Below are 57,671 nucleotides of genomic sequence, written 5' to 3'. Positions count from 1 at the left end.
CGGCGCTGCCGGCGTTGTGCGTGGTTGTAGTCTTCGTGTGTCGGCATGGGTGGCAGAAGCACGGTTACTGGCCGGACGTTTCGTTGCCGTTGCTGATCGGCGTGCTGGTGATCCTGCAGGGGGCGGCATTGATCGCCTGGCGTCGCGCCGGGCGTTTGGTGTGGCTCAGCGCGATCGCACTGGCGGCGCAGTGGTTGTTGCTGGTGACCGTGGTAGAGCCGGCCAAGGACCTGCAGTTCGACACCCGGCAATTTGTCAGTCAGGTGGAAGCGCTTCGCGCACAAGAGCCTGGACCGTTGGTGTTTGTCGGCCTTGCGCGGGACACCTGGGCAGTGCGCTACATGATGAACCTGGATCACGACGAGCAACCGCTGTTCATCGGGCGTAACCAGCTCGATCAGTTGGACTCGCTGCCACGGCCGTCCTGGGTGATCGTGGCGCGCAAGGAAACCGAGCAGTTGAAGGGCACACCGGTGGAACACTTGGCGCCGATGTTCAACGGGCGACTGAACGACAATCCGCTGTTGGTGTTCTTGCTCAAGTAGGCGGCGCAAGGCGGGTATTGCGTACTGGGGTGGCGGTGAGCCACCCCGGTTCGGGATGGGTAAATCGAAGGCAACAAAAAACCCGCACTAGGCGGGTTTTTTGGGTGTTTCAGATGATCGTTGCACCACCTGAAACTTAATAGTGGTGCCCAGAGACGGAATCGAACCGCCGACACGGGGATTTTCAATCCCCTGCTCTACCGACTGAGCTATCTGGGCAACGGGGCGCATTAAACGGGTTTTTCAGGGGGTCGTCAAGCAAGTTTTCAAAAAATATTTAATTATTACCGTCGCTTACGTGCCGACCCCGGTTTTTGATCAATTATTGAGCAGGCGGCACGTAGCCTTCGGCCTTGGCGTAATCCTCGCCGGAAAAGAACTTGTCCATCTCGCCTTGCAGGTATTTGCGGTCTTCGGCGTTCATCATGTTCAGGCGTTTTTCGTTGATCAGCAGGGTCTGGTGTTTCTGCCAGTCGGCCCAGGCCTTGGCGGAGACGTGATCGAAAATGTCCTGGCCCTTGGCACCCGGGAACGGGGCGCGCTCCAGGGCGGGCAGTTCTTCGTGGTACTTGCGGCAGATGATGGTGCGGGTCATGACGAAACTCCTGCGTTCAATACGTCGGCCGCGCGCTTCAGCAGTTTTTTCACCGGGGCGGCAAGGCCCAGGCGCGGCGGGGTGGCGAGGTTATACCAGAGCCAGTCGGCCTCGGCCACGTGATGGGCGGATTCCTCGACCTGGACCAGCCAGGGTTCGATGGCCAACTGGAAGTGGCTGAAGGTGTGGATCAGCCCCGGCAGTTCCTGTTGTTTGCCCAGCTCCAGCGCGTGCTGGTGGGCGAGATGTTCGAGGTCTTGCAGGTCGTCCAGCTCCGGCAGGCTCCACAAACCGCCCCACAGGCCCGTGGACGGGCGACGGTAAAGCAGGATCGCGCCGTCGCCATTGGCCAGCATGGGCATCAGCGTGCGCTTCTGGGGGATGCTCTTGCGCGGCTTGGGGATCGGATAGCGCGTCTCCAGGCCGAGCATGTGGGCTTCGCAGCCTTTTTCCAGCGGGCATAACAGGCAACTGGGCTTGCTGCGGGTACACAGGGTGGCGCCCATGTCCATCATCGCCTGGGTGTAGGCGTTGACGCGATCATGGGGCGTGAAGCGCTCTGCGGTGGCCCAGAGCTGTTTGGCCACTTTGGGTTCGCCGGGGTAGCCCTCCTGCGCGGTAAAGCGTGCCAGCACGCGTTTGACGTTGCCATCGAGGATCGGCGCGCGCAGGCCCATGCTCAGGCTGGCGATCGCGCCGGCGGTGGACAGACCGATGCCGGGCAGTTCGGTGAGCTTTTCCACGTCGCGGGGAAACTCGCCGCCGTACTCGGCCACGACAATCTTCGCGGTCTTCTGCAGGTTGCGCGCCCGGGTGTAATAGCCGAGGCCGGTCCACAGGTGCAGCACCTCGTCTTCCGGCGCGGCGGCCAGGGCTTCGACCGTTGGCAGGGAGGCCATGAAGCGGTCGAAGTAATTGAGCACGGTGCTGACCTGGGTCTGTTGCAGCATGATCTCCGAAACCCACACCCGGTAGGGCGTGATGCCCTGTTGCCAGGGCAGGTCATGGCGACCGTGGCGGTCGTACCAGTTCAGTACCGCCTCGGAAAACTGCTCGTTTCTCATCGTTTGAACAGGCCTTTCAACGCGTCTTTCAACTGCGGGTTAACTTTGTCGAGCTTCTCTTCCAGCTTCTCGTTGAGGCGGTTGCCGGCGGCCTTGATGGCGACCTGGCCGAGGCCGTCCTTGTCCAGGCGGCACGCCTTGGCGCCCAGCTCCAGCGGGCCACGGCAGCGCAGCGGCACTTCGATGCCCTGGAAGTTGGCGCCTACCTCGCAGGCGGGGTCCGGCACTTCGCGTTGATCGCCCTCGACGATGATGCCGACGCGATAATCCATGCCCAGCACGCGCAGGTCGATGTCGCCGTTGCCGTTGACCGTAAGGCCGGGGATACGCACCTTCAGGTCGGGGTTGTTGGCCACGCCGTTGCGCAACGTCAGGTTGCCCCTGAGTTCCTGGAACGGTGTGTCCTTGGCCCGTGGTTCGCTGCTCAAGGTCTTGCGGTTGAGCAGGGCGATGCCGGTACACAGTTGCTGTTCAAGGTTGGCGTTGAGCAGCACGCCGTTGTTGATCACGAAGCTGGCGTTGCCGTTGAGGCTGTCGATCAGTGCCTTTTGGCTGTTGCCGCGGCCGCTGAGGTTGCTGTCGAGGGTGATCTGGCCCTTGACCGGCGGCGTCTGCCCCTGGGCTTGCAGGATGCGCTCGACCGGCACTTGCTTGATGTGGCTTTGCAGGGCCAGCACTGGAATGTCCTGGCGCACATCGAGGCTGCCATTGGCCTGGAAGCTGCCGTTGTAGAGGCCGCCGCTCAGGCTGTCGAGCTTGAGCTGGCCGTCGAGGCCGCTGGCCTTGAGCATGGCGTTCTGGATCGGCAGCTTGCTCAGGGTCAGTTGGCCGAAGGCCAGGTCGGCCTCCACGTCCAGCGTGCGCAGGCGGGTCAGCGGCAGCAGCTTGTCGGTGCTCCAGGCGCCTTTGGTCGGGGCGTCCGGCAGCGGTGTGGTGCCACCGGCGGCCATGGCGCCGGCTTCGCTGTTCTGCACTTCGGCCTGGCGTGCGGCGGTTGCCCCCTTGGCGGATTCGGACTTGGCCGGCAGGTAATTGTCGGCGTTGAAGGTGTCGCCCTTGAGTTGCACGCGCAGCGATTGCTTGGCGAAATCGTCCACGGCAACGCGGCCGGTGAAGGTGCTGCCGTCGAGTTTCAGGTTGAGGTCTTCCAGGGCCAGGCGGGTCGGCGTGCCTTGGAGGCGGCTGACCAGCTCGACTTTGCTCAGGCTGCCCTCGGCCATCGGTGGCAGCGGGTTGCCGACGCTGTCGAGGAACTTGGCCAGGTCGAACTGGGCGATCGACAGGGCGCCGCTGAGCTGCGGGGTCTTGTCCAGGTCATTGACCTTCAGTTCGCCGAGGGCGCGCAACTGGTTGGCCGAGAGTTTCAGGTTGGTCCACTCGGCAATGTTGGCCGCCAGGTCCACCAGCAGTTGGCCCTGGGTGGAGAAGGTCACGGTTTTGCCTTGCAGCGGTTCGCCGGTGGCTTCGCCGCTGAACCGCATGTCTTCGAGCTGATAACGCTTGAGCGCCCGCTGAATGCGCAGGTTGCCGTTGAGTTCGGTCTTGACGCGCATGACCGGCTGGTTGCTGCCGAGGAACGCGGTGAGCTTCAGCGGAATGCTCGCCCCTTCGTGGATGGCACCCGCACTCAGCTGGATGCTCTCGGCGCTGAACTGCTTGCCGGTCTGTTCATCGTTGTATTCGATGCGGGCGTTGTTGATGGTCAGGCTGTCGATGTCCAGGCGGATGGGCTGCGGCGGTTTCTCTGCCTTCACCTCGGTCACCGGTGCCGTCGCTTGCACGGGGGTTGGCGTATCGGTGGCCGCCTCGGGGGCGTTCTTGCCGATGTCTTCCCAGTTGCCGTGGCCTTGCTTGTCGCGGTTGAGGCGCAGGTTCAGGCCTTCGACGCGCACATCGCTCATCTGCACTTCGCGGCGCAGCAGCGGTAGCACGCGTACCGACAGGCCGAGCATCTGCAGGTCGGCGAACGGCTGGGTCGGGTTGGTCAGGGTCGCGACGCCGGCTTCGTGCAGTTCCAGGCCCAGCCAGGGGAACAGGCTCCAGCCGATGTCGCCATTGAGCGTCAGCTCGATGTGGGCCTTGTCGCGGGCAATCTGGCGAATCTCGTCTTTGTAGTCGTTGGGATCGAAGAGATGGGTCAGGGCAAAGCCGAGAGCCACAATGATCAGCAACAGCCCGAGAAGTACCAGACCCAGGATTTTGCCGAACGCTTTCATGGGCGAGTCCTTGTATGTCGATTTCAAAATTTAGCCGCAGAGTATAGCGCCCGATGGCCTGCGTCAGTTCACGGATCGTTACATTGTATCTGGCGCAGGGGGCGGTATTTTGGCGTCAAAAAACACAAAAAATCCGCGAAAGGTAGTGGCATTTTGGTTTTTCTGTCATCCACTGATGCTAATCTCTGCGCGTTCGTCCGCCTTCTGCGACGTAACGTCGCGCTTTAAATGGAGCTTTATTCAACAAAACGGTCACGCCCTGCGTGCAAGGCCGAAGGAGAGAGCGCCTGACGAACACATACTAATAACTGGGGGAAACACTAATGAGCACTAGCACTGCGGCGGGTATTGCTGCCGCGCAGCCTGCGTTCCTGTCCAAGGAGCGCATCATCGCCAAGCCCGGGTTCAACCGCTGGCTGGTTCCACCGGCCGCTCTGGCCATCCACCTGTGTATCGGCATGGCCTACGGCTTCTCGGTGTTCTGGTTGCCGCTGTCCAAGGCGCTGGGGATCAGCGCGCCGGTGGCCTGTGCGCCGGATATGAGCTTTATCGCTCAGGTCTTCTCGTCTCAGTGCGACTGGCCGATCTCCATGCTGGGCTGGATCTACACCCTGTTCTTCATCTTCCTGGGCTGCTCGGCGGCGATCTGGGGCGGCTGGCTGGAACATGCCGGGCCACGCAAGGCGGGCGTCGTCTCGGCGCTGTGCTGGTGTGGCGGCCTGCTGATTTCGGCGCTGGGGATTTATACCCACCAGATCTGGCTGATGTGGATCGGCTCCGGGGTCATTGGCGGTATCGGCCTGGGCCTGGGTTATATCTCGCCCGTGTCGACCCTGATCAAGTGGTTCCCGGACAAGCGCGGCATGGCCACCGGCATGGCGATCATGGGCTTCGGCGGCGGCGCGATGGTGGGGGCTCCCCTGGCGGCAGCGCTGATGGGGCACTTCGCTTCGCCGACCAGCGTCGGCGTGTGGCAGAGCTTTCTGGTGATGGCGGCGATTTACTTCGTGTTCATGATCGGTGGCGCGCTGTCCTACCGTGTTCCGCCGACCGGCTGGAAGCCTGAGGGCTGGACCGCGCCGGTGAAAAAAGCCAGCAATGCGATGATCACCCATCGTCACGTTCACGTGAACGTCGCCTGGAAAACCCCGCAATTCCGTCTGGTATGGCTGGTGCTGTGCCTGAACGTATCGGCCGGTATCGGCATCCTCGGCATGGCTTCGCCGCTGCTGCAGGAAGTGTTTGGCGGCAAATTGCTGGGTGTGGATGTGCCGTTCGGCCAACTGAATGCCGGGCAACTGGCCTCGATCGCGGCGATCGCGGCGGGCTTTACCGGGCTGTTGAGCCTGTTCAACATTGGTGGCCGGTTCTTCTGGGCGTCGTTCTCCGACTACCTGGGCCGTAAAAACACCTACTTCGTGTTCTTCGCCCTGGGCTTTGCCCTGTATGCGCTGATCCCGAACCTGGGGCACCTGGGCAACGTGGCGCTGTTCGTGGCGGCGTTCTGCATCATCCTGTCGATGTACGGCGGCGGTTTTGCGACGGTTCCGGCTTACCTGGCCGACCTGTTCGGCACCCAGATGGTCGGCGCGATCCATGGCCGCCTGCTGACCGCCTGGGCTGCGGCGGGCGTGCTGGGCCCGGTGTTGGTGAACTACCTGCGTGAATATCAGTTGAGCATCGGCGTCGAACGCGCCGCCGCCTACGACATCACCTTGTACATCCTCGCTGGCCTGCTGGTGCTGGGTTTCATCTGCAACCTGCTGGTGCGCCCGGTGGCCGACAAGTACTTCATGAGCGACGCCGAACTGGCCGCCGAACAGGCGCTGGGCCATGACAAGGGGGCCGATTCGAGCACCGTGCTGGAGTGGAAAGCCTCCGCCGGCAGCAAGCCGCTGGCTGTCGCGGCCTGGTTGGTGGTGGGTATTCCGTTGGCGTGGGGTGTGTGGGTGACCCTGCAAAAGACGGCGGTACTGTTCCACTAAGTTGACTGCAGGCGGGCGCACCATCCTGGAGCGCCCGCTTGTATGCACATGTCTAGCGTCGACCTTCCTCGCTTCAACTCGTCAGTCTTATCCCCTTCGATGTTTCTGTTTAGCGCCCGCGCCCCTATAATGGCTGCCTTTTTCGCCCAATGATTTTGCGGAGCTGGTGATGGCCGAACGTAAGGCGTCCGTCGAGCGCGACACTCTGGAAACCCAGATCAAAGCCTCGATCAACCTGGATGGCACCGGAAAGGCCCGATTTGATATCGGTGTACCTTTTCTTGAGCACATGCTGGACCAGATCGCCCGTCATGGGCTGATCGACCTGGATATCGTCAGCAAGGGCGACCTGCATATCGACGACCACCACACGGTGGAGGATGTCGGTATCACCCTCGGCCAGGCTTTCGCCAAGGCCATCGGCGACAAAAAAGGCATCCGTCGCTACGGCCACGCCTATGTCCCGCTGGATGAAGCACTGTCGCGTGTGGTCATCGACTTCTCCGGCCGCCCCGGCCTGCAGATGCACGTGCCCTACACCCGCGCCACCGTGGGCGGCTTCGACGTCGACCTGTTCCAGGAATTCTTCCAGGGTTTCGTCAACCACGCCCTCGTCAGCCTGCACATCGACAACCTGCGCGGCACCAACACCCACCACCAGATCGAAACCGTGTTCAAGGCATTCGGTCGCGCGCTGCGCATGGCGGTGGAGCTGGATGAGCGCATGGCCGGGCAAATGCCATCGACCAAGGGCGTCCTGTAATGCAGACGGTCGCGGTTATCGATTACGGCATGGGCAACCTGCACTCGGTGGCCAAGGCCCTCGAGCACGTAGGGGCCGGCAAGGTGCTGATCACCAGCGATGCCACGGTGATTCGCGAGGCTGACCGCGTGGTGTTCCCAGGCGTTGGCGCGATTCGCGATTGCATGGCCGAAATCCGTCGCCTGGGCTTTGACAGCCTGGTGCGCGAGGTCAGCCAGGACCGGCCGTTCCTCGGCATTTGCGTGGGCATGCAAGCCTTGCTCGAGCGCAGTGAAGAGAACGACGGCGTCGACTGCATCGGCCTGTTTCCAGGCGAAGTGAAGTTCTTCGGCAAGGACCTGCATGAAGACGGCGAGCACCTGAAAGTCCCGCACATGGGCTGGAACGAAGTGCGGCGCACCGTGGATCACCCGCTGTGGCATGAGATCCCGGACATGGCGCGCTTTTACTTCGTCCACAGCTACTACATCGCCGCCGGTAACCCGCGCCAGGTGGTGGGTGGCGGGCACTACGGCGTCGACTTCGCCGCCGCGCTGGCCGAAGGTTCGCGTTTTGCGGTGCAGTTCCACCCGGAGAAGAGCCATACCCATGGCCTGCAATTGCTGCAGAACTTCGCTGCGTGGGACGGTCGCTGGTAGATGGCCAAGAAACCGAAGCTGCCGATCCTGAACCTCACGCCCGAACAGGAACGTGAGGCTACCAACAAGATCAAGCGCTTCATGGAGGACCGTTTCGAGCTCAAGCTGGGCTCGTTCGAGGTTGCCGAGATCCTTGAGTTGTTCACCATTGAAGTTGCGCCGCACTATTACAACAGGGCGATTTTCGATACGCAGACGCTCCTTAGGGAACGGTTCGAAAGCATCGAAAGCGACCTGTGGTCGCTTGAGAAACCCTGATTTCCCAAGCATTGCTGAATATCGAATAAGGTTTGCCAGATGCTGATTATCCCCGCTATCGATCTCAAGGACGGCGCTTGCGTGCGTCTGCGCCAGGGCCGCATGGAAGATTCCACGGTGTTTTCCGACGACCCGGTGAGCATGGCTGCCAAATGGGTGGACGGTGGTTGCCGTCGCCTGCATCTGGTGGACCTGAACGGCGCCTTCGAAGGCCAGCCGGTCAATGGCGAAGTGGTGACTGCGATCGCTAAGCGCTACCCGAACCTGCCGATCCAGATCGGCGGCGGTATCCGCTCCCTGGAAACCATCGAACACTACGTCAAGGCCGGCGTAAGCTACGTGATCATCGGCACCAAGGCCGTGAAAGACCCGGCCTTCGTCGCCGAAGCCTGCCGCGCGTTCCCGGGCAAGGTGATCGTCGGCCTGGACGCCAAGGACGGTTTCGTCGCCACCGACGGCTGGGCTGAAATCAGCACGGTGCAGGTGATCGACCTGGCCAAGCAGTTCGAAGCCGACGGCGTGTCCGCCATCGTTTACACCGACATCGCCAAAGACGGCATGATGCAGGGCTGCAACGTACCGTTCACCGCTGCGCTGGCGGCGGCGACCAGGATCCCGGTGATCGCGTCCGGTGGCATCCACAACCTGGGTGACATCAAGTCGCTGCTGGATGCCCGGGCCCCTGGAATCATCGGCGCGATCACCGGCCGCGCAATCTACGAAGGCACCCTGGACGTCGCCGAAGCCCAGGCTTACTGCGATGCCTACAACGGCTGAGGACTGACCATGGCGCTGGCCAAACGCATCATCCCTTGCCTGGACGTCGACAACGGTCGCGTGGTCAAGGGCGTCAAGTTCGAGAACATCCGTGACGCCGGCGACCCGGTGGAAATCGCCCGTCGCTACGATGAGCAAGGTGCCGACGAGATTACCTTTCTCGACATCACCGCCAGCGTCGACGGCCGCGACACCACGCTGCATACCGTCGAGCGCATGGCCAGCCAGGTGTTCATCCCGCTGACCGTGGGCGGTGGCGTTCGCACCGTGCAAGACATCCGCAACCTGCTCAATGCCGGCGCGGACAAAGTCTCGATCAACACCGCCGCAGTGTTCAACCCGGAGTTCGTCGGCGAAGCCGCACAGCACTTCGGCTCGCAGTGCATCGTGGTGGCCATCGACGCCAAGAAAGTCTCCGGCCCCGGCGAACCGCCGCGCTGGGAGATCTTCACCCACGGCGGGCGCAAGCCGACCGGCCTGGACGCGGTGGAGTGGGCGATGAAGATGGAAGGCCTGGGCGCCGGTGAAATCCTGCTGACCAGCATGGACCAGGATGGCATGAAAAACGGCTTCGACCTCGGCGTGACCCGTGCCATCAGCGATGCGCTGGGCATTCCGGTGATCGCGTCCGGCGGCGTCGGCAACCTGCAGCACCTGGCCGACGGCGTGATCGAAGGCCACGCCAGCGCCGTGTTGGCGGCGAGTATTTTCCACTTCGGCGAATACACCGTCCCCGAGGCCAAGGCGTACATGGCCGCGCGCGGTATCGTGGTGCGCTAAACGCTGCTGGACACCATGGCAAGTGCGCGGCACTCTCTGCGCTTGCCATGGATTCCGGTAACTTTCATGCTCAAAGACCTGTTGCTCGCGCTCGCCAGTACCTCCGTGCTCATGATCGGAGTGGCCCAAGCCGAAGAATCGTCTGACGCCTCCCTGGTGTTGCTGACGGAAAACTTCCCGCCCTACAACATGGCGAAAAACGGCAAGAACTTCGCCAAGGACGAGAATGTCGAAGGCATCGCCGTGGACATCATGCGCGAAACCTTCAAGCGTGCTGGCATTTCCTACAGCCTCACTCTGCGTTTTCCTTGGGAGCGGATCTACAAACTCGCCCTGGAAAACCCCGGCTACGGTGTGTTCGTGATGGCCCGCCTGCCGGAGCGCGAAGCGCTGTTCAAATGGGTCGGCCCTATCGGCCCGGATGACTGGGTGATGCTGGCCAAGGCCGACAGCAAAATCCAGCTCGACGAGCTGGCGCAGGCGCGGCGCTACAAGATTGGCGCGTACAAGGGCGACGCGATTGCCGAGACCCTGGAGAAGCAGGGCCTCAAGCCAGTGCTGGTGCTGCGTGACCAGGACAACGCGCAAAAGCTGCTGGATGACCAGATCGACCTGTGGGCCACCGGCGACCCGGCCGGCCGCTACCTGGCGCGCCAGGTCGGTGTGACCGGGCTCAAGACCATCCTTCGCTTCAACAGTGCCCAGTTGTACCTGGCGCTGAACAAGGATGTGCCGGACGAAACGGTGGCCAAGCTGCAGGCAGCGTTGGATCAGTTGCGCGAGGAAGGCCTGCTCGACCAGATGATGGCGCGCTATTTGTAGCGATAGGCGCCGTTCTTGCCGTGCCCTGCCATCGCCTGATTGCTGCGCACGCTGATCATCAGTTTGATATCAATCCAGTCCACGCCCTGGGCCTTGAGCTTGGGCAGCTCGCGTTCGAGCACCGCCAGGGTTTGTGGATACGGATGGCCGATCATCACGACTGAGCCCTGTTTATGGGCCAGTTTGATGGCGCTCTGCAATTGCGTGGTGATCGCGGCTTCGGTGCGTTCGTCGTCGAGGAACACATCCCGCGAGACGCTGGCCAGGCCGATCTTCTGCGCTTCGGCGGCGCCGACGGTCTGCGCGCTGGTGCGGCTGTCGACAAAGAACTTGTGGCGCCGTTGCAACTCGCCCATCAGCCAGGCCATCGCTTCGGGCTGGGCAGTCATGCGGCTGCCCATGTGGTTGTTGATGCCGGCGGTGTAGGGCACGGCCTTGAACGCAGCGTCCAGGCGCTTGCCGAGCTCTTCGATAGGCAACTCGGGGTGCCAGGCGAACGGGCCGGTGGCCGGGTCCATGGGCATGTGCAGGATCACGATCTTGCCGGCCTTGTGCGCTTCGCGGGCGAATTCGGCGGCGTGGGGCGTGTCGGGCATGATCGCCGTGGTCACCGGGCCGGGCAGGGCCAGCACACGGCGATCCCGGGGCAGGTTTTGCCCCAGGTCGTCGATGATCAGGGTCAGGTAGGCTTTGTGCGGTTCGCTGGCCGGGGTCGCGTGGGCGACCCCGGCCAGGCTGCACAGTGCAGCGATGATCAGGGCAACGCGCATATCAACGGCTGCGCGTGATGCTCAAGCCCTTGAGCAGGCTCAACGCCTGGGCCAGTTGGTAGTCATCGTCCTGCGGCATCGGCTTGGCCTTGGCACTGCTGCCGGTCGGCTGGTCGGCGCCGCCGTTGCCATTGCCGAGGTGGCCTTGCAGGTCGGCTTCCTTGTAGTACTCGCTGTCGACCTCGTTGGTGATCTTGGCCTTGCGCACTTCGATGTCCGGCACGATGCCCTGGGCCTGGATCGAGCGGCCGTTCGGCGTGTAGTACAGCGCGGTGGTGATTTTCAGGGCGCGCTCGTTGTTCAGCGGCAACACGGTTTGCACCGAGCCTTTGCCGAAACTGGTGGTGCCCATCAGCACACCGCGCTTCTGGTCTTGCAGGGCGCCGGCGACGATCTCCGAGGCCGAGGCGCTGCCGCCGTTGATCAGCACGGCCAGCGGCACGTTTTCGCTGAGGTCGTTGCCGGTGGCCGAGAAGCGCAGTTCGGAGTTGGCGATACGGCCCTTGGTGTAGACGATCAGGCCTTTGGTGATGAAGTGGTCGACCACTTCCACCGCCGACTGCAGCACGCCACCGGGGTTGTTGCGCAGGTCGAGCACGATGCCGTTGAGCTTCTTGCCGTTGTCTTTGCGCAGCTTGGCCAGGGCCTTGGCCACTTCGTCGCCGGTCTTGACCTGGAACTGGGTGATGCGGATGTAGCCGTAGCCCGACTCCAGCAACTGGCTCTTCACGCTCTTGACCGTGATGGTCGCGCGGGCCAGGGTCACGTCGAACGGCGCGCCGCCGTCGCGCACCAGGGTCAGGGTGATTTTCTGGCCGATCTTGCCGCGCATCTTGTCGACGGCTTCAGTCATGGTCTGGCCACGGGTCGGCTGGCCGTTGATCTTGACGATCAGGTCGCCAGCCTGGATGCCGGCCTTGGACGCCGGGGTGTCGTCGATCGGCGAGACCACTTTGATCTGGCCGTCTTCGGCGCCGACTTCAATGCCCAGGCCACCGAACTCACCGCTGGTGCTTTCCTGCAGCTCGGCGAAATCTTCCGGGCCGAGGTAGGCGGAGTGCGGGTCGAGGTTGCTGAGCATGCCCTTGATGGCATTTTCCAGCAGGGTCTTGTCGTCCACGGGTTCGACATAGGCTGCCTTGATCCGGTCCATGACCTCGGCAAAGGTGCGCAACTCGTCCAGCGGCAACGGCGCCTTGGTGGTCGCGGCCATGCCGGCGGGTGCAGCCGGTGCGGCCTGGTCGGCGAAAGCCAGAGGCGCGCCGATCACCAGGGCGATCGTCAGGGCCAGCGAAGTGAGGCGGGACAAATGCAGCATGTCGAACGAACTCCTAATGTAGATGCGACCCTATCCTTGGGTGCGGCACCATTGTGCAGGATCGCTCGGGCGGCCCTGCTGACGAATAGCGAAGTACAGCGCCGGGGTGTCCTGGCCGCCACTGTTACCGACAGTGGAGATGGATTCCCCGGCTTTTACCACATCACCTGCCGACTTGAGTAAAGTCTGATTGTGGCCATAAAGACTCAAATAGCCATTACCGTGGTCGAGAATCACCAATAAACCGGCGCCCCGCAGCCAATCGGCAAACACCACGCGACCGCCGTGGACGGCGTGGACCTGGCTGCCGGCGGCCGCGCTGATCATCACCCCGTCCCACTTGGCGCGGGTGTCATCGCCGCGGGTTTCCCCAAAGCGTGCCAGCAGTCGACCATCAACCGGCCACGGAAGTTTGCCGCGCGCGGAAGCAAAAGGCCCGCCGAAGGATTCGCCCGCGCTGGAAACCAGCGGCCCGGGCGCTGCGTGCGCCGGTTTGCGCGGTGCCGGGGCGTCGCTCGTGGCTGCCAGTTCGGCCTCACGCTGGCGCTTTTTTTCCGCTTCCTGCTGGGCGATCAGCGCTTTCTGTCGCGCTTCTTCGGCCTCGCGTGCCTGGCGAGCCAGGGTTTCTTCGATGGTTTTCAACACTTTGCCGAGGTCGGCCTGGTCCTGCTCGCGGGCTTGCAGCTTGGCGTCGCGGGCCTTTACGTCGTCATTGAGCTTGGCCAGGGCCAACTGGCGTTCCTTGCGCACCTTGTCGAGCTGGTCGCGCTGGCTGTCGAGGCTGCTTTTCTGGTCGAGCAGTTGCGATTGCTGGTCGGCGATTTCCTGTTCGACGTTGGCCAGTTGGCGCAGGGTCTCGTTGAAGCCCTTCAGTTGGGCAAGGCGTGCCTTGCTCAGGTAATCGTAGTAGGTCAGGGTGCGTGCGAATTTTTCCGGGTTCTGCTGGTTGAGCAGCAGCTTGAGGTACTCCTGGCGGCCACTCTGGTAGGCGGCGCGGGCCTGGATCGCGATCAGGCGTTGCTGTTCAACGCGGGCGCTCTGGAGTTTTTTTTTCTCAGCGTCGAGTCGCTCCAGTTCCGACTCGCTCTTCTTTAATTCTTTTTGTAGCTCCTGGACCTGCTTCTCCAGCTTGCCCATCTCGGTTTCTGTGCCGCGCAGGTCTTTCTGCACCCCGGATTTCTCTTCCTGGAGCTTGCCGAGCAGTTTTTTCAGCTCGGTGATGTCCTGACGCGTAGCGTCCAACTGTTGTTGGGTTTGCGCGCGCTCATCGGCAAATGCCGGTTGGAGCAGGCAGACGAGAGCGAGGGTAATCAAGGCGCGAAGCATAGAGGCGGGCGACACCAGGGAAAGGGACGGCCTAGTATGCCCGGCAAGCGCTGCAAAAAAAACGCCCAATTCGGGCTTCTGGGCAAGATAGGTGCCGAGCGGCAGTGGTATGGCGAAAAGACATCTACCCAACACAGAGAGCCTAGTGTGGGAGGGGGCTTGCCCCCGATTGCGGTGTGTCAGCTGAATAGGTGTTGGCTGATCCACTGCTATCGGGGGCAAGCCCCCTCCCACATTGGTTCTGCGGTGTGGTTTAGATCAGACCAGAATCGAGGTGCCGGTCATCTCTTTGGGCTTCTCCAACCCCATCAACATCAGCATGGTCGGCGCCACATCGGCCAGCACGCCGCCTTTGCGCACTTTCAGGTCGCGCTTGCCGACGTAGATGAACGGCACCGGCTCGGTGGTGTGGGCGGTGTGGGCTTGCCCGGTGGACTCGTCGGACATTTGCTCGCAGTTGCCATGGTCGGCGGTGATCAGCGCTTCGCCGCCGACTTTTTCCAGGGCGTCGACGATGCGGCCTACGCACAGGTCCAGGCATTCCACGGCCTTGATCGCGGCGGCCAGGTTGCCGCTGTGGCCGACCATGTCGCCGTTGGCGTAGTTGACCACGATCACGTCATAGCGCTGGTTATCGATGGCGTCGACGATCTTGTCGGTGACTTGCGGTGCGCTCATTTCCGGTTGCAGGTCGTAGGTCGCGACTTTCGGCGACGGGATCAGGATGCGCTCTTCGCCCGGGAACGGTTCTTCGCGGCCGCCGGAGAAGAAGAAGGTCACGTGGGCGTACTTCTCGGTTTCGGCGATGCGCAGTTGGGTCTTGCCGTTTTTCGCCAGGTAGTCGCCCAGCACGTTTTCCAGGCTGCCGGGGGCAAAAGCCGACGGGGCCGGGATGTTGGCGGCGTATTGGGTGAGCATCACGAACTCGATTTTCGGCTGGCGCGCGCGTTCGAAGTCCTTGAAACCCGGGTCGACGAACACATGGCTCAGCTCGCGGGCACGGTCGGCGCGGAAGTTCATGAACACCACGGCGTCGCCGTCTTCCACTTTCACCGGCTCGCCGATGGTGGTGGCCTTGACGAACTCATCGCTCTCGCCACGCGCGTAGGCGGCTTCCAGGCCTTCCTGGGCGGTGGCGGCGTTGAATTCGGCCTGGCCGTCGACGATCAGGTTGTAGGCCTGGGACACGCGGTCCCAGCGGTTGTCGCGGTCCATCGCGAAATAGCGACCGACCAGGCTGGCGATGCGGCCCTTGCCGAGGGCGGCGAAGGTGGCGTCCAGCAGTTCGATCGACGATTGCGCGCTTTTCGGCGGCGTGTCGCGGCCGTCGAGGAAGGCGTGCAGGTAGATCTTGTCGGCGCCGCGCTTGAAGGCCAGTTCGGCCATGGCCACGAGGTGGTCCTGGTGGCTGTGTACGCCGCCATCGGACAGCAGGCCCATGAAGTGCACGGCCTTGCCGGCAGCGACGGCTTTATCGACGGCTGCGCAGATGGTCGGGTTCTCGAAGAACTCGCCGTCGCGGATCGCTTTGGTCACGCGGGTGAAGTCCTGATAGACCACTCGTCCGGCGCCGAGGTTCATGTGGCCGACTTCCGAGTTGCCCATTTGGCCGTCCGGCAGGCCCACATCCATGCCCGAACCGGAGATCAGCCCGTTGGGCAAAGTGGCGGTCAGACGGTCCAGCACCGGCTTGTTGGCCGAGTACACGGCGTTGTCGTGGTGGCTTTCACTGTGTCCGAAGCCATCGAGAATTATCAGGACCAAAGGTTTAGGCGTCGTAGTCATAGATCCTCTCGCGGCGGTAATTGATGAAGGGGATTGAAAAGGGAGTGGCAGTTTAAAGCGAAGTTCCGACCACGTCACCGCTTTACGGGGGTTGGCCCCCCCTGACGGCTGTGTATACTTACCGCCATTTTAACGCCCTGGAACCTCCTTGATGGTTGATCACCTGATTGCATTTGCCACTGCCCACTACCTGCTCGCGGGTGCCTTCGTCATCCTGCTGGCGCTGCTGATCGCTCATGAAATGAGCCGCGGTGGCCGCAGCCTGAGCACGTCGGAGCTGACCGCGCTGGTCAACAAGGATGAGGCCGTTGTCGTGGATATCCGTCCGGCCAAGGATTTTGCCGCCGGTCATATCGTTGGCGCCCTGAACATTCCCCAGGACAAGCTGATCGCGCGCCTGGCCGAGCTGGAAAAGCACAAGGCCAAGACCATTATCCTGGTCGACGCCCAAGGCCAGCATTCCGGCACCCATGCCCGCGAAATGCTCAAGACCGGCTTTACCGCCGCCAAACTGTCTGGTGGTATCAGCAGCTGGCGCGCCGACAACCTGCCGCTGGTGAAGTGATATGAGCCAGGTTGTCGTGTATTCCAGCGATTGGTGCCCTTACTGCATGCGGGCCAAGGCCTTGCTGGAGAAGAAGGGTGTTGCCTTCGAAGAGATCAAGGTCGACGGCAAACCCCAGGTGCGCGCCGAAATGGCCCAGAAGGCGGGACGCACGTCCGTGCCGCAGATCTGGATCGGCGCCAAGCACGTCGGTGGATGCGATGACCTGTTTGCCCTTGAGCGCGCCGGCAAGCTGGACGCGCTGCTTCACGTCTGACTCCTAAACCCTAAAAGACCCAAGATCAAGAAGGATCTGCGATGACTGACCAACAGAACACCGAAGCAGCAGAAGCCCAAGGCCCACAGTTTTCGCTGCAGCGCATCTATGTGCGTGACCTGTCGTTCGAAGCGCCGAAAAGCCCGGCCATCTTCCGTCAGGAGTGGACCCCAAGCGTCGGGCTGGACCTGAACACCCGTCAAAAAGCCCTGGAAGGTGACTTCCACGAAGTCGTGCTGACCCTCTCGGTCACCGTCAAGAACGGCGAAGAAGTGGCCTTCATCGCTGAAGTGCAACAGGCCGGTATCTTCCTGATCCAGGGCCTGGACGAAGCGTCCATGAGCCACACCCTGGGCGCGTTCTGCCCGAACATCCTGTTCCCGTATGCCCGCGAGACCCTGGACAGCCTGGTCACCCGTGGCTCGTTCCCGGCGCTGATGCTGGCTCCGGTGAACTTCGATGCCCTGTACGCGCAAGAGCTGCAGCGCATGCAACAGGAAGGTTCGTCGACGGTTCAATAAGTCGATGCGCTAAAAATGTGGGAGGGGGCTTGCCCCCGATAGCAGTGAGTCAGCCAACACCTATTCAGCTGACACACCGCAATCGGGGGCAAGCCCCCTCCCACATTTGTTATGTGTGTTATTTGAAGCCGAGTTGGCGCCAGCCTTCGTAGACGGCGACGGCGACGGTGTTCGATAAGTTCAGGCTGCGGCAACCTTCGCGCATCGGCAAACGCAGGCGATGGCCGTCGGGCAGGGCGTCGAGCACCTCGGCCGGCAGGCCACGGCTTTCCGGGCCGAACAGGAAGGCGTCGCCGTCGGCGAAGCTGGCGTCATGGAACGGCCGCGAGCCCTTGGTGGTGAACGCGAACAACCGAGGGTGGCCGAGGCTTTCCAGGCAGCTGGCGAGGTCGGCGTGGCGTTGCAGGGTGGCATACTCGTGGTAGTCCAGCCCGGCGCGGCGCAGGCGCTTGTCGTCCATGTCGAAGCCCAGCGGCTCGATCAAATGCAGGTGGCAGCCACTGTTGGCGCACAGCCTGATAACGTTGCCGGTATTCGGCGGAATTTCTGGTTGAAAAAGGATGACGTGAAACATGCACGGCTCCGAAGGCAAAGATGCGCTGCATTCTACCCTCGAAGAAGACCCCAGGCCGAAGCTATTGCCAAGGGTTTTGGGCTCTTTGGCGATTGTCGGCCTGATGGTGGGCCTGATGATCGGGCGCCTGACCGCCCCGGACCCGGTCGAATTGCTGCAGGTGACGCCGGCGGCCAACGGTGTGGTGGTGTGGTTCAACAGCGAACCCAAGCTGCATGGCGAGCATATCGACGGCACCGTGGCGCTGTTGTTCGACGCGCAGGGCAAGGCCGCCAGCGGGCAGCTCAAGGTCAATGACAAGGATGTGAACTGGCGCGTGCGCAAGACCGATGGCGGCCTGTTGCTCAACCTGGTGGCGGCGCGGCCGTTGCGTGGGGAATGGTCGGGAGAGGAAGCTGAAGGCCGCTGGCGGCTGGAGATCCATCTCCAAGAGCAATAAAAGAGGGAGTTCCCGGCCTGCCTGTACCAGGGCTCCCAAAACGGGATGAAGCCATCCGGCTTCGTGTTAAAGAGGGAATCCCCGGCCTGCCTGTACCGAGGTTCCCGAAAGCGGTGTGGAGCGCGACGCGGTTCGCATCAAGCACCCCGGGTGTAAAGAGGGGATTCTCGGCCTGCCTGTACCAAGGTCCCCGAAACTGGGTTGTATCAGGGTTATTGCAGGGCGCGTGCCACACTGGCCAAGTTGCTCGAAAAAAACGCTCCAGACAGCGAAAAGCCCCGGAATACGGGGCTTTGGCGTTTTCGGTTGTCTGATTTCAGGCGGCGGTGCGAAGGTTTGAGGTGTTGGCGCCGTGCCCGATGCCGGTTCATGGTGCATTGAAGCGGTGCATGGTCGCCAAACCTTGTGCAGATCCAAATGTGGGAGGGGGCTTGCCCCCGATTGCGGTGGATCAGTCATGTAGATGTCGACTGACATGCCGCTATCGGGGGCAAGCCCCCTCCCACATTGGATCTTCAGTGGGGCTGAGATTCAGCCCTCGTCCCCGTCGTCATCATCCGCGCCATCGACCTTCATCCCCAGTTCCTTGATCTTGCGCGTCAGGGTATTGCGGCCCCAACCCAGCAGCACGGCGGCATCGCGACGGCGGCCGGCGGTGTGCTTGAGGGCGGTTTCGATCATGATCCGTTCGAAGGCCGGCACGGCGCTGTCCAGCAGGTTCGACTGGCCGCGTGCCAGGGCCTGGTCGGCCCATTGACGCAGCGCCTGTTCCCAGTTGGTCACGGGGGCCGAATCCTGCGGCAGGCTGAGCAGCTCCGGCGGCAGGTCGCTGATATGCACTTCGCGCCCGGACGCCATGACCGTGATCCAGCGGCAGGTGTTCTCCAGTTGGCGCACGTTGCCGGGCCACGGCAGGTTCTTCAGGTATTCCTCGGTCTCGCTTTTCAGCAGCTTCGGCTCGACGGCCAGCTCCTGGGCGGCGCGGCTGAGGAAGTGGCGCGCGAGGGTCGGGATGTCTTCGCGACGGTCCGACATGCGCGGGATGTGGATGCGGATCACGTTGAGGCGGTGAAACAAGTCCTCACGGAACTTGCCCGCATGCACCAGGGTTTCCAGGTTCTGGTGAGTCGCGGCGATGATACGCACGTCAACCTTGACCGGCGTATGCCCGCCCACACGGTAGAACTCGCCGTCCGCCAGCACGCGCAGCAAGCGGGTCTGGGTATCGGCCGGCATGTCGCCGATTTCATCGAGGAACAGCGTGCCGCCGTCCGCCTGTTCAAACCGCCCGCGCCGCAGGTTGGCCGCGCCGGTGAAGGCGCCTTTCTCGTGGCCGAACAGCTCGGACTCCATCAAGTCCTTCGGAATCGCCGCCATGTTCAGCGCGATGAACGGCGACGCCGCGCGCGGGCTGTGGCGGTGCAGGGCGTGGGCCACCAGTTCTTTACCGGTGCCCGACTCGCCGTTGATCAGCACGGTGATGTTGGAGTGGCTCAAGCGCCCGATGGCGCGAAACACTTCCTGCATCGCCGGCGCTTCACCGATGATTTCCGGGGTGCGGGTCAGGGCAGGCGGGGCTTCCTGGTTCTGCTGTTCCTGGGCGTGCTGGTTGGCGCGCTTGACCAGCGCCACCGCTTCGTCCACGTCGAACGGCTTGGGCAGGTACTCAAAGGCACCACCCTGATAGGACGCGACAGCGCTGTCCAGGTCCGAATGCGCGGTCATGATGATCACCGGCAGGCGCGGGTGCTGCTCGCGAATCCGCGCCAGCAGGTCCAGGCCGCTGGCACCGGGCATGCGGATGTCGGAGATGATCACGTCGGGCTGCTGGCGCGCCAGGCGGCTCATCACCCCGTCAGCGCTGTCGAAGCTCTGGGTGGTCATGCCTTCCTGTTGCAGGGCTTTCTCGAGGACCCAGCGGATAGAACGGTCGTCATCGACGATCCAGACAGTTTCACTACGGCTCATGTCGATGGGGCTCCTTGTTCCAGAGGCAGAAAGATCGAGAACGTGGTGTGGCCAGGATGGCTCTCACATTCGATCAGACCCTGGTGCTGGCTGATGATGTTCTGGGTAATGGCCAGGCCCAGCCCGGTACCGTCCGGGCGGCCGCTGACCATGGGGAAGAAAATGGTTTCCTGCAGTTCTGCTGGAATGCCCGGGCCGTTGTCGGTGATTTCGACTTTGGTCACCAGACGATGGCGCACGTGGCCGATGGTGAACTGGCGCAAGGCGCGGGTGCGCAGGCTGATGCGGCCCAGGCGCAGCTCGTTCTGGCTGCTGATGGCCTGCATGGCGTTGCGCACGATGTTGAGCACCGCCTGGATCATCTGCTCGCGGTCGATCAACACGTCGGGAATGCTTGGGTCATAGTCGCGCACCAAGGTAATGCAGCCTTGGCTTTCGGCCTCGACCAACTGGCAGACACGCTCCAGCACCTCATGCACGTTGGTCATCGCCAGCGACGGCAGCTTGTTGGAGCCGAGCATGCGGTCCACCAGATTACGCAGGCGGTCGGCCTCTTCGATGATGACGTTGGTGTAGTCCTTGAGGTGCTCGTCCGGCAGCTCACGAGCCAGCAACTGCGCCGCGCCGCGAATCCCGCCCAACGGGTTCTTGATCTCGTGGGCCAGGCCGCGCACCAGCATCTTGCTGGTTTCCTGCTTGGACAACTGCGCTTCTTCCTTGGTGATGCGCAGCAGGCGGTCACGCGGGTGGACTTCGAGCAGCAGCAGGGTGCTGCCGTTGCTCAGGATCGGGGTCACGGCGTAGTCGACGGTCAGGGTCTGGCCGGTCAGGGCGGTGAGCATCGCTTCGCGCTTGGTGAACGGATGTGCCTGCTCCACTGCCTGGCGCAACGAGCTCAAGGCTTCGGCCGACTCGGTGAACAACTCGCTGATGAACTGCCCATGGCTGCGCTGCCCGCTGATGGCCAGGAGCATCTCCGCCGCCGGGTTCATGTACTCAAGGCGCAGGTCGTCATTGAGCAGGATGGTCGCGGTGGTCAGGTTGTCGAGTAACAAACGGTGCAGTGCATCGCTGATGGTCATCAGGACCTCTTTTGGAGCAAGGCGCGGGCTTGAGGCACACGCTGATACAAGGAAAATGCAAAAACCAAACCAAGGCTCCGAAAAGAAGCGTTTAAGCCCTGAAATAAGGGTTTAAGGCTCGAAACTGTGGCGTTCTGCCAGCTTCATCGGGAAGTTTCGAACCAAAATGGGCTGGGTCGGTGGGAAGGGTGCAAGCTGTCGCACCAATATAGTGCGATTTTGTGACGATTGTTCAGGAAGCGCGAATTCACACAAATCAAATGTGGGAGGGGGATTGCCTCCTCCCACATTTTTGGATCGGGTTTACCGTTTTAGTTTTTGTAGATACACAGCTCGGCGGTCGCGCGGATCATCGCCAACTGCTGCATCGGCTCATTGAGCGGCTCATGCACGGCTTCGGCCAGCCATTGCGGGCACTGTGGGTCGGTGCGCTGCGGGCTGAAGTCGGCCAATTGCTGCAGCAGGCGTTTTTGCAGTTGGTCCAGTTGCGGGCGAATCTGCTTGACCAGGTCCGGGCGCGGATCGTCGGGGGCCTTGCCCTGGAACTGCCAGTCGGAAAGATGGGCGTACTGCACCAGTTTGTTCGCTTCGATCTGTGCCGAGAAGAACTGCCCGGCGGCGGCAGGGTCCAGCTTGTAGCTCGGGGCCTGGGCGACGACGCTGGCGATCACCTCTTGCTCGCGCTTCTTGTCTTCTACGGGCTTGTGGCTGTCCCACTTGCTCAGGGCGACCTGGTCGGCGATCGCCAGGCGCTCGGCGATGCTGTTGAGTAAAGGTTCGAGGCTGGGCGGCGCAGCGCTCGCACTGGCACTGACGAATAACAGAGCGAACACAAGTCGACGTTTCAATGCTGATCTCCTTGTGGGAGGGGGCAAGCTCCCTCCCACCTTTTTGATTGGGTTTGCAGGTGCGGAGCTGTGTAATCCCCGGGCAAAAAAAGACCTCCCGAAGGAGGTCTTTTTCGATCACGCCACGTTAAGCGACGCTACCGGATCAGCAGCTGTAGTACAGCTCGTATTCCAGTGGGTGTACGAAGGTGCGGACTTTGATTTCTTCTTCGCTTTTCAGCTCGATGTAGGCATCGATGAAGTCGTCGCTGAATACGCCGCCTTTGGTCAGGAACGCACGGCCCTTGTCCAGCTCTTCCAGGGCTTCTTTCAGGCTGCCGCACACTTGTGGGATCTCTTTGGCCTCTTCAGGCGGCAGGTCGTACAAGTTTTTGTCGGCGGCGTCGCCTGGGTGGATCTTGTTCTGGATGCCGTCCAGGCCAGCCATCAGCAGTGCAGCGAAGCCCAGGTACGGGTTGGCTGCCGGGTCCGGGAAGCGGGCTTCGATACGGCGAGCGCGCGGGCTGGACACGTAAGGAATACGGATCGATGCGGAGCGGTTACGAGCCGAGTAGGCCAGCATTACCGGTGCTTCGAAACCTGGGACCAGACGCTTGTAGGAGTTGGTCGACGGGTTGGTGAAGCCGTTCAGGGCTTTACCGTGCTTGATGATACCGCCGATGAAGTACAGGGCGGTGTCGGACAGGCCGGCATAACCTTCGCCAGCGAAGGTGTTCTTGCCATCTTTAGCGATGGACAGGTGAACGTGCATACCCGAACCGTTATCGCCGTACAGAGGCTTAGGCATGAAGGTTGCGGTACGGCCGTAGGCATCAGCCACGTTGTGTACGCAGTACTTCAGGGTCTGGACTTCGTCAGCCTTGGCAACCAGGGTGTTGAACTTCACACCGATTTCGTTCTGGCCGGCAGTCGCCACTTCGTGGTGGTGTACTTCGATGACCAGGCCCATTTCTTCCATGGCGTTGCACATGGAGGTACGGATTTCGTGGTCGTGGTCGAATGGCGGAACTGGGAAGTAGCCACCTTTGATACCTGGACGGTGGCCTTTGTTGCCGCCTTCTACGTCCTGGTCGGACATCCACGAACCTTGTTCGGAGAAAATCTTGAACATGGAACCGGAGATGTCGGACTTGAACTTGACCGAATCAAAGATGAAGAATTCTGGCTCTGGGCCTACGAATACGGTGTCGCCGATACCGGTCGACTTCAGGTATTCCTCGGCACGCTTGGCGATCGCACGTGGGTCGCGGTCGTAGCCTTGCATGGTCGAAGGCTCGATCACGTCGCAGACGATGATCAGGGTTGGGTCTTCGGTGAACGGGTCCAGCACGGCAGTGCTGTCGTCCGGCATCAGGATCATGTCGGAAGCTTCGATGCCTTTCCAACCGGCAATGGAGGAACCGTCGAACATTTTGCCTTCTTCGAAGAACGCGTCATCCAGCGCGTCGCGAGCCGGCATGGTCACGTGGTGCTGAGTGCCTTTTGTGTCCGTGAAGCGCAGATCAATCCACTTAACGTCATGATCTTTGATGAGTTGAACCGACTTCGACATGGTGTCCTCCGGGGTGGCTTCGGGCTGGGTAGTGGAGTTAGCCCTTAGAATGTGGGTGATGCCGGCGCGGATAGTCCGCCATGGCAACCTGCCTCACAAGAGAGCAAATTGCATGCCAGTGCGCCAACATGGCCTTTTTGCGTCAAAATGGCCCCTATAACAGTGCAAACCGCCGAAATGGAATAAATAACGCACTGCAATGTGGCGCACATTTGCATAAATGACCTGTTTTGGTGCGTTGCGCCGTTGATGCATATTAACTGGTTAAACCTTGAGCGATTTCCGCTATAATCCGCGCCCCCCTTTTTCGGCAGGCCCTGCGCGCGCTGTTTCCATGAAATTAATCGTTAAAGTCTTCCCCGAGATCACCATCAAAAGCCGACCGGTACGGATGCGTTTCATCCGTCAGTTGGCCAAGAACATCCGTGCCGTGCTCCGCGATCTGGACCCGGCTGTGGTGGTGAACGGTGTGTGGGACAATCTCGAGCTGGAAACCCGTGTCACCGACGCCAAGGCCTTGAAGGATATGACCGAGCGCCTGAGCTGCATGCCGGGCATCGCGCATTTCCTGCAGGTCGACGAGTACCCGCTGGGCGACTTCGACGACATCACCGAAAAGTGCAAACAGCACTTCGGCAGCGAGCTTGAAGGCAAGATTTTTTCGGTGCGCTGCAAGCGTGCCGGCAAGCACCCGTTCAGCTCCATGGATGTGGAAAAATACGTCGGCAGCAAGCTGCGTCGCGAGTGCGGCGCTGCCGGAATTTCCCTCAAGGCGCCGCAAATTGAAGTGCGGATGGAAATTCGCGACCAACGGTTGTTTGTGATCCACAGCCAGCACAATAGCATTGGTGGCTACCCGCTCGGCGCCCTGGAACAGACCCTGGTCTTGATGTCCGGCGGTTTCGATTCCACGGTGGCGGCCTACCAGATCATGCGCCGCGGCCTGATGAGTCACTTCTGCTTCTTCAACCTGGGCGGGCGTGCCCACGAATTGGGCGTGATGGAAGTCGCGCACTATATCTGGAAGAAGTACGGCAGCTCCCAACGCGTGCTGTTTGTCAGCGTGCCGTTCGAGGAAGTACTGGGCGAAATTCTCGGCAAAGTCGATAACAGTCATATGGGCGTAGTATTGAAGCGTATGATGTTGCGCGCAGCGTCCCGAATTGCCGATCAACTGCAGATCGACGCGCTGGTGACCGGCGAAGCGATTTCCCAGGTATCCAGCCAGACGCTGCCGAACCTGTCGCTCATCGATTGCGTGACCGAGAAGCTGGTGCTGCGCCCGCTGATCGCCAGCCATAAGCAGGACATCATCGACCTGGCAGAACAGATCGGCACCGCTGACTTTGCCAAGCACATGCCTGAATATTGCGGGGTCATTTCGGTGAACCCCAAGACCCACGCCAAGCGCAACCGCGTGGAGTATGAAGAACAACAGTTTGATATGGCGGTTCTGGAGCGTGCGCTCGAGAACGCCAAACTGGTCCCGATCGATCGTGTCATCGACGAGTTGGGCCAGGATGTGCAGATCGAAGAAGTCAGCGAAGCCCTGGCCGGTCAGATCATCATCGACATCCGTCACCCGGATGCCGCTGAAGACGAGCCGCTGGAAATCGCTGGCATCGACGTACAAACGCTGCCGTTCTATGCATTGAACGCGCGTTTCAAGGAACTGGATAACAGCCGTCAGTACCTGCTGTATTGCGACAAAGGCGTGATGAGTCGCCTGCATGCCCACCATTTGCTCAGTGAGGGGCATGCCAATGTGCGCGTTTATCGACCGAGCTAAGAGCCCGGGGCTGTTTGCCTGTGGCCTGCGTCACCGGCCCCCCGACTCTGCCGTCAAGCTGTAACGGCAAGGCCTGACTCTACTGTTAATCGCTGCCACGACCTGTCAGCACACCGAATCCTCTGATCGAGATACACAAGTGATCGAAAATCTACGTAACATCGCCATCATTGCTCACGTTGACCATGGTAAAACCACCCTGGTAGACAAACTCTTGCGTCAATCCGGCACCCTGGAGCGCAACGAGCTCAACGACGAGCGCGTGATGGACTCCAACGACCAGGAAAAAGAGCGCGGTATTACCATCCTGGCTAAAAACACCGCTATCAACTGGAACGGCTACCACATCAACATCGTGGATACCCCGGGCCACGCCGACTTCGGCGGCGAAGTAGAACGCGTAATGTCGATGGTCGACTCCGTTCTGCTGCTGGTTGACGCTCAAGACGGCCCTATGCCGCAAACCCGTTTCGTGACCAAGAAGGCGTTCGAAGCCGGCCTGCGTCCGATCGTGTGCATCAACAAGGTTGACCGTCCAGGCGCGCGTCCGGATTGGGTTCTGGACCAGATCTTCGATCTGTTCGACAACCTGGGTGCTACCGAAGAACAACTGGACTTCCAGGTTATCTACGCTTCGGCCCTGAACGGTATTGCCGGTCTGGATCACACCGCCATGGCGGAAGACATGACCCCGCTGTACCAGGCCATCGTTGACCACGTTCCACCACCGAAGGTTGACCGTGACGGTCCGTTCCAGATGCAAATCTCGGCACTGGACTACAACAGCTTCCTGGGTGTTATCGGTGTTGGCCGTATCGCTCGTGGTAGCGTCAAGCCGAACACTCCGGTTGTCGCTATCGGCGCCGACGGCAAGAAGCGCAACGGTCGTATCCTGAAGCTGATGGGTCACCACGGCCTGCACCGCATCGACGTTGAAGAAGCGTTCGCCGGCGACATCGTGTGCGTCAGCGGTATGGACTCGCTGTTCATCTCCGACACCCTGTGCCAGCCGGACACTGTCGAGGCGATGAAGCCTCTGACCGTCGACGAGCCAACCGTTTCCATGACCTTCCAGGTAAACGACTCGCCTTTCTGCGGTAAAGAAGGCAAGTTCGTGACCTCCCGTAACATCAAGGAACGTCTGGACAAAGAGCTGCTCTACAACGTGGCACTGCGCGTTGAAGAAGGCGACTCGGCTGACAAGTTCAAGGTTTCCGGCCGTGGTGAGCTGCACCTCTCGGTACTGATCGAAACCATGCGTCGCGAAGGCTTCGAAATGGGCGTTGGTCGTCCTGAAGTGATCATCCGTACTGTTGACGGCGTGAAGCAGGAACCGTTCGAAAACGTCACCATCGACACCCCTGAAGAATCCCAGGGCAAGGTCATGGAAGAGATGGGCCTGCGTAAGGGCGACCTGACCAACATGGTGCCGGATGGCAAAGGCCGTGTGCGTCTGGAATACAACATCCCTGCGCGTGGTCTGATCGGTTTCCGTAACCAGTTCCTGACCCTGACCAACGGTGCTGGCATCCTGACCTCGATCTTCGATCGCTACGACACCATGAAGTCCGGCGACATGTCCGGCCGTCAGAACGGTGTTCTGGTTTCGGTTGAAACCGGCAAGGCGCTGACCTACTCCCTGGAAACCCTCCAGGCGCGTGGCAAGCTGTTCGTTGAACACGGTCAAGAGATCTACAACGGTCAGATCGTTGGTCTGAACAGCCGTGACAACGACATGGGCGTCAACCCAACCAAAGGCAAGAAGCTCGACAACATGCGTGCTTCGGGTAAAGACGAAACCATCGCTCTGGTTCCACCTGTTCGCTTCACCCTGGAACAGGCCCTGGAATTCATCCAGGACGACGAGCTGTGCGAAGTCACGCCTAAGTCGATCCGCCTGCGTAAGAAGATCCTGGACGAAGGCGAGCGTACCCGCGCTGCCAAGAAAGCCAAGAACTGAGTTAACTCAGGCTGAATGAAAAACGCCCCCGGTCGAAAGGCCGGGGGCGTTTTTTTATGTCTGCAGGTTTTGTGCTGAAGGTGCCGGCCCTATCGGGGGCAAGCCCCCTCCCACATTTTGAAGGCGTTCACAAATCAAAACTGTGGGAGGGGGCTTGCCCCCGATAGGGCCCTTGAGAGCCCTGCAAAACATGGATCAGAACTTATCGAGCGTCTTGAAATTGGTCTCGCGCACCACTTCCTTGGGCTTGTACGCGCAATACCCCGGCCGCGGGCCGATTTTCGGGTGGTTGCGGCAGGTATCCGGGCGCTTGTCATAAATAGTGCAGAAGCGCGTCTTACGATCCAGGTACAGGCAGTCGTTGTTGCTCATGCGCTGCAGGGTGAAGATCTCGGATTTGCTGTTGTAGCGCTCGACGATGCCTTCCTTCTGCAAACGCTTGGCGATGTTCTTCGGCGGGTCGCCGCGCTCGAATTCATCGACGATGCCAATGCGGATCAAGTCTTTGATCTTCACTTCGACCGGCAGCGTGCAGCAGCTGGACACGCAGCCTCCGCACATGTGGGCGGAATATTTCTGCCAGGTCTCGAGACGGTCGAGTTCCGCGGCGGCGATCAGTTGAGGCTTCATCAGGGTTCCAAGGTGGGGCGGTATCCGGGCGCGCGATCATACCGGGATTGATGGTTTTTTGAACAATATTTTCGGGTTTTCAGCTCGAAGGCGGCTCGAACAGTGATCGGGCACGACCCCTGCATTAAATTCATGCAAAGGTGAATGAGTTAAAAAACTGCCGAACCAGCGCGTCGACCGCCGGTCAGACCGACTAGGCTCTAGCAACTCCTTCAATCTCGCCCGAGGTCACACCGATGTCTCAGGAACCGCTTGCACGAGAAGCAGAGGTAGCCGCATTTCGCGATGCTGTCTTGACCAAACTCACCTACGCGGTGGGCAAAGACCCGGATCACGCCTTCGACCATGACTGGTTCGAAGCCATTGCCCTGGCCGCCCGCGACCAGATGGTCGATCACTGGATGAACCATACGCGGCAAATCTACCGCAAAGGCCAGAAGCGGGTGTATTACCTCTCGCTGGAATTCCTCATCGGCCGCCTGCTCTTCGACAGCCTGAGCAACCTCGGCCTGCTGGAGATCGCTCGCGAAGCGCTCACCGAGTTGGGTGTCGACCTGGAACGCATCCGCCTGCTGGAGCCCGACGCAGCGCTCGGCAACGGCGGTCTGGGACGCCTGGCGGCGTGCTTTATGGAAAGCATGTCGACCCTGGGCATTGCCGGCCATGGTTATGGCATCCGCTATGAGCACGGGCTGTTCCGCCAGGCGATTGTCGATGGCTGGCAGCAGGAGCAGACCGAGCGCTGGCTGGATTTCGGCAACCCGTGGGAGTTCGAACGGGCTGAAGTGATCTACTCGATCGGCTTCGGCGGCAGCGTCGAAACCCTCGCCGATGCCGGCGGCAAGCTGATTCAGGTGTGGTCGCCCAGCGAAACCGTGCGGGCCGTGGCCTACGACACCCCGGTGGTCGGCTGGCGCGGCGCCAGTGTCAACACCCTGCGGCTGTGGCGTGCGCGTGCCGTGGAAGACCTGCACCTGGAGCGCTTCAACGCCGGCGACCATTTGGGCGCCGTCGCCGAAGTGGCCCGCGCCGAAAGCATCTCCCGAGTGCTTTACCCGGCCGACAGCACCGAAGCGGGGCAGGAACTGCGCCTGCGCCAGGAATACTTCTTCGTCTCGGCCTCGCTGCAAGACCTGCTGCGCCGCCACAAGAACATGCACGGCTCGGTGCTGAGCCTGGGCGAACATGCCGCCATTCAGCTCAACGACACGCACCCGTCCATCGCGGTCGCCGAGTTGATGCGGCAACTGGTGGACCTGCACGATATTCCCTGGGAAGCGGCGTGGGACGTCACCGTCGAAACCCTGTCTTACACCAACCACACACTGCTGCCCGAAGCCCTGGAAACCTGGCCGGTCGGCCTGATGGAGCGCATGCTGCCCCGGCACATGCAGATCATCTACCTGATCAACGCGCAGCACATCGACTCGCTGCGCGCCAAGGGCATCCACGATTTCGACGTGCTGCGCGCCGTGTCGCTGATCGAAGAAGACAACGGCCGCCGCGTGCGGATGGGCAACCTGGCGTTCCTCGGCTCCCATAGCGTCAACGGCGTATCCGGCCTGCACACCCAACTGATGCGCAGCACGGTGTTCTCCGAACTGCACAAGCTGTACCCGGAGCGCATCAACAACAAAACCAACGGCATCACCTTCCGCCGCTGGCTGTACCAGGCCAACCCCCAACTCACCGGCATGCTCGTCGACGCGCTGGGCGCGGACATCCTCGACAAGCCCGAACAGCGCCTGATCGAACTCGAACCGTTTGCCGAGAAGCAGGCCTTCCGCAAGGCCTTTGCCGAACAACGCCTGCACAGTAAGCGCGCGCTGGCCGAGATCATCCATGAGCGTCTGGGTATTGCGGTCAACCCGGCGGCGATGTTCGACGTGCAGGTCAAGCGCATCCACGAGTACAAGCGCCAGTTACTCAACCTGCTGCACACCGTGGCGCTGTACCAGGCGATCCGTGCCGAGCCCGAGACCGACTGGGTGCCGCGAGTGAAGATCTTCGCCGGCAAGGCGGCGGCGAGCTATCACCAGGCCAAGCTGATCATCAAGCTGACCAACGACATCGCCCGTACCGTCAATAACGACCCCACCGTGCGCGGCTTGCTCAAGGTGGTGTTCCTGCCCAACTACAACGTCAGCCTGGCGGAAAGCATCATCCCGGCGGCGGACTTGTCGGAGCAGATTTCCACCGCCGGCTTTGAAGCATCGGGCACCAGCAACATGAAATTCGGCCTTAACGGCGCGCTGTCCATCGGCACCATGGACGGCGCCAACGTCGAGATGCACGAGCGCGTGGGCGGCGAGCACATGTTTATCTTCGGCCTCAGCGCCCAGCAGGTGGAGGCCCGCAAGCACGCCGGTGAATTCCACGCCGGGCCGGACATCGCCGCGTCCCATCGTTTGAGCGATGTGTTGCAAGCGATTCGCGGCGGGGTGTTCTCGCCGGACGATCCGGGCCGTTATGTGGGCTTGATCGATGGGCTGATCGAGTACGACCGCTTCCTGGTGTGTGCCGACTTCGATGCCTACTGGGAGGCGCAGACCCGGGTCGACGCGCATTGGCATGATTCCAAGGAATGGTGGCGTTCGGCGGTGCTCAATACCGCGCGGATGGGCTGGTTCTCTTCGGACCGGACGATCCGCGAATACGCCACCGAGATCTGGAAAGCGCTCGACTAAACCCCCCAAAACCAAAATGTGGGAGGGGGCTTGCCCCCGATAGCGGACTGTCAGTTTGCAGATATGTCGACTGGCACACCGCTATCGGGGGCAAGCCCCCTCCCACATTGGTCTCGCGTCGATATACTAGGTCCCGGTTTGCTTAGGGAATATCGACCATGCAATGGATTTTCATGCTGATTGGGCTGGCGCTCGGCTGGACGCTCGATGAGTCGTTCGGCGACGCGGGCATCGGCGCGCTGCTGGGGTTGGGCATTGGCCAGGCGATTCGCCTGTCGATGCTGGCTTCGCGCACGGATGAACAAGGCCGTCAGTTGGAGACCGCGCAGAAAGCGCTCACCGCGCTGGAACAACGCCTGGCGCAACTGGAAAAACCTGCGCCTGAACCCGCGCCGCTCGCACACAGTGTGTTGGTCGAATCCCCCGTTGCCGAATCTGCTCCGCCAGCCGAGGCACCCGAACTTGTCTGGGAGTTGCCCGCCGAACTGGCGCCGACCCCCGTCGCCATTGCCGCCGAACCAAGCCAGGCGTTACCGGCGGATGTGTGGACGCCTGCCGAGAAACCGCCTGCACCTGAACCGGTTATCCCCCGAGGCCCGAACCTGATCGAGCGCGCCATCCGCGGCGCGCGCAATTGGCTGTTCGGCGGCAATACCGTGTTACGCGTCGGTGTGGTGCTGCTGTTCCTCGGCCTGGCCTTTTTGCTGCGTTATGCCACCGAAGGCATGGTGGTGCCGATCGAACTGCGTTATGCCGGGGTTGCCGCCGCCGCCTTGGGCCTGCTGGGCCTGGGCTGGTGGTTGCGGCTGCGCAACAGCAATTACGGCTTGATGCTGCAAGGCACCGGGATTGCGGTGCTGTACCTGACGGTGTTTGCCGCAATGCGCCTGCACCCGTTGATCGACCCGGGCGCGGCGCTGGGCCTGCTGGTGGCGGTCACGCTGTTTTCGGCGATTCTGGCGATCACCCAGGATGCGTTGGGCCTGGCCTGCGCAGCGGCGCTGGGCGGGTTTGCCGCGCCGATCCTGACCTCCACCGGCGCCGGCAGTCATGTGGCGCTGTTCAGCTACTTCGCCCTGCTCAATGCCGGCATCCTCGCCATCGCCTGGTTCAAGGCCTGGCGCCTGCTCAACCTGATCGGCTTTGTCGGCACCTTCGGCATCGGTTTCGCCTGGGGCCTGCGTTCGTATGCGCCGCAGCTGCTGTGGAGCACCGAGCCGTTCCTGATCGTGTTTTTCCTGATGTACCTGGCCATCGGCCTGCTGTTCACCCGGCGCAAATTGCTGGAGATGAACGACGCGCCGGAGGACGACAGCCGGGGCGCGCTGCTGCGCTGGTCGGCGGCCAAGGGCGATTATGTCGACGGCAGCCTGCTGTTCGGTCCGCCGCTGGTGGGCTTTGGCTTGCAGTTCGCACTGGTACAACACCTGGAGTTTGCCGCTGCGTTCAGCGCCCTGGGCCTGGGCATCATCTACATGGGCCTGGCCCGAGTGCTCAGTGGCGGGCGTGCCTTGTTGCTGGCGGAAACCTGTCTGGCCCTGGGCGTGATCTTCGCCAGCCTGGCGATTCCCCTGGGCCTCGACGCGCGCTGGACCGCAGCGGCCTGGGCCGTGGAAGGCGCCGGGATCTTCTGGCTCGGCCTGCGCCAGCAACGGCCGTTGGCGCGGGCGTTCGGCCTGTTGTTGCAACTGGGCTCGGCGCTGGCGTTCCTCAGTGAACTGCGCGTCGGCGCACACACAATGCTGGACGGTGCGCCATTGGGCGCGCTGTTGCTGGGCACCGCGTTGCTGTTCAGCTTCGCGCAGTTGCGCAACGCCTCCACCGAACAGGCGGCGGCTTGGGAGCGCAAGGGCTTGCCGGTGTTGGCCAGCCTCGGGCTGACCTTCGTGTACCTGCTCGCACCGCTGCTGTTGCTGACCCAAGGCACCGCCATCAGTTGGGCGCTCGCCGGCCTGGCGACGCTGTACGTGGGCCTGCGCATCGGTTCACGGACCTTCCTGTTCACCGCGTTCGCCGTGCAACTGCTGGGTGGCGCGTTGTTCCTGTTGCGCCTGCAAGGCGGTGATGGCGCGGCGGTATTCAGCGCGGGTTGGGGCGGTTTGCTGACGGCCTCGCTGATCGGGCTGGCGTTGATCGGCGGCATGCTGCTGGCGGCCCGTGACGACATGGTGCGCAGCGACGCGCGCCTGTTGCGCGGGTTGTCGGTGGTGCTGCTGGCCGGCCTGGTGTTGATCAACCTGGCCGTGCTGTTTGTGCTGCCTTGGGAAAGCGCCAGCGGGGTGTGGGCGGCGAGCGGTCTGCTGATCATCTGGTTGAGCCTGTACCTGCAACAGCGCGTCAGTTTTGTGTTCGGTTTGCTGCTGCAACTGATCGGCGGCGCGTCGTTCCTGCTGGCGGTACCGGAACTGCTCGGGCCGTTGACCAATGAAGGTTTGCGTCCGTTGGCGCACAGCGGCTTCTGGACGCCGATGGTGTTGGGCCTGGCCGCCCTGGTCGGCGCCTGGCGCTTGCAGCGCGAACCTCATGCGCCGGTGTTTGCTGTGCTGAAACTGCAACGCCTGTCCGACCTGTTGCTGGTATGGGGCGCGGCCTGGTGGGCGTTGGCGCTGATCGGCGAAGTGCTGCGGTTTATCCCGCAAGCGTTGCAGGGCGCGTTCCTGCTGGGTATCGCCGCGGCGAGCGTGGCGCTCTGGACGCTGTTCGCGGCGCGCCTGCGCTGGGCCTCGCTGGCGATGCTCTGCACCTTGCTGATGCCGGCGGCGGCAGCGGTGTTGCTGGTGTCTGCCCATAGCTACTATCACCCGGCGGCGCAGTTCGGCTGGCTGGCCTGGCTGGCGGTGTTCGCGGTGCATTTCATCTCGTTGCGGCGCTTGGCGGCGGTGGCTCCGGCCAAAGTACTGAGCATTGCCCATGTGTTGGGTAGCTGGATGTTGATCGGCGTCCTGGCGCTGGAGCTGCGCTACGGCCTGTTGTTGCTGTCGAGCGAATACAACGCCTGGCGCTGGCTGGGCTGGGCGATCCTGCCGAGCCTCTACCTGGTGCTGGCGGCTGCGCCGCGCAGTTGGCCATGGCCGGTGTCGGCCTATGGCAAGGAGTACCGCGTGCTGGCGGCGCTGCCGTTGGCGGTGCTGATGCTCGGCTGGTTCTGGCTGGCCAATACGTTCAGCGACGGTACGGCCAAGCCGTTGCCCTATGTGCCGCTGATCAACCCGCTGGACCTGGGCCTGCTGTTTGCCCTGCTTGGCGTGTATCTGTGGTCGCGCAGTGTGGCGCCGCAGCGCGGGCCGCGTGCCGAATGGATCGCCCAAGGGGTGGCGGGGGCTTCACTGTTTGCGTTCTTCACGGCGCTGGTGATGCGTACCGCCCACCATTGGGGCGGCGTGCCGTTTCACCTGGACGCGTTGCTGGAGTCGATGCTGGTGCAAGCTGGTTTGTCGATCATCTGGACCCTGATTGCCCTCGGCCTGATGATCGGCGGTCACCTGCGCCATCGTCGCGAAGTTTGGCTGATCGGCGCGGCGTTGATTGCCGTGGTGGTGGCCAAGTTGTTTTTTGTCGAGCTGAGCAACCGTGGCGGCCTGGCGCGGATCGTGTCGTTCATTGGCGTGGGCGGGTTGTTGCTGGTGGTGGGTTACTTCGCACCGCTGCCGCCCAAGCGCGCCGAACCTGTGTTGGAAACTGAAGGAGCATCCTCTTGATCGGTAAGTTGAGCGTGGCGGTAGTGGGCGTGTGTGCGACATTGTCGGTATGGGCCCAGGAAGCGCCCGCCGACTTCTCCGCCCAGGTGCCGCTGAGTGTCAGCGGCAACGGCCCATGGTATCGCCTCGAATTGCCGCTGGCCGTGCAACTGAGTGCGCGCCAGGCCGACCTCAGCGACCTGCGCGTATTCAACGCCGCCGGTGAGCCCCAGGCCTACGCGCTGTCGCGCCAATCTGCGCAACACACCGAGAACCGTAACGTTGCCGATGTGAAGTGGTTCCCGCTGTACGCCGCCGACACCCGCGAAACCTTGCCAGCGGTGGTGATGAAGTCCAGCGCCGAAGGCACCTTGCTGGAGGTGCGTCCCTCCACGGCAACCACGACCGGCCAGCAGGTGCTGCGCGGCTGGGTGCTCGACGCCAGTGCGATCAAGGCGCCGTTGCAGCAACTGAGCCTCGACTGGAGCCACGAGCAAGAAGGCTTCCAGCGATTCAGCATCGAAGCCAGCGATGACTTGCAGCACTGGACGCCCTGGGGCGACGGGCAAGTGGCGCGCTTGTCGTTTGCCGACGAGCGCGTCGAGCAGCACGACGTCAACCTGCCGGGGCAAACGGCGCGTTACCTGCGCCTGTTGTGGCAGGGCCAGGCGGCGCCGCTGTTGACCTCGGCCAAATTGGTCAGCGCCACCCGCAGCAGCCTGCCGACGCCATGGGTGTGGTCGCAGCCGCTCTCCGGCACGCGGCTGCAGGCGGGGGAATACACCTGGCAGTTGCCGGCGGGGCTGAACGTCGAGCGCCTGCGCGTGGAATTGACACAACCCAATACGCTGGCGCCCGTGACCTTGTCGGGGCGACGCGACAGCAAGCAAGCCTGGCAGCCGTTGAGCAATGGTTTGCTGTACCGCCTGACCCAGAACGGCCAGGACGTGGTGCAGGATCAATTGCAGTTGCCGGGCCAGGCGGTCGCCGAACTCAAGTTGCAGGTGGATGAGCGCGGCGGCGGCCTGGGCACCGCCGCGCCGACCCTGCGGGTTGCCGTGCGCGCCACTCAGTTGGTGTTCCTGGCGCGGGGCGAGCCGCCGTTCACCCTGGCGCTGGGGAATGCCTCGGCCAAGGCGGCGAACCTGCCGCTGTCGACCCTGATCCCCGACTACAGCGCCGAGCGCCTCAACACCTTGGGGCAGGCCACGGTGGCGGGGGACGTCAGGGTCACGTCGCCAGCGCTCGTGGCCGCTGTCGACACCGAACCGAACTGGAAAAAACTCGGACTCTGGGCCGTATTGCTGCTCGGTGTGGCGGCGCTGGGGGCCATGGCTTACAGTTTGCTGCGCAAGCCTGCAGCAGCACGTTAAATAACGTCCATGAACTCTATTGGGTTTAAATCCTCTGATAGGAGGAAATACGCCCCGACTCGCGTTAAACTGCGCGGGTTTTTAGCCCCCCCATACATCGGAGCCTTCCATGTCCCGCGTTACCCTGAGTCGCTATTTGATCGAGCAGACCCGCAGTAACAACACGCCTGCCGATCTGCGCTTCCTTATCGAAGTGGTGGCGCGTGCTTGCAAGGAAATCAGCCACGCCGTGTCCAAAGGCGCGCTGGGTGGCGTCCTCGGCAGCATGGGCACTGAAAACGTCCAAGGCGAAGTGCAGAAGAAACTCGACGTGATCTCCAACGAGATCCTGCTCGAAGCCAACGAATGGGGCGGTCACCTGGCCGGCATGGCGTCCGAAGAAATGGACAATGCCTACCAGATCCCGGGCAAATACCCGAAAGGCGCCTACCTGCTGGTGTTCGACCCACTGGACGGCTCGTCCAACATCGACATCAACGCCCCGGTCGGCACCATCTTCTCGGTGCTGCGTTGCCCGAACGAACACCTGAGCCAGAACGAAGCCCTGAACGAAAAGGCCTTCCTGCAGCCGGGTACCCAGCAGGTTGCCGCCGGTTATGCGATCTACGGCCCGCAGACCATGCTGGTGCTGACCTTGGGCGACGGCGTCAAAGGCTTCACCCTGGACCGCGAAATGGGCAGCTTCGTGCTGACCCACGAAGACATCTCGATTCCTGCTTCTACCCAGGAATTTGCGATCAACATGTCCAACCAGCGCCACTGGGAAGAACCGGTCAAGCGCTACGTCAGCGAGTTGATGGAAGGCGAAGAAGGCCCGTTGAAGAAAAACTTCAACATGCGCTGGGTCGCGGCGATGGTGGCTGATGTACACCGTATCCTGACCCGCGGTGGCGTGTTCATGTACCCGCGTGACAGCCGCGAGCCGTCCAAGCCGGGCAAGCTGCGCCTGATGTACGAAGCCAACCCGATGTCGTTCCTGGTTGAACAGGCGGGCGGTGTGTCCACCGACGGCCACCAGCGCATCCTCGACATCCAGCCCGAAGGCCTGCACCAGCGCGTGGCGGTGTTCCTGGGTTCGAAGGAAGAAGTCGAGCGCGTGACCGGCTATCACAAGAAGTAAGTGTGGCGAGGGAGCAAGCTCCCTCGGCACGTTCAAGACGTGAAGTCTTGAACGATGAGAAGCCCCGAAACGTTTCAGCGTTTTCGGGGCTTTTTTGTTTTCGTTTGTCGGGAACCAGACACCTGTTTTCCCTTCTAAGCTTCTGGCAGACCCCCAACCTGCCTCGTCCCTCCAGGAGTTATTCCATGTCGTTACGCCGTCTCGCTTTGCTGGCCTTTTGCGTGCTGTTGGCCGCTTGCAGCAAGGTCAATCAGGAAAATTACGCGAAGCTGTCGGCTGGCATGGCCAAGGCCGAGGTGGAGTCGTTGCTGGGTAAGCCGACCGATTGTTCCGGCGCGCTGGGTATGTCCAGCTGCACCTGGGGCGATAAAAACAGCTTTATCAGCGTTCAATATGCCGGTGACAAAGTTCTGATGTTTTCCGGGCAAGGCCTGAAGTAAACCGGGGCGAAAGCCTGCGGGAGAAGAAGAATGATGCGTTTTGTTGTGTTCCTTTGCGCCAGCCTGTTTTTGGCGGGCTGCGCCAGCCATTCTGGCGATGATCTGCAACCCAAGACCGCGGGTAACGTCAACCTCAAGCGTTACCAGGGCACCTGGTACGAATTGGCGCGATTGCCGATGTACTTCCAGCGCAACTGCGCGCAGTCCGAGGCCCGCTACACCTTGTTGCCGGATGGCGATATGTCGGTGTTCAACCGCTGCCTGACCAGCGACTGGAAGTGGGAAGAAGCCAAGGGCACCGCTACGCCGCAAGTGCCGGGCAAGACCGACAAGCTCAGGGTGGAATTCAATAACTGGTTTACCGCGCTGTTGCCGGGCGTCGCCAAGGGCGACTACTGGGTGTTGTATGTCAGCGATGATTACAAGACTGCCCTCGTCGGCAGCCCTAGCCGGCGCTATATGTGGATCTTGTCACGCACGCCGACGGTCAGCGCCGACACCCGCGAAGACCTGCTGAGCAGGGCACGGCAGCAGGGTTATGACACCACGCGTTTGATCTGGCGCACGTCGGACAAGCAGATGGCGAAGACCTCGCAATAACTCTGGATCAGCACAAATCCAATTGTGGGAGGGGGCAAGTCGAATCGTCGCACCGCCCCTCCTACATTTGTTATGGGTTGCCTGCTAACCGAGTAACTCTCTCAAAACCTGGGTAAACGCCCGGCTGCTCTCTTCTTCAGCGGCATGCCGCCCGTCGCGCACCACCCACTTGCCGTTGACCAGCACATCACGCACCTGGCGATCACCACCGGCGAACAGCCAGCGATTGAGAATCCCGTCTTCGGTCGCCGTCGCCAGGTACGGATCGTTTCCGTCCAGCACCAGCCAATCGGCGCGCTTGCCCACTTCCAGCCGCCCAATCGGTTGCCCCAGCGCCTGGGCGCCGCCGTCCAGTGCGGCATCGAACAGCGTGCGGCCGACCATCGGTTGGTCGTGGCGATACAGGCGATTGCGCCGCTGATCGCGCAGGCGTTGGCCGTATTCCAGCCAGCGCAGTTCTTCCACCACGCTCAGCGACACATGGCTGTCGGAACCAATACCCAGGCGCCCGCCTTGAGCGAGGAAATCCACTGCCGGAAAAATCCCGTCGCCCAGGTTGGCTTCGGTGGTCAGGCACAAACCGGCAATCGCGCGGCTGTTGGCCATGCGCGTCACTTCCTCGGGGTCGGCATGGGTGGCGTGTACCAGGCACCAGCGCTCATCGACGTCGACGTTGTCATACAGCCATTGCAGCGGGCGTTTGCCGCTCCAGGCCAGGCAGTCGTCGACTTCTTTCTGTTGCTCGGCGATGTGGATATGCACCGGGCAGGCCTTGTCGCTGGCAGCCAGCACGTCTGTGATCTGTTGCGGCGTGACGGCGCGCAGGGAGTGAAAGCACAAGCCCAGTTGCTGCGCCGGCTGTGCGGCGAGGATCGGTTTCAGGCGCGCCTGCAGCTCCAGATAATGTTCGCCGCTGTTGATAAACCGCCGCTGGCCTTCATTGGGTGCCTGGCCGCCAAACCCGGAGTGGCTGTAGAGCACCGGCAGCAATGTCAGGCCAATCCCGCTGCTGGCGGCCGCCTGGCTGATCTGCCGCGACAGTTCCGCGCGGTCGGCATATGGCTGGCCGCTGACGTCGTGGTGGACGTAATGAAATTCCGCGACCGAGGTGTAACCGGCCTTGAGCATCTCGATATACAACTGGCGCGCGATGATCTGCAGTTGCTCCGGATTGATCTTGCCGACCATGCGGTACATCAGCTCGCGCCAGGTCCAGAAGCTGTCGTTCGGGTTGCCGGCCACTTCGGCCAGGCCCGCCATGGCGCGCTGGAATGCATGGGAGTGCAGGTTCGGCATGCCCGCCAACACCGGCCCCCTGAGCCGTTCGGCACCGTCTGCGCTGGCATTGGCCGCGACGTGGGTCAGCAGGCCATCAACACCGACTTCAAGGCGTACATCGTTGGCCCATCCATCAGGCAGCAGTGCGCGTTCGGCAAAGAAAACGGACATGTTCAGGGCACCCCGGTCGTGTGTTTATTTGTATATACATATACAGACGTTTGCCTGCTCGGTAAACTCCGGCAATCTATGCATCTTTTTCCCCTGCAAGGATTCCCCGTGCCGACTCCGCCCGCCAAGTCTTCACTGGCTGCCCACCTGGACGAAAGTCCGGCGCCCTTGTATGCCCGCGTCAAACAAATGATCAGCCAGCAGATCCTCAGCGGCAACTGGCCGCCCCATTACCGCGTGCCGTCGGAGAGTGAACTGGTCAGCCAGCTGGGTTTCAGCCGCATGACCATCAACCGCGCCCTGCGTGAACTCACCGCCGAAGGGCTGCTGGTACGCATGCAAGGCGTCGGCACGTTCGTCGCCGAGCCCAAGAGCCAGTCGGCGCTGTTTGAAGTGCATAACATTGCCGATGAGATCGCCGCCCGCGGCCATCGGCATACCTGCCAGGTCATCACCCTGGGCGAAGAGGCGGCCGGTTCCGAGCGCGCCGTCGCCCTGGAAATGCGTGAAGGCGGGCGGGTATTCCACTCGCTGATCGTTCACTTTGAAAACGATATTCCAGTGCAAATCGAAGACCGCTTCGTCAACGCCCTGGTCGCGCCGGAATACCTGCAGCAGGATTTCACCCAGCAAACCCCCTACGCCTATTTGAACCAGGTCGCACCGTTGACCGAGGGCGAGCATGTGGTCGAAGCGATCCTCGCCGATGCCGCCGAGTGCAAGTTGCTGCAGATCGAACCGAGCGAGCCGTGCCTGTTGATTCGTCGACGCACCTGGTCCGGTCGCCAGCCGGTGACCGCCGCGCGCTTGATCCACCCCGGTTCCCGTCACAGCCTGGAAGGACGCTTTAGTAAATGAGTGCAGTGACCGTCTGGCGCGCCGCCAATTACGTGCGTATGCCGTGGAAAAACGGCGGCGGCAGCACCGAAGAAATCAGCCGCGATGGCGGCCATGGCCTGGAGGGCTTTGGCTGGCGCCTGTCGATTGCCGATATCGGCGAGTCGGGCGGGTTTTCCTCCTTCGCCGGCTATCAACGCGTGATCACGGTGATCAACGGTGCGGGCATGGTCCTGACCGTGGACGGCGAGGAGCAGCGGGGGTTGTTGCCGCTGCAAGCGTTCGCGTTCAAGGGCGACAGCCAGGTGTTGTGTCGCCTGATCAGTGGGCCGATCCGCGATTTCAACCTGATCTATTCACCCCAGCGTTACCATGCGCGGTTGCAGTGGGTCGATGGGATGCAGCGCTTTTTCAGCACCGCGCAGACGGTGCTGGTGTTCAGCGTGGCCGATGAGGTGACGGTGCTCGGCCAGGTGTTGGGTCATCATGATTGCCTGCAGGTGGACGGTAATGCTGGTTTGCTGGATATCTCCATCACTGGCCGTTGCTGCATCATCGAACTGACTGCACGCGGTTAAAAAATGTGGGAGGGGGCTTGCCCCCGATAGCGGTGGACCAGTCAACTTATCTGTAGCTGACCCACTGCAATCGGGGGCAAGCCCCCTCCCACATTTGTTTCTCCACTGTTCTTGCGATCTGTTTCCAGCCTTCCGCACCACTTTGTTACCGAACGCCCCAGCGTGGCGCAATACCACCCTGACGTGGCAAACCGGCCTCGCTGTAAAACCGCCCCCCGAGAAATTTCATCACGCCTCGAAGCCTTAATTTCCAAGGCTCGCGCACGCCTGTGCAAACAATCGCGTCTGCACCCCAGAAAAGTTGGCCGTTCGATTGCATATGCTTGTATGTACAAGTAAAGGTGTGTGCGTAAGAGTCGACTTCGCACGCATCCAGTTCGCGCATCGATCGCTGAGGAGTTCTGGTTGTGACCGATTTTTCTAACGCTAAGCCTACAAAATACCGAGACGTCGAAATCCGCGCCGCTCGCGGTAACACGCTCACCGCCAAAAGCTGGCTGACCGAAGCGCCGCTGCGCATGCTGATGAACAACCTTGACCCGCAAGTGGCCGAAAACCCGAAAGAGCTGGTGGTGTACGGCGGCATCGGCCGTGCGGCGCGTAACTGGGAGTGCTACGACCAGATTGTCGAGAGCCTCACCAACCTGAACGATGACGAAACCCTGCTGGTGCAGTCAGGCAAACCGGTCGGTGTGTTCAAGACCCACCGCAATGCCCCGCGTGTGCTGATCGCCAACTCCAACCTGGTACCGCACTGGGCCAGTTGGGAACACTTCAACGAACTGGATGCCAAGGGCCTGGCCATGTACGGCCAGATGACCGCCGGCAGCTGGATCTACATCGGCAGCCAGGGCATCGTCCAGGGCACCTACGAAACCTTCGTCGAGGCCGGTCGCCAGCATTACGACAGCAACCTCAAAGGCCGTTGGGTACTGACCGCCGGCCTCGGCGGCATGGGCGGCGCGCAGCCGCTGGCCGCGACCCTGGCCGGCGCATGCTCGCTGAACATTGAATGCCAGCAGGTCAGCATCGATTTCCGCCTGAACAGCCGTTATGTCGACGAACAGGCCAGCGACCTTGACGACGCCCTGGCGCGCATCGCCAAGTACACCCAGGAAGGCAAAGCGATCTCCATCGCCCTGCTGGGCAACGCCGCCGAAATCCTGCCGGAACTGGTCAAGCGCGGCGTGCGCCCGGACATGGTCACCGACCAGACCAGCGCCCACGACCCTCTCAACGGCTACCTGCCGGCCGGCTGGACCTGGGACGAATACCGCGCCCGCGCCAAGACCGAACCGGCGGCCGTGATCAAGGCCGCCAAGCAGTCGATGGCCGTTCACGTCAAAGCGATGTTGGACTTTCAGAAACAAGGCATCCCGACCTTCGACTACGGCAACAACATCCGTCAGATGGCGCAAGAAGAGGGCGTGGAAAACGCGTTCGACTTCCCAGGCTTCGTACCGGCCTACATCCGCCCGCTGTTCTGCCGTGGCATCGGCCCGTTCCGCTGGGCCGCGCTGTCGGGCGACCCGCAAGACATCTACAAGACCGACGCCAAAGTCAAAGAGCTGATCCCCGACGACGCGCACCTGCACAACTGGCTGGACATGGCCCGCGAACGCATCAGCTTCCAGGGTCTGCCGGCGCGTATCTGCTGGGTCGGCCTGGGCCAACGCGCCAAGCTGGGCCTGGCGTTCAACGAAATGGTGCGCAGCGGCGAGCTGTCCGCGCCGGTGGTGATCGGCCGCGACCACCTCGACTCCGGCTCGGTGGCCAGCCCCAACCGCGAAACCGAATCCATGCAGGACGGCTCCGACGCCGTGTCCGACTGGCCGCTGCTCAACGCCTTGCTCAACACCGCCAGCGGCGCGACCTGGGTCTCGCTGCACCACGGCGGCGGTGTGGGCATGGGCTTCTCGCAGCACTCGGGGATGGTGATCGTCTGCGACGGCACCGACGAAGCGGCCGAGCGGATTGCCCGTGTGCTGCACAACGACCCGGCCACCGGGGTGATGCGTCATGCCGATGCGGGTTACCAGATCGCGATCGATTGCGCCAAAGAGCAGGGCTTGAACCTGCCGATGATCAAGTAACGACTGGCTCGGTTTCTGTGGGAGCTGGCTTGCCTGCGATTGCATCACCGCGGTCTACCCGAAAGACCGCGTCGCCCGCATCGCAGGCAAGCCAGCTCCCACAGAAGAGCAATCAGTACCCAAAACAATCCATCAGAGGTTGAACACACATGGCTGCAAATGACGCGCGTGCAAGCACCACCCCGTTGATCGAAAGGCGTTCGATCGACTACATCCCGGAAGCGGAAAGACACGGACGTCTGTTTAGCCAGTTCACTCTATGGATGGGCGCCAACCTGCAAATCACTGCGATCGTCACCGGGGCCCTGGCCGTGGTGCTGGGCGGTGATGTGTTCTGGTCGTTGATCGGCCTGTTGATCGGCCAACTGCTCGGCGGCAGCGTCATGGCGTTGCACGCGGCGCAAGGGCCCAAGCTTGGTCTGCCGCAGATGATCTCCAGCCGGGTGCAGTTCGGGGTTTATGGCGCGGCCATCCCGATCGTGCTGGTGTGTTTGATGTATCTGGGGTTCACCGCCACCGGCACCGTGCTTTCCGGTCAGGCGCTGGGCCAGTTGTTCGGCGTCAGCGACAGCGTCGGTATCCTTGTCTTTGCCAGTGTCATCGTGCTGGTCACGGTGCTCGGCTACCGCGTGATCCACTTCATCGGCCGGGTCGCCAGCGTCATTGGTGTGATTGCCTTTGTCTACCTGTTCAGCCGTCTGATGAGCCAGGCCGACATTGGCGCGCTGCTGCAAATCCGTCACTTCAGTTGGAGCAGCTTCCTGCTCGCGGTGTCGCTCGCAGCCTCCTGGCAAATCGCCTTCGGCCCTTACGTGGCGGACTATTCGCGCTACCTGCCGAGCCAGACGTCCTCGCTGAAAACCTTCCTGGCCGCCGGCGCGGGGTCGGTGATCGGCGCACAGGTGGCGATGGTCCTCGGTGTGTTTGCCGCCGCCCTGTCCAACGGGCAATTCGCCGGTCACGAAGTGGCCTACATCGTCGGTTTGGGCGGTACGGGGGCCACCGCCGCGCTGCTGTATTTCAGCATCGCGTTCGGCAAGGTCACCATCTCCACGCTGAACTCCTACGGCAGCTTCATGTGCATTGCCACCATCATCAGCGGCTTCCGGGGGCGCCTGCAGGTCACGCGCTTGCAGCGTCTGGTTTTTGTGCTGGCCATCGTCGGTACGGCGACTCTGATCGCGTTGCTCGGCCAGCACTCGTTCCTCGGTGCGTTCAAGTCTTTCATCCTGTTCCTGCTGGCGTTCTTTACGCCCTGGAGCGCGATCAACCTGGTGGACTACTACTGCATCACCCGCGAGCGTTATGACGTGACGGCGCTGGCCGATCCGGACGGGCGTTATGGGCGTTGGAACCTGCTCGGTATCAGCGTCTATGTGTTCGGTGTGCTGGTGCAATTGCCGTTCATCTCCACCAAGTTCTACACCGGTCCGCTGGTGGCCGCCCTGGGTGATGTGGATATTTCCTGGATCATCGGTCTGATAATTCCCGCAGTTCTCTATTACGTGTGTGCGAAAAAATGGCACAGCGCCGTGCCCGATCAACTGATTCTGCCGGTCGAGCAGGACAGCGTTGTACCTGCCCCAGCCAGCGGCGCCAGTCGCTCTGCGGCGCGGGCCTGATTGGACGTGGACCGGGCAGGATGCCTCTTGACTGCCGTAAGCCAACTCATGATTAGGAGCGTCACACAATGAAATCGAACAAGACCCTGCTGACCACATTGCTGTCCATGGGCTTGCTGGCAAGCGCCGGTGCCCAGGCGGCCGGTTGGTGCGAGTCCGGTAAGCCGGTGAAATTCGCCGGCCTGAACTGGGAAAGCGGCATGTTGCTCACTGACATCCTGCAAACCGTTATGGAAAAGGGCTACGACTGCAAGACCGACAGCCTGCCGGGTAATTCGATCACCATGGAAAACGCCCTGAGCAGCAATGACATTCAAGTGTTTGCCGAAGAGTGGGTCGGCCGCAGCGAGGTGTGGAACAAGGCCGAGAAGGCCGGCAAGGTCGTCGGTGTCGGCGCGCCGATTGTCGGTGCGATCGAAGGCTGGTATGTGCCGCGTTACGTGATCGAAGGCGATGCCAAGCGCAAGCTGGAAGCCAAGGCGCCGGGCCTGAAAAACATCGCCGACCTGGCCAAGTACGCTGCGGTGTTCAAGGACCAGGAAGAGCCGTCCAAAGGCCGCTTCTATAATTGCCCGGCCGGCTGGACCTGCGAGCTGGACAACAGCGCGATGCTCAAGAGCTACGGCCTGGAGAGCAGCTACACCAACTTCCGTCCTGGCACCGGCCCGGCGCTGGATGCGGCGGTGCTGTCGAGCTACAAGCGCGGCGAGCCGATCCTGTTCTACTACTGGTCGCCAACGCCGCTGATGGGCCAGGTCGACCTGGTCAAGCTGGAAGAAAAACCCGGCGTGGATAAGAGCGTGAGCATCAAGGTCGGCCTGTCCAAGACCTTCCACGAACAGGCACCGGAACTGGTGGCCGTGCTGGAAAAGGTCAACCTGCCGATCGACCTGCTGAACCAGAACCTGGGGCGCATGGCCAAGGAGCGAATCGAGTCGCCGAAACTGGCGAAACTATTCCTCAAGGAACACCCTGAAATCTGGCACGCCTGGGTGAGCGAAGACGCCGCCAAGAAAATCGACGCGGCCTTGTAGGTCATGCGCGCCCGACTACCCTGAGGGGCAGCCGGGCGCCTGGCCACAACCCACTGGATCGAGAGCACGCTATGTTTCCTGAGAGTTTTACGTTTTCCATCGCCGACTGGGTCAACGGTTGGGTGGATTCGCTGGTGACCAACTACGGCGATGTGTTCCGGCACATCTCCGACACCCTGCTATGGGCCATCGTCAACCTCGAGGGCCTGCTGCGCGCCGCGCCCTGGTGGCTGATGCTGGCCATCGTCGGCGCCGTGGCCTGGCACGCCACGCGCAAGGTGGTGACCACCGCGGTGATCGTCGGCCTGTTGTTCCTGGTGGGCGCGGTCGGCCTGTGGGACAAACTGATGCAGACGCTGGCCCTGATGCTGGTCGCTACGCTGATCTCGGTGCTGATCGGCATTCCGCTGGGCATCCTGTCGGCGCGCAGCAATCGCCTGCGTTCGGTGTTGATGCCGCTGCTCGACATCATGCAAACCATGCCCAGCTTCGTGTACCTGATCCCGGTGCTGATGCTGTTCGGCCTGGGCAAGGTGCCGGCGATTTTCGCCACGGTGATCTACGCCGCGCCGCCGCTGATCCGCCTGACCGACCTGGGGATTCGCCAGGTCGACGGCGAAGTCATGGAAGCCATCAACGCCTTCGGCGCCAATCGCTGGCAACAGCTGTTCGGCGTGCAACTGCCGCTGGCGCTGCCGAGCATCATGGCCGGCATCAACCAGACCACCATGATGGCGTTGTCGATGGTGGTGATCGCCTCGATGATCGGCGCCCGCGGCCTGGGCGAAGATGTCCTTGTCGGCATCCAGACCCTCAACGTCGGCCGCGGCCTTGAAGCCGGGCTGGCCATCGTGATTCTCGCCGTGGTCATCGACCGCATCACCCAGGCCTATGGTCGTCCACGGCATGAGGCGAGCAAATGACTACTGTCAGCAAAATCGAAGTGAAAAACGTCTTCAAGATCTTCGGCAACCGCGCCAAGGACGCGCTGGCGCTGATCGGCCAGGGCAAGACCAAGGATCAGGTGCTGGCCGAGACCGGTTGCGTGGTCGGCGTCAACGACCTGTCCCTGAGCATCGGCACCGGCGAGATCTTTGTGATCATGGGCCTGTCGGGTTCGGGGAAATCGACCCTGGTGCGCCACTTCAATCGCCTGATCGACCCCACCAGCGGCGCGATCCTGGTGGACGGCGAAGACATCCTGCAACTGGACATGCAAGCCCTGCGCGAATTCCGTCGACACAAGATCAGCATGGTGTTCCAGAGCTTCGGCCTGCTGCCCCACAAGAACGTGCTCGACAACGTCGCCTACGGCCTGAAAGTGCGCGGCGAAACCAAGCAGGTCTGCACCGAGCGCGCGCTGCACTGGATCGAAACCGTGGGCCTCAAAGGCTACGAAAACAAATACCCGCACCAGCTCTCCGGCGGCATGCGCCAACGGGTCGGCCTGGCCCGCGCCCTCGCGGCGGACACCGACATCATCCTGATGGACGAAGCCTTCAGCGCCCTCGACCCGCTGATCCGCGCCGAGATGCAGGACCAGTTGCTCGAACTGCAAAAGACCCTGCACAAGACCATCGTGTTCATCACTCACGACCTCGACGAGGCGGTGCGTATCGGCAACCGCATTGCGATCCTCAAGGACGGCAAGCTGATCCAGGTCGGCACGCCGCGGGAGATTTTGCATTCGCCGGCGGATGAGTATGTGGATCGGTTCGTTCAGCGGCGGGCGGCGGTGGTCTGATCCGGATTATGGGGTGGGGCTGCTGGCCTCATCGGGAGCAAGCTCCCTCCCACAGGGGGATGCATTCCAAAGGTGGGAGGGGGCTTGCTCCCGATAGGGCCAGTAACGCTGCACAAGAACTCAAGAAGGTATGAAGATGTCCCAGGCAGCAAAAATCATCATCGCCGACACCCCCCTGCGCTGGCAGGACGTGGTCGCCGTGGCCCGCTTCGGCGCGGTGCTCGAACTCTCGGGCCAGGCTTGGGCGCGCATCGACAATGCCCAGGCCATCGTGCAGCGCATCGTCGCCAGCGGTGAGCGCGCCTACGGCGTGAACACCGGCCTGGGCGCGTTGTGCAATGTGCCGCTGGAGGGCGCGCAATTGAGCCAACTGTCGCGCAACACGCTGTTGAGCCACGCCTGTGGCGTCGGCCCGGTGCTCAGCGACGAACAGACCCGCGCGATCATCTGCGCGGCGATCATCAACTACAGCCACGGCAAATCCGGCCTGCATCCGCAGGTGGTGCATGCGCTGCTAGCGCTGCTCAACCACGGCATCACGCCGCAGGTGCCGTCCCAGGGTTCGGTGGGTTACCTGACCCATATGGCCCATGTCGGCGTGGCGTTGCTGGGGATTGGCGAGGTGAGCTACCGCGGCCGGATCGTCCCGGCGCAACAGGCCTTGAGCGCAGAAGGCTTGCAGCCGGTGGTGCTCGGCGCCAAGGACGGCCTGTGCCTGGTCAACGGCACGCCGTGCATGACCGGCCTGAGCTGCCTGGCCCTGGCCGACGCCCATCAACTGTTGCAATGGGCCGACGTGATCGGCGCCATGAGTTTCGAGGCCCAGCGCGGCCAGATCGATGCCTTCGACGCCGAAATCATCGCCCTCAAACCGCACCCCGGCATGCAGCAGGTCGGTATCAACCTGCGTGCGTTGCTCGACGGCAGTGAAGTGATCGCCAGCAGCCAAGGCATCCGCACCCAGGACGCGCTGAGCATCCGCTCGATCCCGCAGATCCACGGCGCGGCGCGCGACCAGGTGGAACACGCGACCCGCCAGATCGAGACCGAACTCAACAGCGCCACCGACAACCCGCTGCTGCTCGGCACGCCACACAGCTACCGCGTGGTGTCCCAGGCCAACCCGCACGGGCAGTCCGTGGCGCTGGCCGCTGATATGCTGGCGATTGCCATGGCCGAGATCGGCTCGGTCGCCGAACGTCGTCTGGACCGCCTGATCAACCCCCACGTCAGCGGCTTGCCGGCGTTTTTGGTGAGCGACCCGGGGGTCAACTCCGGGATGATGATCGTGCAGTACGTCGCCGCTTCCCTGTGCGCGCAGAACCGCCAGTTGGCGCAGCCGGCGGTGCTCGACAATTTCGTCACCTCGGGCCTGCAGGAAGATCACCTGAGCATGGGCACCAACGCCGCGCTCAAGCTGCACCAACTGTTGGCCAACGTTACCCAGATCCTCGCCATCGAGTACCTGCTGGCGGCCCAGGCCTTCGAGTTTCTCAAGGACCAGCGTTTCGGCGCGGGCACCGACCGCGCCTGGCGCTTGTTGCGTGAACAGGTCGCGCCTTACGCGCAAGACCGCTGGCTGGCGCCAGACATCGCGACCGCCGCCGCGTTGCTCAAGCACAGCGCTTTGCTGCAGCAGACTTTTCCCGAATTGCACTGAACAATAATTTCCAAGGAGCATGAATGTGACTGCGCTAACTCTGATTCCGGGCCAACTGAGCCTTGCCCAACTGCGGGCCATCTACCAGCAGCCGGTAACGATCAATCTGGATGACAGCGCCACTGCGCAGATCGACGCCAGTGTGGCCTGCGTGGAGCAGATTCTCGCCGAGAACCGCACCGCCTACGGCATCAACACCGGTTTCGGCCTGCTGGCCTCGACCCGCATCGCCAGCGAAGACCTGGAAAACCTCCAGCGTTCCCTGGTGCTGTCCCACGCCGCCGGCGTCGGTGAGCCGATCAGCGATGCGCTGGTGCGGCTGGTCATGGTGCTCAAGGTCAACAGCCTGAGCCGTGGGTTTTCCGGGATTCGCCGCCAGGTGATCGACGCGCTGATCGCGCTGATCAACGCCGAGGTGTACCCGCACATCCCGCTCAAAGGCTCGGTCGGTGCCTCCGGTGACTTGGCGCCCTTGGCCCATATGTCCCTGGTGCTGCTCGGCGAAGGCAAGGCGCGCTACCAAGGCGAATGGCTGGAGGCGACTGCTGCGCTGAAAATCGCCGGTCTCACCCCGCTGACCCTGGCCGCCAAGGAAGGCCTGGCGCTGCTCAACGGCACCCAGGTGTCCACGGCGTATGCGCTGCGGGGCTTGTTCGAGGGCGAGGATCTGTTCGCCGGTGCCCTCGCGTGCGGCAGCCTCACTGTGGAAGCGGTGCTGGGTTCGCGCTCGCCGTTCGATGCGCGCATTCACGCCGCGCGCGGCCAGCGTGGGCAGATCGATTCGGCGGCGGCTTACCGCGACCTGCTGGGCGAAAGCAGCCAGGTGTCGCAGTCGCACCAGAACTGCGACAAGGTGCAAGACCCTTATTCCCTGCGCTGCCAGCCACAAGTCATGGGCGCCTGCCTGACCCAGTTCCGCCAGGCCGCCGAGGTGCTGGTGATCGAGGCCAACGCGGTGTCGGATAACCCGCTGGTATTCGCCGCCGAAGGCGACGTGATCTCCGGCGGCAACTTCCACGCCGAACCGGTGGCCATGGCCGCCGACAACATGGCGCTGGCCATCGCTGAAATCGGCTCCCTGAGCGAGCGGCGTATTTCGTTGATGATGGACAAGCACATGTCGCAACTGCCGCCGTTCCTGGTGGGCAATGGCGGGGTGAACTCCGGTTTCATGATCGCCCAGGTGACCGCCGCGGCACTCGCCAGCGAAAACAAGGCACTCGCCCATCCCCACAGCGTCGACAGCCTGCCGACCTCGGCCAACCAGGAAGACCATGTGTCGATGGCTCCGGCTGCGGGCAAGCGCTTGTGGGAAATGGCTGAAAACGTTCGCGGCATCCTGGCGGTGGAATGGCTGGCGGCGTGCCAGGGCCTGGACCTGCGCGAAGGCCTGAAGACCTCGCCGAAGCTGGAAACAGCGCGCGCTACCCTGCGTGGCAAAGTGGCGTTCTACGACAAAGACCGCTTCTTCGCCCCGGACATCATCGCCGCCACTGAACTGCTCGCCAGCCGCTGCCTGAATGAACTGGTGCCGGCCAAGTTGCTGCCGAGCCTTTGAAAAACCCTCCGCCCCTGTAGGAGCGAGCTTGCTCGCGAAGAACCCCCAGGCGCCGCGAGCTATCAAGTAGCACGCGTTATCGTTGAGGTTTTTCGCGAGCAAGCTCGCTCCTACAGGCAACAGCGACCACCTTGGGAGGCATTGATGAAAGTCCTTTGGCAACACTGCCACATCGCAACCATGGCCCACGGCAATTACTCGATCATCGAGGATGCCGCCCTGGTCACTGCCGGTTCGCTGATCGAGTGGATCGGCCCGCGCAGCGAAATGCCGGCTGCGGATTACGCCCAGGTGCATGACCTGCACGGCGCGTGGGTCACCCCCGGGCTGATCGACTGTCACACCCACACGGTGTTCGGCGGTAACCGCAGTGGTGAATTCGAGCAACGCCTTCAAGGCGTCAGCTACGCCGACATCGCCGCCCAGGGCGGCGGTATTGCCAGCACCGTGCGCGCCACCCGCGCCGCCAGCGAGGATGAACTGTTCGAAAGCGCCCACAAGCGCCTGCGCAGTTTGCTGCGCGACGGCGTGACCACGGTGGAGATCAAATCCGGCTACGGCCTCGACCTGGCCAGCGAGCGCAAGTTGCTGCGGGTGATTCGGCGCCTCGGCGACGCGCTGCCGGTCAGCGTGCGCGCCACCTGCCTGGCCGCCCATGCGTTGCCGCCGGAGTACAAGGACCGCGCCGACGCCTACATCGATCACATCTGCAGCGAAATGCTCCCGGCCCTGGCCGCGGAAGGGCTGGTGGACGCGGTGGATGCGTTTTGCGAATACCTGGCGTTCTCGCCGGCGCAGGTGGAGCGTGTGTTCAAGGTCGCGCGGCAACTCGGCCTGCCGGTGAAGCTGCACGCCGAGCAACTGTCGTCGCTGCACGGTTCCAGCCTGGCCGCGCGTTACCAGGCGCTGTCGGCGGATCACCTGGAGTTCATGACCGAAGACGACGCCATCGCCATGGCCGCTGCCGGCACCGTCGCGGTGCTGCTGCCGGGCGCGTTCTACTTTCTGCGCGAAACCCAACTGCCGCCGATGGACGCCCTGCGCAAGCACGGGGTGAAGATCGCCATCGCCAGCGACCTCAACCCTGGTACTTCACCGGCCTTGTCGGTGCGCCTGATGCTGAACATGGCCTGCACGCTGTTTCGCATGACCCCGGAAGAGGCCCTGGCCGGCGCCACCCAACATGCCGCCACTGCGCTGGGCATGGGCGATACCCATGGCTCGCTGGAAGTGGGCAAGGTCGCCGACTTTGTCGCCTGGCAGATCGATCGTCCCGCCGACCTGGCCTACTGGCTGGGCGGCGAGCTTGAAAAACGCGTCGTGCGCCACGGCGTCGATGTCACTGTTTAAGGAGTCGCACTGTGGATAACGTTCTGAACTTCAAACAAGGCCGCGTGCCGCTGCTGATCAGCATGCCCCACGCCGGCCTGCGCCTGACGCCTGCCGTGCAGGCCGGGCTGATCCCCGAGGCGCAAAGCCTGCCGGACACCGATTGGCATATCCCCACGCTGTATGACTTTGCCGAAGAACTCGGCGCCAGCACCCTGGCGGCGGAGTACTCGCGGTTTGTCATCGACCTGAACCGGCCCTCCGACGACACGCCGCTGTACGCCGGCGCCACCACTGGTTTGTACCCGTCGATCCTGTTCGATGGTGTGCCATTGTTCCGCGAAGGCCTGGCGCCATCCAGGGAAGAGCGCGCCACCTACCTCGAGCAGATCTGGATGCCGTATCACCGCACCCTGCAAGACGAACTGGCGCGGCTCAAGGCCGAATTCGGCTACGCACTGTTGTTCGACGCACATTCGATCCGCTCGGTGATCCCGCACCTGTTCGACGGCAAACTGCCGGACTTCAACCTCGGCACCTTCAACAACGCCGCCTGCGACCCTGGGCTGGCCAGCCAACTGGAAGCCATCTGCGCCGCGCATCCGCAGTACACCCATGTGCTCAACGGACGCTTCAAGGGCGGGCATATCACCCGGCATTACGGCAACCCGGCGCAGAACATTCATGCCGTGCAGTTGGAGTTGTGCCAGAGCACGTATATGGAAGAGTTCGAGCCGTTCCGTTATCGCGAGGATCTGGCGGGGCCGACGCGGGGGGTGTTGAAGCAGTTGTTGGACGGTTTTCTGGGGTGGGGGCAGAAGCGTTACTGCTGAAGTAGGTGGTCTATAGACGTATCGTAGGAACCAGGTGGTGCAATGGTTGCGGTCTCTCCTGGATAAAATGTAGGCGGTTTGCTACTGCCTACGTAGTCCGCGTCTTTATTAATAACGCGAGCGCTAAGGCATTAAAGCCTCTTGCTAATCTGCGTCCCCGCATCGTTGATAGCAAGGTAGGACTTAGGTGTCTCAAGAAGGAGAGTTTAGTGTTGTCATAAGCCAAGTGCAGATGGCAGCAATTTTGGAGCGTGAATCTTTGAGTGCCACTGAAATTGCGACTAATCGTATATTTGGAGGTTTGCGTATTGTTGGTGGGATTATCGAGTTGGGAGGAGCTGGCGTGCTCTGTGCAATACCCGAACCTACGATGATCACTAAGGTGGGATGTGCTGCCATGGGCATTCACGCTGCCGACCAATTGGCAGCGGGCAGCGCCCAATTGCTAACAGGCCTTACCGTTGACTCTTATGCCTATAAATCTGGTCAGGCAATGGCAAACGGCTTAGGCGCGTCTGCGCAAGTGGGGCAGGGGATGGGATTGGCTATGGAGTTCGCCGTTCCGCTCTCCGTTGCTAATCTCTACAACGCTTTCAGAGTTTCCTCCATCCGAGCAGGGCGGATGACACTGAACGTCAGTGAGCGACCGTTGCATGCACCTAAGAGTCTCGGGGGCGGACATGCCTATAGCGTTCATGTCGACAAGCCACTTGAGTTTTTGCAAAAGAGGGCGCTGAAAATGCCTGGGGCCGAGAGCATTTCCACGTTCGGTAATGCTGAGAAGGCAGAATGGGCTGTCAGTCAGGTATTGCAAAGGAACAAACTCAAAGTAATCTTCATGTCGAAAGTTAAGATGCGCTCAAGTGTATACACCCTTGAGGCGGATCTTGGTCAAATCGTGGGTTGGGGCATTCGCCCACGATCGCCTGCAACCGTCATTGAGATGACTAAAGTGCGAGTGGTCATAAAATATGCAGAATTCAACAATATGCCCATGTATATTTTGACGGCGTTCCCAATCCTTTGAGGCAGTCAATGGCTTACGGGTATCTAGAAAGCTTCATGTATGGTGAAGTGGCAGATGGCGTAGGCGCATGGCTCGTCGACGCCGAGTCAAACGTCGCGCCTACGGCGCTTTCGGATATTGTGAAGGGGTATGTTGATAGCCGATCACGCTTCGCATCTTTTATGCTCAAAAGAGATATTGGACGCTACCTGAAAGCAAACCTCACCGCTACGGGCCTGAAAAACGCCGCTCCGTTTGACTATGAGCTTTGCTTTTCCGAGCAGTATTTTGGCTGTAGTAATCAACAGTTCTTGCAGCAGGTCTCTCAGTTACTTGATGTAAATCTCAAGCGTACTAAGTGGCGAAACGTAAAACGTTTTTTGAAATGGCGCTGAGATGCCATGTTGATGATCTTGCTGCTTCTACGGTCAGACTTCGTCCGCTGCGAGAAGATGGGTTGTTGGAGCCTTCAGGGTCAGCCCCCTATCAACACGACCGGTGGCGTCGTAGTGAGGAGTTGGCGGTGTGGGTCTGGATCAGGTTGCGAGTTCGTCGTAGTGATGGTTTAGGTTGCCAGCGGCGCTTTGTTCGGTGAGCAGTTGGCCCAGTGGGTCGTAGACGTATTCGGTGCGGTCGTCATCGGTCATTTCTGAGTGAATTGTAGGACTGATCCCAAAGGCCGGTTGAGCCCCGGCCAGCGCGAGGGCGACCACGATTCTAAAAGTCATAAACCCAAAGCTCACTAAATACAAAGTCGAGATCAAAATGATCGGTCAACGAATCGAAGTCATCGTATTCCTCCGGCAGCGAGAGGCCTATGCCGTTGACTTGGTCAATTTGTACGAAACCCGCCCACGCCACTTGCTCTTTGGAGAGCCTTAGGACATCGGCTACAGTCATTCCCGGCCATAGCATATTTTCATAATTACCCTTGAAAGCAGTATTGCAAGAGATAGCAGAAATGACGCCATCGACGCCGTGATACGCCGTAATAAACCCGTTGTCGATGGTGAATGAATCGGGGCTGTTATGGGTTTTGTACTTATCTGACAGACGTGCTTGTACTTGTGTAATGCTTTCTCCAATGGCTATTCCGCCGATCGAAACTTTTGGCACTATTACGTTAGTCAAATTCATAACTATCTCTATTTCGGAGCATTCACTAATGCCCCGTCTACAAAAACTGGACTATCGACAATTTTTTCGTACTTTACAAAATCTGTTGGAACTACGCGTCCTTGGACTTCCCCATTCCGGTAGACTTTCCAGTAGCTGGGTTGGTGGACGCCTCCGCCCGGATGGTAGTCCAGGACATCCTTGTTTCCGGGTTTTGTCGTCCTAGTAACTTGGGTGTGCTGAGTCTTGTTGGTGTTCAAATTTGTGATGCTTTTGGTATAGCCTTTTTTCAATAACGACGCTTCAACTTGCTGTGTAGTGGTCACTGAGGCGTTTTGCCGGAAAGCTTGCTCGTCCATTTTTTAGAAATGTTTCTCCCTCTATTAAAGGCTTTAATGCAAGTTGGCCCGAGGGGGGCTACCCATTCGATTGGATTTTTGCATAGGCATAGAGGTTAATCCCCCCCATCAACCCAATCGGATCCGGCGTCGTAAACCGCCCCACATCCGGGTCATAAAACCTGAACGTATTGAAGTGCAACCCCGTCTCCCGATCCAGATACTGCCCCAGTCTAGACTTGTTTTTCTGTGTACATGTAAAATACATCTTCCGAGCAGTAGAATACTTTTCTCTTTTGATGTGCTTGGATTGGAGAAATTAATAACTCCCTCAATTCATCTGAATCTATGGCCTCAAAAATAAAATTCAACAAGTCGTCCTTTTTTGCTTTATACAACCTTCCTTTGAAGATTGTTTTTTTTCCTTTGCGTGCGGTTAAATTATGTGCCACGTAGTAGCAGTCCGAATTTAAATATGACTTCATATCTGCAAGCGAGTCGAAAATTTTTACCATATCCCCGTACAGTATCGGCTTTTGCATCATTGAGTAGATATCTTCCCTACTTTCGGTTGGGCCCAATTCCGACTTTATAAGTTTTTCAAAGCGATAGCTGTTTTTCATTTTAGTTTGGGATGTCATAAAAAATATGACCATCCCCTCCATTTTTATACCACTTGATGTGAGGTGTATCCCCGAAGCCGCCCTCTGGAGCCATATGCTGCTCGTAACCTTTTGGGTATTTTGCTACACCGTCGGCGCGGGCGCTTTGGGTATGAGCCTTGTAACGGTTCATATTGCCTTGCGATTCTTTCAAGAAAAATTTTGCATCTGAGCTTGATTTCACCTTAACTTGAAATTTCCCCCCATTTGCCATAGCCATCTTGCTATCTGCAACCGCTTGCTTCCACTCTTTTGAACCTTTAGTTAGTGCGTGCATCTGCGATGCTTTTTGATTCAGTTTTCCCTTGTAGGTACTGCACGCCAATCCTTTGGGATCGACCCACCCGAAAGGGTTCGGAGCATATTGATATAGATTCAATCCGCCCGCTAACCCGATCGGGTCAGGCGTGGTGAATCGTCCGATATCCGGATCATAAAACCTGAACGTGTTGTAGTGCAGCCCCGTCTCCCGATCCAGATACTGCCCCTGAAACCGCAGGTTCTGCTCTTCAATGTAGTAAGGCTCACGCACCTCTTCTGCCGTGTTCCCCCACACCCGATAAGTCGCCCGCCACACCGTTTCCCCATCAGCTTCCGTCAGTTGCTCCGGCAACCCATTCAAGTCGTTGTGGTAATAGCGCACGCTCTGGTGTTCGCCCACGCCATCAATCCGGGCCAGCGGCGTGTAGCCATCGTCCTCATAGAGATACAGGCTGGTTTGACTATGCCGATGCTCCTGCAGCAGGCGCAGGCCATCCCAGGTGAAGCGGGTTTCTCCCAGCGCATAACCCCGGCTGTCGTGTTCGGTTTTAGTGATGCGTCGACCGAGCGGGTCGTAGGTCATGTTCACAACCGTTTCTCGCTCGCCTTTTTGGCTGCGCACTTGGATCAAGCGGTGTTCAGCATCGTAGGCAAAGCGCTGTACGCCGCGTTTGGCGCTGCGCTTTTCGATCATTCGGCCGAAGCCGTCGTAGCGGTAACGCTTGTCCTGGTAGGTCAGCAGTTTGTTATGCACCACCAGCCCGGCGCCGGGTTGCGGGCCGTCGAGCAGGTTGGCGGCGGCGTCGTAGGCGAAGGTTTCGCGCTGACCTTGAGTGTTGTCCTGGGTAGCGATAATCCGGCCGGTGGCGTCGTAGTGCAGCAGTTCGAGGTGTTCGTCTTCCCGGCGGCTGATCAGGTTGTTGGCGGGGTCGTACTCGAAGTGCTTTTGCGCGGCCGCCGGCATCAACGAGGGCTGGCTGGCGTGGCGGCGCTGGCGGGCGCGCAGGCGGCCGCTGCGGTCGTATTCGCTGCGGGTGCTGAGTTGGCCTTGGGTGCGCAGCACTTCGCGGTGTAGACGGTCGCGTTCGAAGTCGCTGATGACGTGGCCGTCGAGGTTGATCTGGTGCAGGTGGCCGCTGCCGTAGTACAGGCGATTGAGCCAGCGGCCGTCGGGCAGTTGCGTTTGGATCAGGTTGCCGAGTTCGTCGTAGTGGTGGTGCAGATTGCCCGCTGAACTCTGTTCGGCAAGCAACTGGCCAAGGGCGTCGTAAGCGAAACCAAGAGCCTGGGTATTGCCCTGCGAGTCGGTGAAGGTGACGGCGGTTAGCTGGTCCACCGCGTCGTAGCTGTAGTGGGTGCGGCCATCGTCGGTGGTCTTGGCAATCAACCGGCCAACCGCATCGCGCTCCAGCCGATGAATGATGGGGGCCGGTGGATCCTCGGGAACTATCGCCAAGCCATTGCCATAGGGCGCCGCAGCGGCGGTCACTGCCGTGATGTTATCCAGCCGGTCGTAGTCGTAGCGCTTGGCGCTGCCGTCAAGATCTTGTTGCTCGGTCAACCGATCCCCGGCATCCCAGGCAAACCGATAACGTTCGCCGTTCTCGTTGGTCAGCGCTTGCAGTCGCCCGTAGCTGTCATAGCCCAGTTGCACCTGTCGTCCATGGGCGTCGGTGCGCTGGCGTACCTGGCCGCGACGGTTGTGCTGGTAGAGCGTGGTGTGCCCGGCGGGATCGGTATAGCCCACCAACTGACCGCTGGCATCGCGCTGATATTGCTCGGTGCGCCCGTCCGGCAGTTGGCTGTTGAGTAAACGCCCGTTGGCGTC

50 protein-coding genes, 1 tRNA gene and 1 pseudogene (1 of these 52 running past the window's edge) are annotated in these 57,671 nt (G+C 61.3%); 33 read left to right on the top strand and 19 right to left on the bottom strand.

The features are described 5' to 3' along the window. A protein-coding gene (locus tag C8K66_RS28480; RefSeq protein ID WP_108526629.1) for a glycosyltransferase family 39 protein crosses the window boundary here: on the top strand, positions 1-545 show its final stretch. It extends 1,063 nt beyond the left edge of the window; 545 of the gene's 1,608 nt are visible here — the last part of the coding sequence; the start codon falls outside the window, past its left edge; its stop codon occupies positions 543-545. 143 nt (positions 546-688) lie between these two features. Here C8K66_RS28480 and C8K66_RS28475 read toward each other — a convergent pair. The 4 genes from C8K66_RS28475 to C8K66_RS28460 all read right to left on the bottom strand — a co-directional run bounded on the left by C8K66_RS28475 (position 689) and on the right by C8K66_RS28460 (position 4,420). After that, a tRNA-Phe gene (locus C8K66_RS28475) sits at positions 689-764 on the bottom strand. A 103-nt stretch (positions 765-867) separates the two neighbouring features. After that, positions 868-1,140, bottom strand: coding sequence for an oxidative damage protection protein (locus tag C8K66_RS28470; protein WP_017849944.1), 273 nt, complete (start codon positions 1,138-1,140; stop codon positions 868-870). Then, on the bottom strand, positions 1,137-2,204 hold the full coding sequence (gene mutY, locus C8K66_RS28465; protein WP_046385008.1) for an A/G-specific adenine glycosylase: 1,068 nt from the start codon (positions 2,202-2,204) through the stop codon (positions 1,137-1,139). Before mutY ends, C8K66_RS28470 begins: the two co-directional genes overlap by 4 nt. Then, positions 2,201-4,420 carry an AsmA family protein gene (locus tag C8K66_RS28460; RefSeq protein WP_108526628.1) on the bottom strand — a complete coding sequence of 740 codons (2,220 nt, stop codon included), beginning with the start codon at positions 4,418-4,420 and terminating at the stop codon, positions 2,201-2,203. Before C8K66_RS28460 ends, mutY begins: the two co-directional genes overlap by 4 nt. A gap of 323 nt (positions 4,421-4,743) precedes the next feature. Between C8K66_RS28460 and C8K66_RS28455 the strand changes: the two genes are divergently transcribed. The 7 genes from C8K66_RS28455 (at position 4,744) to C8K66_RS28425 (ending at position 10,443) form a co-directional block, all read left to right on the top strand. Continuing rightward, positions 4,744-6,405, top strand: coding sequence for an OFA family MFS transporter (locus C8K66_RS28455; protein ID WP_046490889.1), 1,662 nt, complete (start codon positions 4,744-4,746; stop codon positions 6,403-6,405). 169 nt (positions 6,406-6,574) lie between these two features. Next, positions 6,575-7,168: an imidazoleglycerol-phosphate dehydratase HisB gene (hisB, locus tag C8K66_RS28450; RefSeq protein ID WP_017849940.1), complete on the top strand. Its 594-nt coding sequence runs from the start codon at positions 6,575-6,577 to the stop codon at positions 7,166-7,168. Continuing rightward, positions 7,168-7,806, top strand: a complete 639-nt coding sequence (hisH, locus tag C8K66_RS28445) for an imidazole glycerol phosphate synthase subunit HisH (protein ID WP_017849939.1) — start codon at positions 7,168-7,170, stop codon at positions 7,804-7,806. The genes hisB and hisH overlap by 1 nt, the downstream gene beginning before the upstream one ends. Further along, positions 7,807-8,064, top strand: coding sequence for a DUF2164 domain-containing protein (locus C8K66_RS28440; protein WP_017849938.1), 258 nt, complete (start codon positions 7,807-7,809; stop codon positions 8,062-8,064). A 39-nt stretch (positions 8,065-8,103) separates the two neighbouring features. Further along, positions 8,104-8,841 (top strand): 1-(5-phosphoribosyl)-5-[(5-phosphoribosylamino)methylideneamino]imidazole-4-carboxamide isomerase, encoded by a 738-nt coding sequence (gene hisA / locus C8K66_RS28435; protein WP_017849937.1) that lies wholly within the window; start codon positions 8,104-8,106, stop codon positions 8,839-8,841. A 9-nt stretch (positions 8,842-8,850) separates the two neighbouring features. Next, entirely contained in the window at positions 8,851-9,621 is a 771-nt protein-coding gene (gene hisF / locus C8K66_RS28430; RefSeq protein ID WP_010563131.1) for an imidazole glycerol phosphate synthase subunit HisF, read from the top strand. 66 nt (positions 9,622-9,687) lie between these two features. After that, positions 9,688-10,443: an ABC transporter substrate-binding protein gene (locus C8K66_RS28425; protein ID WP_046385004.1), complete on the top strand. Its 756-nt coding sequence runs from the start codon at positions 9,688-9,690 to the stop codon at positions 10,441-10,443. Here C8K66_RS28425 and C8K66_RS28420 read toward each other — a convergent pair. From C8K66_RS28420 to gpmI, 4 genes are all read right to left on the bottom strand, one after another. Beyond that, complete coding sequence (locus C8K66_RS28420) at positions 10,434-11,213, bottom strand: divergent polysaccharide deacetylase family protein (protein ID WP_108526627.1); 780 nt, start codon at positions 11,211-11,213, stop codon at positions 10,434-10,436. The genes C8K66_RS28425 and C8K66_RS28420 overlap by 10 nt on opposite strands. A gap of 1 nt (position 11,214) precedes the next feature. Next, a complete protein-coding gene (locus C8K66_RS28415) occupies positions 11,215-12,531 on the bottom strand; it encodes a S41 family peptidase (protein WP_046385002.1) in 1,317 nt (438 codons plus the stop codon). A gap of 30 nt (positions 12,532-12,561) precedes the next feature. Continuing rightward, positions 12,562-13,857: a murein hydrolase activator EnvC gene (locus C8K66_RS28410; protein WP_046385001.1), complete on the bottom strand. Its 1,296-nt coding sequence runs from the start codon at positions 13,855-13,857 to the stop codon at positions 12,562-12,564. Between the two features lie 258 nt (positions 13,858-14,115). Beyond that, positions 14,116-15,642, bottom strand: coding sequence for a 2,3-bisphosphoglycerate-independent phosphoglycerate mutase (gene gpmI, locus C8K66_RS28405; protein ID WP_079442661.1), 1,527 nt, complete (start codon positions 15,640-15,642; stop codon positions 14,116-14,118). Positions 15,643-15,793: 151 nt separating this feature from the next. Here gpmI and C8K66_RS28400 point away from each other — a divergent pair, with 151 nt between their 5' ends. Genes C8K66_RS28400 through secB form a run of 3 tightly spaced genes read left to right on the top strand, consistent with a single transcriptional unit; the run spans position 15,794 to position 16,984 of the window. Beyond that, positions 15,794-16,207, top strand: a complete 414-nt coding sequence (locus tag C8K66_RS28400; protein ID WP_017849931.1) for a rhodanese-like domain-containing protein — start codon at positions 15,794-15,796, stop codon at positions 16,205-16,207. Between the two features lies 1 nt (position 16,208). Continuing rightward, the gene (grxC, locus tag C8K66_RS28395) at positions 16,209-16,463 is read left to right on the top strand and encodes a glutaredoxin 3 (RefSeq protein WP_046384999.1); all 255 of its coding nucleotides are present in this window, start codon (positions 16,209-16,211) and stop codon (positions 16,461-16,463) included. Between the two features lie 41 nt (positions 16,464-16,504). Continuing rightward, complete coding sequence (gene secB / locus C8K66_RS28390; protein ID WP_017849929.1) at positions 16,505-16,984, top strand: protein-export chaperone SecB; 480 nt, start codon at positions 16,505-16,507, stop codon at positions 16,982-16,984. Between the two features lie 118 nt (positions 16,985-17,102). Here secB and C8K66_RS28385 read toward each other — a convergent pair whose 3' ends face one another. Continuing rightward, positions 17,103-17,558 (bottom strand): tRNA (cytidine(34)-2'-O)-methyltransferase, encoded by a 456-nt coding sequence (locus tag C8K66_RS28385; protein ID WP_017849928.1) that lies wholly within the window; start codon positions 17,556-17,558, stop codon positions 17,103-17,105. On the opposite strand from C8K66_RS28385, the gene C8K66_RS28380 reads away from it, so the two are divergent. Next, positions 17,557-17,997: a hypothetical protein gene (locus tag C8K66_RS28380; protein WP_079442662.1), complete on the top strand. Its 441-nt coding sequence runs from the start codon at positions 17,557-17,559 to the stop codon at positions 17,995-17,997. The genes C8K66_RS28385 and C8K66_RS28380 overlap by 2 nt on opposite strands. A 531-nt stretch (positions 17,998-18,528) precedes the next feature. Here the strand turns inward: C8K66_RS28380 and ntrC are convergent. From ntrC to glnA, 4 genes are all read right to left on the bottom strand, one after another. Continuing rightward, positions 18,529-19,965, bottom strand: coding sequence for a nitrogen regulation protein NR(I) (ntrC, locus tag C8K66_RS28370; protein WP_017849926.1), 1,437 nt, complete (start codon positions 19,963-19,965; stop codon positions 18,529-18,531). After that, entirely contained in the window at positions 19,962-21,047 is a 1,086-nt protein-coding gene (gene glnL, locus C8K66_RS28365) for a nitrogen regulation protein NR(II) (protein ID WP_017849925.1), read from the bottom strand. The genes ntrC and glnL overlap by 4 nt, the downstream gene beginning before the upstream one ends. 311 nt (positions 21,048-21,358) lie before the next feature. Beyond that, positions 21,359-21,895: a chorismate mutase gene (locus tag C8K66_RS28360; RefSeq protein WP_017849924.1), complete on the bottom strand. Its 537-nt coding sequence runs from the start codon at positions 21,893-21,895 to the stop codon at positions 21,359-21,361. 145 nt (positions 21,896-22,040) lie between these two features. Next, a complete protein-coding gene (gene glnA, locus C8K66_RS28355) occupies positions 22,041-23,447 on the bottom strand; it encodes a glutamate--ammonia ligase (protein ID WP_017849923.1) in 1,407 nt (468 codons plus the stop codon). Between the two features lie 334 nt (positions 23,448-23,781). Between glnA and thiI the strand changes: the two genes are divergently transcribed. Next, complete coding sequence (gene thiI, locus C8K66_RS28345) at positions 23,782-25,236, top strand: tRNA uracil 4-sulfurtransferase ThiI (RefSeq protein ID WP_046384997.1); 1,455 nt, start codon at positions 23,782-23,784, stop codon at positions 25,234-25,236. 139 nt (positions 25,237-25,375) lie between these two features. After that, a complete protein-coding gene (gene typA / locus C8K66_RS28340) occupies positions 25,376-27,196 on the top strand; it encodes a translational GTPase TypA (RefSeq protein ID WP_017849921.1) in 1,821 nt (606 codons plus the stop codon). A gap of 195 nt (positions 27,197-27,391) precedes the next feature. Here typA and C8K66_RS28335 read toward each other — a convergent pair whose 3' ends face one another. Further along, positions 27,392-27,826, bottom strand: a complete 435-nt coding sequence (locus C8K66_RS28335) for a YkgJ family cysteine cluster protein (protein WP_017849920.1) — start codon at positions 27,824-27,826, stop codon at positions 27,392-27,394. A gap of 236 nt (positions 27,827-28,062) precedes the next feature. Here C8K66_RS28335 and C8K66_RS28330 point away from each other — a divergent pair, with 236 nt between their 5' ends. The 6 genes from C8K66_RS28330 (at position 28,063) to C8K66_RS28305 (ending at position 37,723) form a co-directional block, all read left to right on the top strand. Continuing rightward, positions 28,063-30,513, top strand: coding sequence for a glycogen/starch/alpha-glucan phosphorylase (locus tag C8K66_RS28330; RefSeq protein ID WP_079442664.1), 2,451 nt, complete (start codon positions 28,063-28,065; stop codon positions 30,511-30,513). A gap of 158 nt (positions 30,514-30,671) precedes the next feature. Then, a complete protein-coding gene (locus C8K66_RS28325; RefSeq protein WP_108526626.1) occupies positions 30,672-34,211 on the top strand; it encodes a DUF2339 domain-containing protein in 3,540 nt (1,179 codons plus the stop codon). Beyond that, positions 34,211-35,563 carry a DUF3999 domain-containing protein gene (locus tag C8K66_RS28320; protein WP_108526637.1) on the top strand — a complete coding sequence of 451 codons (1,353 nt, stop codon included), beginning with the start codon at positions 34,211-34,213 and terminating at the stop codon, positions 35,561-35,563. The genes C8K66_RS28325 and C8K66_RS28320 overlap by 1 nt, the downstream gene beginning before the upstream one ends. A gap of 109 nt (positions 35,564-35,672) precedes the next feature. After that, positions 35,673-36,683: a class 1 fructose-bisphosphatase gene (locus C8K66_RS28315; RefSeq protein WP_046384995.1), complete on the top strand. Its 1,011-nt coding sequence runs from the start codon at positions 35,673-35,675 to the stop codon at positions 36,681-36,683. 185 nt (positions 36,684-36,868) lie between these two features. Continuing rightward, positions 36,869-37,123: a hypothetical protein gene (locus C8K66_RS28310; protein WP_017849914.1), complete on the top strand. Its 255-nt coding sequence runs from the start codon at positions 36,869-36,871 to the stop codon at positions 37,121-37,123. Positions 37,124-37,153: 30 nt separating this feature from the next. Then, on the top strand, positions 37,154-37,723 hold the full coding sequence (locus C8K66_RS28305) for a lipocalin family protein (protein WP_017849913.1): 570 nt from the start codon (positions 37,154-37,156) through the stop codon (positions 37,721-37,723). A gap of 84 nt (positions 37,724-37,807) precedes the next feature. Here C8K66_RS28305 and C8K66_RS28300 read toward each other — a convergent pair whose 3' ends face one another. After that, positions 37,808-39,172 (bottom strand): formimidoylglutamate deiminase, encoded by a 1,365-nt coding sequence (locus C8K66_RS28300; protein WP_017849912.1) that lies wholly within the window; start codon positions 39,170-39,172, stop codon positions 37,808-37,810. 108 nt (positions 39,173-39,280) lie between these two features. Between C8K66_RS28300 and hutC the strand changes: the two genes are divergently transcribed. The 13 genes from hutC (at position 39,281) to C8K66_RS28235 (ending at position 53,861) form a co-directional block, all read left to right on the top strand. Continuing rightward, positions 39,281-40,030, top strand: coding sequence for a histidine utilization repressor (hutC, locus tag C8K66_RS28295; RefSeq protein ID WP_017849911.1), 750 nt, complete (start codon positions 39,281-39,283; stop codon positions 40,028-40,030). After that, positions 40,027-40,587: a HutD family protein gene (locus tag C8K66_RS28290; RefSeq protein WP_108526625.1), complete on the top strand. Its 561-nt coding sequence runs from the start codon at positions 40,027-40,029 to the stop codon at positions 40,585-40,587. Before hutC ends, C8K66_RS28290 begins: the two co-directional genes overlap by 4 nt. Positions 40,588-40,994: 407 nt before the next feature. Further along, positions 40,995-42,680, top strand: coding sequence for a urocanate hydratase (gene hutU / locus C8K66_RS28285; RefSeq protein ID WP_057003614.1), 1,686 nt, complete (start codon positions 40,995-40,997; stop codon positions 42,678-42,680). Positions 42,681-42,829: 149 nt separating this feature from the next. Further along, positions 42,830-44,302, top strand: coding sequence for a cytosine permease (locus tag C8K66_RS28280; protein WP_108526624.1), 1,473 nt, complete (start codon positions 42,830-42,832; stop codon positions 44,300-44,302). Positions 44,303-44,370: 68 nt separating this feature from the next. Beyond that, positions 44,371-45,336, top strand: a complete 966-nt coding sequence (locus C8K66_RS28275; protein ID WP_046384991.1) for an ABC transporter substrate-binding protein — start codon at positions 44,371-44,373, stop codon at positions 45,334-45,336. Positions 45,337-45,407: 71 nt separating this feature from the next. Continuing rightward, complete coding sequence (locus C8K66_RS28270; RefSeq protein WP_046384990.1) at positions 45,408-46,259, top strand: proline/glycine betaine ABC transporter permease; 852 nt, start codon at positions 45,408-45,410, stop codon at positions 46,257-46,259. After that, positions 46,256-47,080: a glycine betaine/L-proline ABC transporter ATP-binding protein gene (locus C8K66_RS28265; RefSeq protein WP_017849905.1), complete on the top strand. Its 825-nt coding sequence runs from the start codon at positions 46,256-46,258 to the stop codon at positions 47,078-47,080. Before C8K66_RS28270 ends, C8K66_RS28265 begins: the two co-directional genes overlap by 4 nt. 136 nt (positions 47,081-47,216) lie before the next feature. Beyond that, positions 47,217-48,740, top strand: coding sequence for a histidine ammonia-lyase (hutH, locus tag C8K66_RS28260; RefSeq protein WP_079444976.1), 1,524 nt, complete (start codon positions 47,217-47,219; stop codon positions 48,738-48,740). Between the two features lie 19 nt (positions 48,741-48,759). Then, positions 48,760-50,298: a histidine ammonia-lyase gene (gene hutH / locus C8K66_RS28255; protein WP_108526623.1), complete on the top strand. Its 1,539-nt coding sequence runs from the start codon at positions 48,760-48,762 to the stop codon at positions 50,296-50,298. Positions 50,299-50,442: 144 nt separating this feature from the next. After that, positions 50,443-51,648 (top strand): imidazolonepropionase, encoded by a 1,206-nt coding sequence (gene hutI, locus C8K66_RS28250; RefSeq protein WP_108526622.1) that lies wholly within the window; start codon positions 50,443-50,445, stop codon positions 51,646-51,648. An 11-nt stretch (positions 51,649-51,659) separates the two neighbouring features. Next, on the top strand, positions 51,660-52,460 hold the full coding sequence (gene hutG / locus C8K66_RS28245; protein WP_108526621.1) for an N-formylglutamate deformylase: 801 nt from the start codon (positions 51,660-51,662) through the stop codon (positions 52,458-52,460). Between the two features lie 187 nt (positions 52,461-52,647). Further along, the gene (locus C8K66_RS28240) at positions 52,648-53,487 is read left to right on the top strand and encodes an RNase A-like domain-containing protein (protein ID WP_057003619.1); all 840 of its coding nucleotides are present in this window, start codon (positions 52,648-52,650) and stop codon (positions 53,485-53,487) included. 35 nt (positions 53,488-53,522) lie between these two features. After that, positions 53,523-53,861, top strand: a complete 339-nt coding sequence (locus C8K66_RS28235) for a hypothetical protein (RefSeq protein WP_132849964.1) — start codon at positions 53,523-53,525, stop codon at positions 53,859-53,861. Positions 53,862-54,002: 141 nt separating this feature from the next. On the opposite strand, the gene C8K66_RS30680 is transcribed toward C8K66_RS28235, so the two are convergent. The 4 genes and pseudogenes from C8K66_RS30680 to C8K66_RS28215 all read right to left on the bottom strand — a co-directional run. After that, entirely contained in the window at positions 54,003-54,194 is a 192-nt protein-coding gene (locus C8K66_RS30680) for a hypothetical protein (protein WP_132849963.1), read from the bottom strand. Then, positions 54,184-54,603 carry a hypothetical protein gene (locus C8K66_RS28230; RefSeq protein ID WP_057003621.1) on the bottom strand — a complete coding sequence of 140 codons (420 nt, stop codon included), beginning with the start codon at positions 54,601-54,603 and terminating at the stop codon, positions 54,184-54,186. The genes C8K66_RS30680 and C8K66_RS28230 overlap by 11 nt, the downstream gene beginning before the upstream one ends. Positions 54,604-54,988: 385 nt before the next feature. Beyond that, a pseudogene (locus tag C8K66_RS28225) lies at positions 54,989-55,155 on the bottom strand (RHS repeat-associated core domain-containing protein); the annotation flags it as partial. Positions 55,156-55,544: 389 nt separating this feature from the next. Further along, positions 55,545-57,671: RHS repeat-associated core domain-containing protein (locus tag C8K66_RS28215; protein WP_146181400.1), on the bottom strand; the 2,127-nt coding region annotated here is incomplete at its 5' end.

It is taken from the genome of Pseudomonas sp. GV105 (genome assembly GCF_003058185.1).
Lineage (GTDB): Bacteria > Pseudomonadota > Gammaproteobacteria > Pseudomonadales > Pseudomonadaceae > Aquipseudomonas > Aquipseudomonas veronii.
Note: the sequence above shows the minus strand (reverse complement) of the source record. Positions and strands in the feature narration are given on the sequence as shown.

Bases quoted from the DNA above. Each gene is read 5' to 3' on its own strand.
- C8K66_RS28470 (WP_017849944.1), bottom strand. From the start codon at position 1,140: ATGACCCGCACCATCATCTGCCGCAAGTACCACGAAGAACTGCCCGCC.
- mutY (WP_046385008.1), bottom strand. From the start codon at position 2,204: ATGAGAAACGAGCAGTTTTCCGAGGCGGTACTGAACTGGTACGACCGC.
- C8K66_RS28460 (WP_108526628.1), bottom strand. From the start codon at position 4,420: ATGAAAGCGTTCGGCAAAATCCTGGGTCTGGTACTTCTCGGGCTGTTG.
- C8K66_RS28455 (WP_046490889.1), top strand. From the start codon at position 4,744: ATGAGCACTAGCACTGCGGCGGGTATTGCTGCCGCGCAGCCTGCGTTC.
- hisB (WP_017849940.1), top strand. From the start codon at position 6,575: ATGGCCGAACGTAAGGCGTCCGTCGAGCGCGACACTCTGGAAACCCAG.
- hisH (WP_017849939.1), top strand. From the start codon at position 7,168: ATGCAGACGGTCGCGGTTATCGATTACGGCATGGGCAACCTGCACTCG.
- C8K66_RS28440 (WP_017849938.1), top strand. From the start codon at position 7,807: ATGGCCAAGAAACCGAAGCTGCCGATCCTGAACCTCACGCCCGAACAG.
- hisA (WP_017849937.1), top strand. From the start codon at position 8,104: ATGCTGATTATCCCCGCTATCGATCTCAAGGACGGCGCTTGCGTGCGT.
- hisF (WP_010563131.1), top strand. From the start codon at position 8,851: ATGGCGCTGGCCAAACGCATCATCCCTTGCCTGGACGTCGACAACGGT.
- C8K66_RS28425 (WP_046385004.1), top strand. From the start codon at position 9,688: ATGCTCAAAGACCTGTTGCTCGCGCTCGCCAGTACCTCCGTGCTCATG.
- C8K66_RS28420 (WP_108526627.1), bottom strand. From the start codon at position 11,213: ATGCGCGTTGCCCTGATCATCGCTGCACTGTGCAGCCTGGCCGGGGTC.
- C8K66_RS28415 (WP_046385002.1), bottom strand. From the start codon at position 12,531: ATGCTGCATTTGTCCCGCCTCACTTCGCTGGCCCTGACGATCGCCCTG.
- C8K66_RS28410 (WP_046385001.1), bottom strand. From the start codon at position 13,857: ATGCTTCGCGCCTTGATTACCCTCGCTCTCGTCTGCCTGCTCCAACCG.
- gpmI (WP_079442661.1), bottom strand. From the start codon at position 15,642: ATGACTACGACGCCTAAACCTTTGGTCCTGATAATTCTCGATGGCTTC.
- C8K66_RS28400 (WP_017849931.1), top strand. From the start codon at position 15,794: ATGGTTGATCACCTGATTGCATTTGCCACTGCCCACTACCTGCTCGCG.
- grxC (WP_046384999.1), top strand. From the start codon at position 16,209: ATGAGCCAGGTTGTCGTGTATTCCAGCGATTGGTGCCCTTACTGCATG.
- secB (WP_017849929.1), top strand. From the start codon at position 16,505: ATGACTGACCAACAGAACACCGAAGCAGCAGAAGCCCAAGGCCCACAG.
- C8K66_RS28380 (WP_079442662.1), top strand. From the start codon at position 17,557: ATGCACGGCTCCGAAGGCAAAGATGCGCTGCATTCTACCCTCGAAGAA.
- C8K66_RS28385 (WP_017849928.1), bottom strand. From the start codon at position 17,558: ATGTTTCACGTCATCCTTTTTCAACCAGAAATTCCGCCGAATACCGGC.
- ntrC (WP_017849926.1), bottom strand. From the start codon at position 19,965: ATGAGCCGTAGTGAAACTGTCTGGATCGTCGATGACGACCGTTCTATC.
- glnL (WP_017849925.1), bottom strand. From the start codon at position 21,047: ATGACCATCAGCGATGCACTGCACCGTTTGTTACTCGACAACCTGACC.
- glnA (WP_017849923.1), bottom strand. From the start codon at position 23,447: ATGTCGAAGTCGGTTCAACTCATCAAAGATCATGACGTTAAGTGGATT.
- thiI (WP_046384997.1), top strand. From the start codon at position 23,782: ATGAAATTAATCGTTAAAGTCTTCCCCGAGATCACCATCAAAAGCCGA.
- C8K66_RS28335 (WP_017849920.1), bottom strand. From the start codon at position 27,826: ATGAAGCCTCAACTGATCGCCGCCGCGGAACTCGACCGTCTCGAGACC.
- C8K66_RS28330 (WP_079442664.1), top strand. From the start codon at position 28,063: ATGTCTCAGGAACCGCTTGCACGAGAAGCAGAGGTAGCCGCATTTCGC.
- C8K66_RS28325 (WP_108526626.1), top strand. From the start codon at position 30,672: ATGCAATGGATTTTCATGCTGATTGGGCTGGCGCTCGGCTGGACGCTC.
- C8K66_RS28315 (WP_046384995.1), top strand. From the start codon at position 35,673: ATGTCCCGCGTTACCCTGAGTCGCTATTTGATCGAGCAGACCCGCAGT.
- C8K66_RS28310 (WP_017849914.1), top strand. From the start codon at position 36,869: ATGTCGTTACGCCGTCTCGCTTTGCTGGCCTTTTGCGTGCTGTTGGCC.
- C8K66_RS28305 (WP_017849913.1), top strand. From the start codon at position 37,154: ATGATGCGTTTTGTTGTGTTCCTTTGCGCCAGCCTGTTTTTGGCGGGC.
- C8K66_RS28300 (WP_017849912.1), bottom strand. From the start codon at position 39,172: ATGTCCGTTTTCTTTGCCGAACGCGCACTGCTGCCTGATGGATGGGCC.
- C8K66_RS28290 (WP_108526625.1), top strand. From the start codon at position 40,027: ATGAGTGCAGTGACCGTCTGGCGCGCCGCCAATTACGTGCGTATGCCG.
- C8K66_RS28280 (WP_108526624.1), top strand. From the start codon at position 42,830: ATGGCTGCAAATGACGCGCGTGCAAGCACCACCCCGTTGATCGAAAGG.
- C8K66_RS28275 (WP_046384991.1), top strand. From the start codon at position 44,371: ATGAAATCGAACAAGACCCTGCTGACCACATTGCTGTCCATGGGCTTG.
- C8K66_RS28270 (WP_046384990.1), top strand. From the start codon at position 45,408: ATGTTTCCTGAGAGTTTTACGTTTTCCATCGCCGACTGGGTCAACGGT.
- C8K66_RS28265 (WP_017849905.1), top strand. From the start codon at position 46,256: ATGACTACTGTCAGCAAAATCGAAGTGAAAAACGTCTTCAAGATCTTC.
- hutH (WP_079444976.1), top strand. From the start codon at position 47,217: ATGTCCCAGGCAGCAAAAATCATCATCGCCGACACCCCCCTGCGCTGG.
- hutH (WP_108526623.1), top strand. From the start codon at position 48,760: ATGAATGTGACTGCGCTAACTCTGATTCCGGGCCAACTGAGCCTTGCC.
- hutI (WP_108526622.1), top strand. From the start codon at position 50,443: ATGAAAGTCCTTTGGCAACACTGCCACATCGCAACCATGGCCCACGGC.
- C8K66_RS28235 (WP_132849964.1), top strand. From the start codon at position 53,523: ATGTATGGTGAAGTGGCAGATGGCGTAGGCGCATGGCTCGTCGACGCC.
- C8K66_RS30680 (WP_132849963.1), bottom strand. From the start codon at position 54,194: ATGACTTTTAGAATCGTGGTCGCCCTCGCGCTGGCCGGGGCTCAACCG.
- C8K66_RS28230 (WP_057003621.1), bottom strand. From the start codon at position 54,603: ATGAATTTGACTAACGTAATAGTGCCAAAAGTTTCGATCGGCGGAATA.